The sequence below is a fragment of the Cetobacterium sp. genome (assembly GCF_977044495.1).
On the sequence record NZ_CDRRQU010000010.1, the window covers coordinates 1 to 57,671 of the forward strand.

The window sequence follows — 57,671 nt, forward strand, 5'->3', positions numbered from 1 at the left end:
GGATAGGAAGTTGCCAATCTTAAAAAATGTGCTTCTTTAGCTCAGTTGGTAGAGCGCACGACTGTTAATCGTGTTGTCGCTGGTTCGAGCCCAGCAAGAAGCGCCATTTTTTTATTTTTTGGAAATTGAGAACCTCAATTAGGAGAAAATATTTGACATGAACATTTAAATAGTGTATACTGTGTTTGAATGATGTATAAATTGAAAGAGATTCTAGTATTTAATATTTAAAGGTCTTTGCATAGGTACCTTATATTAGTTGGATTAAATGGAGATTTATTACATGAAATCAAAAATTTTTATGGAGGTATCAAATGAAAGGTACAGTTAAATGGTTCAACCAAGAAAAAGGATTCGGATTTATCACTGGTGAAGATGGAAAGGATGTATTCGCACATTTCTCTCAAATTCAAAAAGATGGATTCAAAACTCTTAATGAGGGAGAAGAAGTTACTTTTGATGTAACTGAAGGTGCAAAAGGACCTCAAGCTACAAATATTGTAGTAGCAAAGTAATTCTAAGGAGTCAATGGCTCCTTTTTTTTATAAAAATAATGCTAATTTAAAAAATATATTTTTCATTTTAGGACTCTTATGATAGAATAATTTCATATCAAACAAAACGAGGGGGAAAAATGGAGATATTAAACTTATTAATAAACTTTTTTAACGATATCCTATGGGGATATGTGTTAATAGTAATGCTACTGTTCGTAGGAGCATATTTTACCTTAAAAACAAGATTTGTTCAGTTGAGATACTTTGTTCAAATGATAAAAGTTTTAGGTGATAGTGTTGGGCATAAAGGAGGAGTTTCATCTTTTAAAGCCTTTTGTATAAGTACAGCATCAAGAGTAGGAACTGGAAATTTAGCAGGTGTGGCAATTGCAATCGCATCAGGAGGTCCTGGAGCTATATTTTGGATGTGGTTAATAGCTATTATTGGTGGTGCGTCTAGTTTTGTAGAGAGTACTTTGGCACAAATTTATAAAGTAAAGGATGGAGAAGCCTTTAGAGGTGGTCCTGCTTACTATATGGAAAAGGCACTCAACAAAAAGTGGATGGGTGTTGGATTTTCAGTATTAATATCGATAACTTTTGGATTAATATTTAATTCAGTTCAGTCAAATACAATATCATTAGCTTTTCATGAGGCACTTAAATTAGATAGAACTATAATTGGAGTTGTGTTAGCTGTTGCAACAGGAGTTATAATTTTTGGTGGAGTTCAAAGAATTGCAAATTTTAGTGCTGTAGTGGTACCAGCTATGGCAACTCTTTATATATTAGTTTCACTATACGTAATTATAACTAATATAGGGATGGTTCCAGAAATATTTAGAGATATAATTGAAAATGCTTTTGGTATTAGACAGGCAGTTGGTGGTGGAATAGGAGTTGCTGTGATGACCGGAATAAAAAGAGGGTTATTTTCTAACGAGGCTGGTATGGGATCAGCTCCAAATGCGGCTGCAACCGCAGATACCTCTCATCCTGTAAAACAGGGATTCGTACAAACGTTGGGAGTGTTTACTGACACTATATTAATTTGTACATGCACGGCTTTTATGGTTTTAATATCAGGGGCACATAAAACGGAAGGATTAACAGGGATTCAGTTGACTCAAAATGCTCTAAGTTCACAAGTTGGAGGATGGGGAAATGTTTTCATTGCCATATGTATCTTATTATTTGCCTTTAGTTCAATAATTGGAAATTATTATTATGGAGAGACAAATATAGAATTTTTAACTCCAAATAAAGCTTGGCTAAATTTATATAGAGCTGGAGTTATTGGAATGGTAATGTTTGGGTCCATAGGGGAGTTAGCTCTCGTTTGGAATATGGCAGACTTATTCATGGGGTTAATGGCAATACTAAACCTTATAGCAATATTCTTACTTGGTAAAGTTGCTTTTGAAGCTTTAAATGATTACAGTAACCAGAAGGAAAATGGATTAGATCCAAAATTTAATAAAAATGATATAGATATGCCGTATAGCGAAAGAGTTGAGTGTTGGAATTAGAGAAAAATTGTTGACTTAAATCTTAAAATACTGTACAATCTTTTATGGTAAGCCTCCATAGCTCAATTGGATAGAGCATCTGACTTCGGATCAGAGGGTTATGGGTTCGATCCCTGTTGGGGGCGCCATCAAATTATACATCTAATTTAAGATAAAAATATAAAGAGCTTAGATTTTAAAATCTAAGCTCTTTTTGAAACTAAAAATATATCGACTAATTAAAATTTTGAACTGGGAGAAAAATATGATACCAAGTTATGAAGAACTTATGTTACCACTTCTAAAAGCTATTAGAGATGAGAAAATACATTCAAATGAGGAAATAGAAAAAAGATTGGCAAATGAATTTCAACTTACAGAGGAAGAAATTCAAGAGTTTGTGTCTATTAAAAATAAAAAAAGAAAATTTTATGATAGACTTAACTGGGCTAAAACTTATTTAAAAAAAGCACAATTGATTGAAGGAACTGATAAACGTGGAGAATTTAAGATTACTAAAAGAGGATTAGAAGTGTTGGAAGAACCTCCTTTAATTTTAGATGCCAAGTATTTAAGAAAATATCCAGAATTTTTAAATTTTCAAAAAATAGGGAAAGATGACGTATCAAAAAAGAATGAATTAAAGCAAATAGATACCCCTGCTGAAGGATTGGAAAAAATTTATGAGCTTTTAAACAATGAGTTAAAGGATGAAATGTTAGAAAGATTAAAAAAGATTAATTTTTATAAGTTTGAATCCATAGTTATAGATTTAGTAGTAAAAATGGGATATGGGGGTTCTAAAATAGAGATATCTCAAAGTTTAACTAAAAAGAGTAATGATGAAGGAATAGATGGAATTATAAATGAAGATAAATTAGGGTTAGACAGAATATATTTACAGGCAAAAAGATGGAGTAATACTACAATTGGAAGACCAGAAGTACAGAAATTTGTTGGAGCGTTAGCGGGAAAAGGAGCTATTAAAGGTATTTTTATAACTACTTCAACGTTTACGAAAGAAGCAATAACTTATTGTGAAAATTTGACTTCACAGAAAATTGTATTAGTTGATGGAAATAAATTGGTTGAACTAATGGTGGAGTTCAATATAGGGTTACATACTGAACAAATTTATGAAATAAAAAGAATTGATTTGGATTATTTTTTAGAAGAATGAGGGATATTAGGAAATATCATTTTATATATAGAAATTAAAAATTTATATAATTATTATATATAGATTGCATTGTTAAAAAAGTTATGGTATTATCTTCTTAGAAAAAAGTTACAAAAATCACAAATAAACTCATATATACTTGGGATTGGCCAAGAGTTTCTACGAACTACCGTAAATAGTTCTCTATGAGGGATAAATATAATCGTTGGTAATGAGAGTATATATTCCCATGGAATTTGTATACTCTTTTTTATTTTTTACAAAATTATTTAATGGGGAGAATTTAATGAAAAAACTTACACTAATTTTAACACTCTTAACATCTACTTTAACCTTAGCTGAAAGAATAGCTATAATTGGAGCAATGGATTCTGAAATTAAAATTTTACTTTCTCAGATGAAGGATGTAAAGAAAGAGGAAAAAGCTTCTATTGCCTTTTATAAAGGGAAATTAGAAAATAAAGATGTTGTGGTTTTTAAATCTGGAATTGGAAAAGTAAATGCTGCTATGGGAACAACTATCGCTATGGAGGAATATAACGTAAATAAAATTATATTTACAGGAGTTGCTGGGGCGACTAATAATAATCTTAATATAACTGATGTAGTTATATCTGATTATTTAGTTCAACATGACTATGATACTACAGTTTTTGGAACTAAAAAAGGTGCTGTTCCTGGATCAGTGGATACAAAGTTTTCAGCTGATGAGAATTTAATTAAAATTGCAAAAAATTCTGCAGAAAAAGTCTTGGGGAAAAATAAAGTTTATATCGGTACGATTGCTACTGGGGATCAATTTATTGCTGATAAAACCACTGTTCAATCTCTAGAAACAACTTTTGGTGCATGGGCTGTTGAAATGGAGGGAGCTTCTGTAGCTCATGTTGCAAATTTATATCGGGTTCCTGTTGTTGTTATTAGATCAATATCTGATAAAGCCGACGGGAGTGCTCATATGAATTACAGTGATTTCGTTACAATAGCAGCTGATAATTCTGCTAAAATTGTAATGGATATGCTTACACAAATATAATAACAACTTGGAGGAAACAATACAATGAAAAATAAAATTTTACTTGCTCTTATACTTTTAAATTTAACATCCTTTGCTACTATTGAACCCTGCTCAGCTATCGAAAAATTGAAATTACAGGAATTGGCAAAAACTTATCCAAGAGAAAAAATTGAAAAAAGTTTAAAGGGATATAGAAATATTAGAACAGAATCTCCTGAAGCTCTTTCACACAAAGCAGTCTTGGTTGACTTAAATATAACTTCAGTAGAGATGCTTAATCGAAAAGATTACTCAACTATTACAGACTATGTTTCTGATTTTTTAGATAATAATGAAAATTCTTTAGGAAATATTTCTGATAAGAATATTTTTGAAAAGGTTTTAGTAAAGTGGAATAACACTGTTCCTGCTAAAGATGATTTTTTGCTTGAAAAATTAAATATAGCTTTGGCTAATGGACTCATAACTGGTTATAATTTAAAAAACAGTAATAGCTATGCCAACTTTGATAAAAATTTGTCTGTGAGTTATGGGCATAATGATATTATACATGCTATACAATTAATAGCTCTTTTAAAAAGTGAGGGTATTGATGCTAAAGTTCAACTAGAACCTAAAACTTCTGCATTTTTACATAATCCGAATTGGGGAGCTCCAAATTATACTCATATCATTTTAGAAGATGGAAAAATTGTAGTGACTCCTTTAGAGTATGATTTAAAATTTCAATTTGTAAATAATAAAGATAAAATTAAATTTACAAAACTTGTTGATCTTTATGCAAAAAAAGATTCTGAAAATCAAAAAGGACTAATTTATAAATCTTGGTGGCAACCATTCATACAAACAGGTAAAATTGAAGGATATCAAATGTTAATATCTCATTTAGTTAAAAATGGAGATTTTGAAGCTAATATTCTAACCCTTCCTAAAAGTTCAAAAGATTTTATTACTTTTATGAAAAAAGAATCAAATTTAAAAGTAACAACTCAAGAGATTTGGGTAAATCCAGCTTTTTATAGATTTATGGAAGGAGATTATAAATAGATTTTGAAGAGTGTTAGAAAACATTAACACTATTTTTAGATATTTATTTGCGGATTTTCAATATTATATGGTATATATATTATAAGTTTCCTCGGTTGATAATTTATTCAAGGCTAATCAACGAAAAGTTTTATTAAATTTCACCAACAGAAAAGGCTCTTTTGAGCCTTTTTTGTTTTTATCTTAAAGTTTGGCAAATAAAAAAGCCAACCATATTCAATACAGTTAGCTTTTTAACAAAAGTATCTAGAGTAGTTTCTTTTGTAGATATATTTTAATATGTTTTTTTAGAATCCACAACAATTTTTGTATGATTACTTTAAGACAGTTAAATGTTTTATTTTTTAGATTCTGTGTGATATAATGAAAAGCAATAGATAATAAGGAGTTTAAGCAAAGTGGACCTCTATGGGTTATATAAAATTGCTTATGAAAAATGGATGGAGGAAAAAATGTCAAGTGTAATACAAAGAGCTGAATTACAATCACAAATTTGGAAAATAGCAAATGATGTTCGTGGTTCAATAGATGGATGGGACTTTAAACAATATGTTTTAGGAACGCTTTTTTATAGATTTATCAGTGAAAACTTTTCTAGCTATATTGAAGCTGGGGACGATAGTTTTAGATATGCAGATTTAAGTGATGATGTTATAACGGAAGAAATTAAAGAGGATGCAATAAAAACAAAAGGATATTTTATCTATCCAAGCCAACTGTTCACCAATATTGCTAAAAACGCAAACAGTAACGAAAGTTTAAATACTGATTTAGCAGCAATATTTTCAGCCATTGAAAGCTCTGCAAATGGTTATCCCTCTGAATCAGATATCAAAGGACTGTTTGCTGATTTTGATACAACAAGCAATAGATTAGGAAATACAGTCAAAGATAAAAACAGTCGTTTAGCTGCCGTTATTAAAGGTGTTGAAGGGCTTAATTTTGGAAACTTTGAAGATAATCATATAGATTTGTTTGGTGACGCATATGAGTTTTTAATCTCTAACTACGCTGCTAATGCGGGTAAGTCGGGTGGAGAGTTCTTTACACCTCAAAGTGTATCTAAACTTATTGCGAAATTAGCGACACACAATCAAGCAACGATAAATAAAATCTATGACCCTGCTGCTGGATCAGGTTCACTGTTGCTACAAGCAAAAAAGCAATTTGATGACCATATCATTGAAGAGGGATTCTATGGACAAGAGATCAATCATACAACATATAATCTTGCACGTATGAATATGTTTTTACATAATGTAAATTATGATAAATTTGATATTAAATTAGGAAATACACTTACAGATCCAGAATTTGGAGATGAAAAGCCATTTGACGCTATTGTTTCAAATCCTCCATATTCAGTTAATTGGGTGGGGAGTGATGACCCAACTCTTATCAATGATGAGCGTTTTGCTCCTGCTGGAGTACTAGCACCAAAATCTAAAGCAGACTTTGCTTTTGTTCTTCATTGTTTAAATTATCTTTCAAGTAAAGGACGTGCTGCGATAGTTTGTTTCCCGGGAATATTCTATCGTGGTGGAGCAGAACAAAAAATTAGGAAATATTTAGTTGAAAACAATTTTGTTGAAACGGTTATATCGTTGGCACCAAATCTTTTCTTTGGTACTTCAATAGCTGTTAATATATTGATTCTTTCTAAGAGTAAAAAGGATTCTAAAACTCAATTTATAGATGCTAGTGGAGAAGATTTCTTTAAGAAAGAAACAAATAATAATATCTTAACAGAGGAGCATATTAAAGAGATTCTAAGAATATTTGATACCAAAGAGGATATTGACCATGTTTCAAAATCTGTTGATAATTCAAAAATAGCTGAAGAGGACTATAACCTTTCTGTAAATACATATGTAGAAGCAAAAGATACAAGGGAGATTATAGATATAAAGGAGTTAAATGCCAAGATAAAAGCAACAGTAAGCAATATAGATAGACTTCGTATTGAGATAGATAAGATAGTTGCAGAGATTGAGGACGAGTAATATGAGTAAATTAGAGCAACTAATCAAAGAGCTTTGCCCTGATGGAGTTGAGTATAAAACTTTGGGAGAAGTTTTTAATATTTTAGCTGGAGGAGATGTACCAAAAAAATTTTTATCTGATGTAAAAACAGAAGAATTCAATATTCCAATCTTATCTAATGGTATTGATGAAAAATCTTTATATGGTTGGACTAATGTAGGAAAAGTGGTTAAGCCTAGTCTCACAATTTCTGCTCGTGGTACAATTGGTTGGACTAGTTTTAGAGAAGAACCATTTTTTCCAATAGTTCGTTTGTTAGTTTTAACTCCTAAAATTGAATTAAACTTAAAATTTGCATATTATTTTATGAAAATGATTGAAAATGATTATAAAGTACCAACAACAGGAATTCCACAACTTACCAAACCTATGATAAACAATATTGAAATTCCCCTACCTCCATTACCAATACAAGAGGAGATTGTGCGTATTTTAGATACCTTTACAGAGCTTACAGCAGAGCTTACAATGAGAAAACAGCAATATGAATATTATAGAGAAACTCTTTTTAATTTTGAAAATAGTAGTATAAAATTTGTTCCAATGGGAGATGAAACTATTGGAAAATTTACTAGAGGATCAGGATTACAAAAAAAAGATTTTACTAATAACGGTGTTGGTTGTATTCACTATGGACAAATTTATACTTACTATGGTACCTATACTATAAAAACTAAAACTTTTGTATCAGAAGAATTTGCAAAAAAATCACGTATAGCTAGACATGGAGATTTAATAATAGCGACAACTAGCGAAAATGATGAAGATGTTTGTAAAGCTGTAGCATGGCTAGGGAATGAAGGAATTGCTATAAGTGGTGATGCGTGTTTTTATACACATAAGTTAAACCCCAAATATGTAGCTTACTTTTTTCAAACTGAACAATTTCAAAAACAAAAAAGATTATTTATTACAGGGACAAAAGTTAGACGTGTAAATGTTAGTGCTTTAGAAAAAATTCTAATCCCTCTTCCGCCTCTTGAAGAACAAGAGCGTATTGTGGATATCCTTGATAGATTTGATACTCTTGTAAATGACATTAAAACAGGATTACCAGCAGAGATAGAGGCACGACAAAAACAATATGAATACTATAGAGATAAGCTACTTACATTCAAAAAATTAGAAAGAGAAGTTTAATTTTGAAATTGAATATATATCAGGAGGAAATTATGAATAAAGTAGTAACTTTAGATTTTAAAAACAAAGTTTTCTCTATTGTTGAAAGTAGTAGAAAGAATATAATAAAAAATATAAATAATGAAATGCTAAAAGCATACTGGGAAATTGGACAAGAGATAGTAGAAGAGGAACAAAAAGGAAAACAAAAAGCTGAATATGGAAAACAGCTAATGTGTGAATTATCTAAGGATTTAACTTTAAAATATGGGAAAGGCTTCAGTAAAAGTAACTTATTTAACATGAGAAAATTTTATTTGGCTTTTCCAATTTTCCAGACAGTGTCTGGAAAATTCTCTTGGAGTCATTTTTTGGAGTTTATAAAGATAGAAGAAGTATTGGAAAGAGAGTTTTATATGACATTGTCACTTAACGAAGGATGGAGCGTAAGAGTTTTAAAAGATAGAATAAATTCAATGCTTTATCAAAGAACAGCAATTTCTAAAAGACCTGAAGAAACAATAAAAAATGATTTGATGAAATTACAAATAGAGAATAAAATGGAAACAACTTTATTCATAAGAGATCCATATATGTTAGATTTTTTAGATTTGTCAAATACTTATAGTGAAAGAGACCTAGAAAACGCAATATTGATTGAGCTTGAAAAATTTATACTAGAGTTTGGAAGTGACTTTGCTTTTTTAGCTAGACAAAAGAGAATCAAGGTTGGTCAAAATGATTATTATTTAGATTTATTATTTTACCACAGAAAAATGAGAAGGCTAGTTTTAATTGAATTAAAAATTGGGAAGTTTCAGCCACAAGATAAAGGACAGGTAGAACTTTATTTAAAATGGTTGAGTAAATATGAAAAGCAAGAGTTTGAAGAAGAACCTATTGCAATAATACTTTGTGCTAATAAAGACGAAGAAGAAGTAACTTTGTTGGATTTGGAAAAAGATAATATTCATATATCAGAGTATTGGTTAAATCTGCCACCTAAAGAAATTTTAGAAGAAAAACTCAGTATGGCTATGAAAAAATTGAGTTAAAATATTTCGATATGAATATTATAGAGATAAGTTACTTACATTCAAAAAATATGAAGTAAATAGATAAAGCTGACTTTTTGGTTAGCTTTATTTTTGTTTGTTGGAAATTTGAAAGAGAATGAGACCTTTGATTAGGGATTTAACATTGAAAAACCCTTGAAAATATGATAAAATTTTTAGATAGCAAAGTGTAATTTTGGAGGTAAAATGAAGATATATATTGCCCCTTTAGCGGGAGTTACAGATTATACATTCAGAGGAATTTTGGAGGAATATAAACCAGATTTAATGTTTACAGAGATGGTTAGTATAAATGCTTTAGAGATGGAAAATGAAAAAACTTTAAATCAAATTTTAAGAATAAGAGCTGGAGAGGGAGTTCAAATATTCGGTAAAGATGTAGAAAAGATGGTTTATAGTGCGAAATATATAACGGAAAAATTAGGTGTAAAACATATAGATGTAAATGCGGGTTGTCCAGTGAATAAGATTATAAAAAATGGCTATGGGGCAGCTCTACTAGAAGAACCAGATCAAATAAAGAGAATTTTGTGTGAAGTGAGAGAAGCTATACCAGATGATGTGAGCCTTTCTTTAAAAACACGAGTTGGTTATAAGGGCTTGAAGCAACATAGATTAGTGGGAAAAATAGCTGAAGAAGCAGGATGTAAACATATTACAATCCATGGAAGAACAAGAGAACAGATGTACAGTGGAGTTGCAAACTGGGATCTTATAAAAGAGGTTAAAGAGAGTGTCAATATTGAAGTTATAGGAAATGGAGATATTTTTACAGCTGAAGATGCTTATGAAAAGGTAAAATATTCGGGAGTGGATGGGATAATGTTAGCTAGAGGTATATGTGGGAACCCATGGCTAATAAAACAGATTAAAGAGAAGTTTGAAACTGGAGAAGTTAGAACAGAAGTTACACCAGAAATGCGGTTAGATATGGCAATTAGACATACACTTCAAGGGGAATTGGACAACCCTAATAAAAAATTTTTATTTGAACTTAGAAAGCATCTATGTTGGTATTTAAAAGGAATAAGAAATGGAGCAGCATTAAAGGGAGCTATAAATCAAATAGAAAGCTATGATGAACTAATAGAATTATTAGAAAGAGCTAAGGAAAATTTAAAATAAAGGGACGTGATTTTTTGTCAGTAGATACACCATTAATGAGCCAATATAAAGAGATAAAAAAAGAAAATAAAGATAACATCTTATTTTTTAGGTTAGGGGATTTTTATGAGATGTTTTTTGAAGATGCAGTTATAGCCTCAAAAGAGTTAGGGCTAACATTGACAAGTAGGAATAGAGAGAAGGGGATAGAGGTACCGTTAGCAGGAGTACCATATCACTCTTCAGCCGGATATATAGGTAAACTTGTGGCAAAAGGATATAAGGTTGCAATTTGTGAACAGGTAGAGGACCCCAAAAGCACAAAGGGAATCGTTAAAAGAGAAGTAGTAAGAGTTATTACTCCAGGTACAATAATAGATACTGAATATTTAGATGAAAAAAGTAATAATTACTTAATGGGAATTGTTGTAAAAAAGGAAACAATCGGTTTAACATATATTGATATAACAACTGGTGAATTTATAGCTAGTGAGAAAAAGAAAACAGAAGATTATGTGTATAGAATATTAGGGGAGATAAATAAAATATCTCCAAGAGAAGTTTTGATAGATGAGAACTCCTATGAAGAGCTAGAAAAAGAGTTAAAGCAATTTGCTCAATTGAATAAAATAAATATTAGTTCCTATCTAAAAGTGAAAAAAAGTGAAGATTTTTTGAAAAAATATTTTAAAGTTATTTCGCTGGACAGCTTCGGTTTAAATGGAAAAATTGCAGCTTCTGAAGCGGCTGCAATGGTTTTAGAGTATGTTCTAGAATTACAAAAAGGAAATGAAATACCTGTAGATAAGATAGTCTATACAGGGAGTGAGAATATAATGGAGTTAAACCTAACAACACAAAGAAATTTGGATGTTGTGGCATCAAATAGAGAAAATGGTGTATTAGGTACTTTACAATGGATTTTAGATAGTTGTAAAAGCTCCATGGGAAGTAGATTATTGAAGCATTTTTTAAAAAATCCTTCAACTGAAAAAGATACAATTCTTGAGAGACAAGAAAATATAGAGTTCTTTTATAAGAGTGTTCTTCTGAGAGAAGAGATAAGAGAAAAACTAAAAGATATATACGATATTGAAAGAATAATTGGAAAATTAATTTTAGGAAATGAAAATGCGAGAGATTTAGTGGCACTAAAAAAATCAATCTTGAATAGTTTAGAGATATACAAGGTTTTAAAAGGTAATCCGATTTTCGAGATATGTTTAGATGAGTTAATTGAAATATATAATTTGATAGAAAAAAGCATAAAAGATGAGGTTCCATTTTCTATTAGAGAAGGTGGAATAATAAAAGAGGGATATAGTGCTGAGTTAGATGAATTGCATAATATTTCTAACAATGGCAAAGATACGATTTTAGAGATTGAAAATAGGGAAAGAGAGAGAACAGGGATAAAAGGATTAAAGATAAAGTATAACAAAGTTTTTGGATACTTTATAGAAGTGACTAAAGCTAACATTCATTTGGTTCCTGAAGATTATATAAGAAAGCAAACATTGGCAAATGCTGAAAGATATATTGTTGAAGATTTAAAGATTTATGAAGAGAAAGTTCTAAATGCCAAGGATAAGATAGAAAGTTTAGAATATCATATTTTTAAAGAGATTTCTGAAAAAGTAAAAAGTTATAGGAATGAACTTCATGAGTTGGCATATAAATTAGCATATTTGGATGTTATAACAAATTTTGCTTATGTGGTGACAAAAAATAGCTATGTTAAGCCAGAGATAACAACAGAGGGAGATATAGAAATAATAGGCGGAAGACATCCAATTGTTGAGCAACTGGTAGGAAGAGAAAATTTTGTTAAGAACAGTATAGTTCTAAATAACGATAAAAATTTAATAATTTTGACAGGACCGAATATGTCAGGAAAATCTACATATATGAAACAGGTGGCTTTGATACTAATTATGGCTCATATAGGATGTTATGTTCCAGCAGAATATGCTAAAATAGGAATTGTGGATAAGATTTTTACAAGAATAGGTGCCAGTGATGATTTGGTTACTGGACAGTCCACATTTATGTTAGAAATGAGTGAAGTTGCCAATATAGTCAATAGTTCTACAAAAAATTCTTTTATTATTTTGGATGAAATAGGTAGAGGAACATCTACATTTGATGGAATTTCAATTGCGACAGCAATAACAGAATATATTCATGACAATATTGGAGCAAAGACAATCTTTGCAACACACTACCATGAATTGACTCAACTTGAATCAAAGTTGAATAAATCTGTAAATTTTAGAATTGAAGTTAAAGAGGATGAAAAAGAGATACTGTTTTTAAGAGAGATTGTAAAAGGGGGAGCTGATAAATCTTATGGAATAGAGGTTGCAAGATTAGCAGGTCTACCTAAAGAAATCTTAGATAGAGCAAAAGAGATGTTAAAAGTTCTAGAAAATAGAAAAATGATAATAGAAAAAAGAGTAAAAAAAGAACAGCTGATATTATTTGGAGATTTTAAACCCGAAACAAAAGAGGAAACTGTGAAAAAAGAGGAAGAAAATATTGTACAATTAGAAAATGAAGAGAGAATAGTATTACGTCTTTTGAGAGAGGCTGAATTGGATAAAATGACACCACTTGACGCCTTTTTAAAGTTAAATGAATTAAAACGTATTTTAAACTAGGAGGGCGCCATGAATAAAAAGAAAATAGCCTATAGAGTTATTATAGTAGCAGTATTAGTTTTGGGATACTTAAATTATTTTGGTAATGAGAAGAAGATAGAAAAAAAAGAAGATATAGTAGAAACTACTGGAGCTGTATATGATACTGAGGAGTATCATATAGAAGCTGATAAACAGAAAGATTTTTTAAAAACAAACGAAACAGTTTTTGAAAAAGCAAAAGCTGTAATTGATGGAATGATATTAACAGGAGATAATGCCTTTTTAGATGCTGGTAAAAATTTATTATTAAAATCCAATATTTTAGGAAAAAGTTTAACTGGTTGGGAATTTGAAACTCAAGAGGCAAAATACAATAAAGAAAATGGTGAGATAGAATCTACAATAGGTGTTACAGCAATCAATAAAGCCGAAGGAATAGAGGTTTCAGGTAAAAATTTTAAAAGTGATACCAAGATGGAAAATGTAGTCTTATCTGGAGATGTGAAATTCAAAACCAAGAATATGACTTTATCGGCTGAAAAAGCGAAGTATAACGATAAAGATAAGATAGTGGATATAGATGGGAATTCATTTCTATCTGGGTCAAATTTTGGAAATGAGTCGGGAGTGTTAAGTGGAAATTTTAAAGGTTTGAAGTATAATGTAAAAACAAATATATTAACTACTTCCAATTCTTTTATGCTAGATTATAATGGTATTAAGTTATATGGTGATAACTTAGTGCTAAATGATAAAACAGAGGCTTTTAAAATAAGTAAAAATGTGTATGTATTAGCAGATGGATATAAAATAGATATGGAAAGTATTACCTCAGATGGTGGAGATAATATAAGTTTTAATGGAAAGATATCAGGGACTAATGGAACTTACTCTTTTAAAGGTGACAATGGAGTTTACAATAAAGTTACTAGAAAATTTGTTTTAAAAGGTAATGTTCAAGGGACTGACAAAAGCGGTGGAAAACTTTTGACAGACATGGCAATTTATGCACTGGATACAAAAGAGCTAGAATTGATTAGCGATAAAAATACAGAGTATACAAGTCCAGAAAATAGGATTTTAACAAAAAATTTAATCTATTTAACAGAAACTGGTGAGTTGTATTTAAAGAATGGATACACATATTTCAGTGATAAATACAATAGTAAAGGAGAAAACTTTTTTTATAATAAAGTTACTGGTAAAGGGTATGTTATAAAAGGAGATATAAAAAATAATATAGAAAATCAGTATGCTTCTGGAAATAGAGTGGACTTTGATAGACAGGAAGACAGCTATTTGATAGATGGAGACGCTTATTTTGAGGATAGTAATTATATATTTGAAAGTCAAAAGATAGATTATCTGGGAAAGAAAGGTTTTGTATATTTACCAAATGAATATATTTTAAAGAGAAAAAAAGAAAAAGATACTTTTGAAGGTTTAAAAGGGGAATACAATCTAACTACGGAAGTATTCAAATCCTTTGGTCATTTTAAATATGTGAGTGTCGATAACATTGTTGAAGGAACAAACTTAAATTTTAACCAAAAAACTGGAATAGGGTCAGTAGAAAAAGATTTGGTTGCTTTTGATAGAAAAGGTGAAACTAAATTAAATTCAGTAAGTGGTGAGTTTAAAGAGAATGAGTTTGTAAAGTTAAAAGATAAGCTGGTTTTACGAAGCGGAGATATTATAGTAAATGCAAACTCTGCAGACTATCAAATAAAGGATCAAAAAATATATATTCCGGGTGAAATTGTATTTGAGGATGATGTTAAAAAAAGTACTGGGAAAATGTATAATGGAGTATATGAAGCTGATAAAAAAGTATTTACTGGTGAAAAATTTAATGGAAAAGATGTGAAGAATACATTAAAAAGTGATATAATAAAGTACTTTACTTCTCAAGGAAATTTTGTTTTGGAAAAAAATGCTGAAATTAAAGATGAGAAGACAACTTTAAGAGGAGACCGATTAGAGTACAATAAAAATACAGAAGTAGCTATTTCTCCAAAAAGATTTGAAATAGATTATAGTGATTACAATATAGTTGGAGATAAAGGAGCCTTAGATAAAAAAACTAGTCATTTAACAGGTAAAAATATACAGATAAAATCAAAGTTGAATGAGGAGTTTAGAGGTGATAAAGTGGAGGGTACCTTAGATAACATGAATTTAGATTTTACTGGAAATGTTTCTGGAAAAATTTATCAAGATGGAGTGCCTGTAAACTTTAAAGGAGATTTTGCAAGAGTGTACTTTAAAAAAGATGCTCAAGGAAAAAATCAAGTTCAGAGAGTTGAAGCTAGAAAAAATGCCGTGGTTCAGAAAGAGGGAACAACTCTTTACTCGGATTATTTGGAGATTCAACCAGAGAAAAAATTAATATTTGGAAAAGATAATACTAAAGCGGTGCTAAAAGATAAAGATGGAATAGTGACTACAGTTACTTCAAATATGATGACGGGAGATTTGAATACAGAGATTATTGATTTAGTGGGAAAAGTTGTAATTGTGAGAAAAGATAAAGATAAAGTATTAAATGCAACATCAACAAAAGCAAAGATAAAAAATAAAGATAATATAGTTGAATTAAGAGGGGATGTTGTTGTTGACGACGGTGAATCTGTAATAAAATCTGATGAAGCAGATTATAATACAAAAACTAATAAAGTAAAGGCTAGAGGAAACGTTTTTGTAGATTATAAAGTAAATGAGAAAAAAAGTATAACAAGTGCAAATCAAGTAAAATCGGGGTATAACAAAATATTGAAAAAATAAGGAGAATCTATGAGAAGTATAATCGCTCAAGGATTATGTAAAAGTTATAAAAAAAGACAGGTAGTTAAGAATGTTAGCTTAGAGGTAAAAAAAGGCGAGATTGTAGGACTTTTAGGACCTAATGGAGCGGGAAAAACTACAACATTTTACATGATAACTGGAATAGTTAAACCTGAAAAGGGTCAAGTTTTTATCAATGAAATAGATATAACAGAGTATCCAATGTATAAAAGAGCAGATATGGGAATTGGATATCTTGCACAGGAACCATCAATATTTAGAAATCTTTCTGTCGAAGACAATATACTGGCTATATTAGAGATGAAAGGATTACCAAAGGATGAGCAGATAAAAAAAATGCGAGGGCTGTTGGAAGAGTTCAAATTAACTCATGTAGCAAAATCAATGGGATATTCTCTTTCTGGAGGAGAGAGAAGAAGAGTTGAAATCGCTAGAACAATAGCTAATGATCCGGACTTTATACTATTAGATGAACCATTTGCAGGAGTTGATCCGATAGCGGTAGAGGATATACAACAAATTATTAAGTACTTAAAACAAAGAGGACTAGGAATATTGATTACAGATCATTCGGTAAGAGAAACACTATCTATAACTGAAAAAGCTTATATAATGGCTAATGGAAAAGTGTTAATAAGTGGAACTCCAGAAGAGATAGCTTCTAATCCAATGGCAAAGAAAGTATATTTAGGAGAAAACTTTAAATTAGATTAAATAAATTTTAGAAATACAGTGGAGGAAACAAGAATATGTTAACAGGTAACGAAATTAGAAGCAAATTTATAGAATTTTTCGAAAAGAAAAATCATAAGCACTTTGAGAGTGCATCACTTATCCCAGATGATCCTACTCTTTTATTAACAGTTGCTGGAATGGTTCCTTTTAAGCCATATTTTTTAGGACAGAAGGAAGCTCCAACACCAAGAGTAACAACTTATCAAAAGTGTATTAGAACCAATGACTTAGAAAATGTTGGAAGAACTGCAAGACATCATACTTTTTTTGAGATGTTGGGAAATTTCTCTTTTGGGGATTATTTCAGAGAGGAAGCGATAGTTTGGTCATGGGAATTTATAACAGAAGTTTTAAAATTAGATAAAGATAAATTATGGGTTTCAGTGTTTACAACGGATGATGAAGCGGAAAAAATTTGGATTGAAAAATGTAATTTCCCGAAAGAAAGAATCGTAAGAATGGGAGAATCTGAAAACTGGTGGGCAGCGGGACCAACAGGTTCATGTGGACCATGTTCAGAAATCCACGTCGATTTAGGACCAGCTTATGGAGGAGATGAAAATTCTAAATTAGGGGATGAGGGAACAGATAATAGATTTATTGAAATTTGGAATTTAGTTTTCACTGAGTGGAATAGAATGGAGGATGGATCGTTACAACCGCTTCCAAAGAAAAATATAGATACAGGAGCTGGACTTGAAAGAGTGGCAGCAATGGTGCAAGGTAAGTCAAATAACTTTGAAACAGATTTGTTATTTCCTATAGTTGAAGAAGCTAGTAGGCTTACAAATACAAAATATGGAGTAGAACCTGAAGTAGACTTTTCATTAAAAGTGATAACAGATCATGCAAGGGCGGTTACCTTTCTAGTTAATGATGGGGTTATACCATCTAACGAAGGAAGAGGTTATATTTTGAGAAGAATTTTAAGAAGAGCGGTAAGACATGGAAGACTTCTTGGAAGAAAAGAGTTATTTATGTATGAGATGGTGGACAAAGTCGTAGATATAATGGATGGAGCATATCCTGAGTTAAGAAAGAATCTAAAGCATATCAAAAAAGTTGTGAAGATTGAAGAGGAAAAATTCTCTAATACATTGGATCAGGGAATACAGCTTGTTATGAATGAAATAGAGGGAGTAAAGTTAAAAGGTGGAACAAAACTATCGGGAGATGTGACATTCAAACTTTATGATACTTATGGATTTCCTTATGAACTGACAGAAGAAATCTGTGAAGAAAATGGAATTGAAGTTTCAAAAGATGAATTCTTGGAAAAGATGGAAGAACAAAGAGAGAAAGCTAGATCAGCAAGAACTGTTATCATGGAAAAAGGGCAAGATAACTTTATAGAGGAGTTCTATGATAGACATGGAAAAACAGAGTTTACAGGATACTGTGATTTGATGACTCCAGCAACTCTTTTAAGTGCTAGAGAGCTAGAGAATGGTAAATATGCTCTTATTTTTGATCAAACGCCATTCTATGCAGAGTCTGGAGGACAAGAAGCTGATCAAGGTATTATAGAGGGAGAGAATTTAGTAGCAAAGGTATTGGATGTTCAAAAACAAAAAGAGATTTACACTCACATAGTTGAAATAGAAAGTGGGTTGGAAGAGTTAATCGAAGGAACGCTGTTAAATTTAACTGTGGATCCAGTTAGAAGAGAGGAGATTGCAAAAAATCATACAGCGACACATCTATTGCATCAAGCCTTAAAAGATGTACTGGGAACTCATGTTCAACAGGCAGGTTCATCTTGTGGTGCAGAGAGGCTAAGATTTGACTTTAACCACTATGAGGCATTAACACCTGAAGAACTTGAAAAAGTTGAAAAAGCAGTAAATGAAAGAATATTTATGGCTACAGCAGTGAATGCAGAAATTATGTCAATGAATGACGCAAAATCAAAAGGGGCAACAGCTTTATTTGGAGATAAGTATGGAGATGAAGTAAGAGTTGTTTCAATAGGTGATTATTCAATGGAGCTTTGCGGAGGAACTCACATAAGCAATATCAGTAAGATAGGAATTTTTAAAATAGTTTCAGAAGCTGGAGTTGCAGCAGGAGTTAGAAGAATAGAGGCTCAAACTAGTTATAGAGCATACCTAGCGGTTTTAGAAATGGAAAATACCATGAAAAGAGTTGCTAAGAACTTAAAAGTTGACTTACAAAAAGTTGAGGAAAGATCAGAGAAAGTTGTTGAAGAAGTGAGAGAGTTATCGAAGGAAGTTGATGCTCTAAAAACTAAGGTGGCGACATTTGAAGCAAATTCATTATTTGATGAGATTGAAGAGATAAATGGAGTTAAAGTTTTAGTGAAGGATTTTAAAGATAAAGAAGCAGATTCTTTAAGGGAGATTGTAGACAAGGCAAAAGATAAGTTAGGAAGCTGTGTTATCGTATTGGGATCAAATAATGAAAAAGCTATATTTGCGATTGGAGTTACAAAGGATTTAATCGGAAAAGTTAAAGCTGGAGATTTAGTGAGAGAAGCGGCTAAGATAGCTGAAGGAAATGGCGGAGGTAGACCTGATTTTGCACAGGCCGGTGGAAAGAATGGAGCAAAGGTCAAGGAAGCGCTTTCAGCTGTAAAGGAGATTTTAGTAAAAACACTATAAATGGAGGAAGATAGTTATGTATAAAAGATATCTTTCTTTAGATGTGGGAGATGTGAGAATAGGGGTGGCAAAGTCAGACTTGATGGGAATGGTTGCCACTCCCCTAGAAGTGATAGATAGAAGAAAAACTAAAGCTGTGAAGAGAATTGCTGAATTGTGTAGACAAGAAAACAGTAAATCAATAGTTATAGGAATACCTAAAAGTTTAGATGGAACTGAAAAACGTCAGGCAGAAAAAGTAAGAGAGTTTATGGATAAATTAAATAAATCTATTGAAGGATTAGAGTTTTTTGAGATAGATGAAAGACTTTCCACTGTTTCAGCAGATAGAATGTTAAATGAAACAAATTTAAGGGGAGCTAAAGAAAAAAGAAAAGTGGTTGATAAGATAGCAGCGGCTATTATATTACAGACATTTTTAGACATGAAAAAATAACTGAGTGGAGGATAGCATGAATTTTAAGGGAATGACAAAACTGTTTTTTGTACTAGTTATCCTAGTATGTTCTTGGTGGTTAGCAATAGTAAAACCAACGAAGCTAGGACTGGACTTAAAAGGTGGAGTTTATGTGGTTTTACAGGCCAAGCCAGAAGAGGGTATGGAATTAGATGATGAAGCAATGAATAGATTAATAGAAGTTTTAGATAGAAGAATAAATGGTCTTGGAGTAGCGGAGTCAGTTGTGCAAAGAGCGGGGATAGATAGAGTTATCATAGAATTACCGGGGATTACTAATTCAGATGACGCGGTAAAGATGATAGGAAAAACAGCTTTATTGGAATTTAAAATAATGAATGGAGATGGGTCTTTGGGTGAAACATTGTTGACAGGTGGAGCACTAAAAAAGGCAGAAGTTTCATACGATAATTTAGGAAGACCTCAAATTCAATTTGAGATGAATATAGAGGGAGCAAAAGAGTTTGCTAGAATAACAAGAGAAAATATTGGAAAAAGATTAGCTATAACACTTGATGGAGAAGTTCAAACTGCACCTTCAATAAATAGTGAAATTCCAAGTGGAAATGGAGTTATAACTGGAAGTTACACTCCAGATGAAGCTAAAAAAACAGCAACACTTTTAAACGCAGGAGCACTACCAGTAAAAGCAGAAATAATTGAAACAAGAATTGTTGGCGCATCCTTAGGAGACGAATCAATAGCTCAAAGTAAAGTAGCTGGTATGGTAGCGGTTGGATTAATTGCAATATTTATGTTATTTATGTATAGGTTACCTGGGTTCGTAGCAGATTTAGCTCTACTAAGCTTTGGTCTTGTGATGTTCGCAATGTTAAATTTTATTGATGCAACATTAACACTGCCGGGAATAGCGGGTATGATATTATCAGCTGGTATGGCAGTTGATGCCAATGTCATAATTTTTGAGAGAATAAAAGATGAGTTAAAGTTAGGAAATACAATCAATGGTGCTATAAAACTTGGATTTAGTAAGGGAATAGCTTCGATTATAGACTCAAATGTAACAACATTATTAACAGCTTTAGTGCTATTTATGTTTGGAACAGGAACTGTAAAAGGATTTGCAGTAACTTTAACAATTGGAACTGTGGCATCAATGCTTACAGCGGTTTTCATAACAAAGGTTCTGTTAACAACAACAGTGGATTTATTTAAAATAAAAAGAACAGAGTTCTTCGGTGTGAAAAGGGGGTAAGTAAATGTATATTGAGGTAATTAAGCACAGTAAAAAATGGATAACATTATCAGCAATATCTTTTATAATATTCCTAGGAATGTTTTTAATAAAGGGATTGAATTATGGAATAGACTTTACAGGTGGAAGTTTAATTCAGCTAAATTATGCCAACACTATAACGTTATCAGATATAAATAAGGAGTTAGATGAAGTGGCGGTTGAAATTCCACAACTTTCATCAACTGCAAGAAAAGTTCAAGTTTCTCAGAGTGATAATAATGTTATTATTAGAACCGCTGAGATGAGTGATAAAGATACAGAAAAATTACTAACAGATCTTCAAGTGTTAGGGGAATATAAGCTAGAGAGAGCTGAAAAGGTTGGAGCAACAATAGGTGAGGAGTTAAAAACATCAGCTGTATATGCTCTTACAATAGGTGGAATACTAATAGTTTTATATATAACAATGAGATATGAGTTTAAATTCGCGATAGCGGGAATTTTAACATTATTACATGATGTGACAGCAGCTTTAGGAGTTATTGCACTATTAGGATACGAAGTTGATACGCCATTTATAGCAGCAATATTAACAATTTTAGGATATTCTATCAACGATACTATCATAATATATGATAGAATTAGAGAGAGCTTAAGAAAAAAATCAGATTTGACATTTGGAGAAGTATTAAATAGAAGCTTGAATCAAGTTTTAGTAAGATCAATTAATACTTCAATTACGACATTGTTAGCATTAGTTGCAATTTTGGTATTTGGTGGAGCTAGTTTAAGAACATTTACAACGACGCTTTTAGTGGGAATTGGAGTAGGAACTTATTCATCAATATATATTTCAACACCTTTAGTATATCTTTTTGAAAAGAAAAGAGACGATAAGTATGAACCTAAAAAAGATGATGATGATGACAATTCACACCCCGAAGAAAAAATTGTAGTATAAAACAAAAAAGCCACCTTTCATAGGTGGCTTAATCTACTTAATAATAGTTGGAGGAAAAAATGAGAACGTGGGCAGAGATAGATCTAGATAATTTAGAGTATAATATAAAAAAAATAAAAGAACTATCTCATGACAGAGACATAATGGCCATTATAAAAGCAGATGCCTATGGAATGGGAGCAGTCACAATAGCAAAAGAACTTTCAAAGATGGGGGTAAAAATTTTTGGAGTTTCATCTCTAGAAGAGGGGATAGAACTAAGAAATAACGGCATTGATGATGAAATTTTAATCTTGGCAGGAATTTTTAATGATGAGTTAAAAGAGGCAGAGAGAAAAAATTTACAAGTTACTTTGACTGATCTTTCTCAGATAGAATATATTAGTGAAAAAGAACTTTCATTGAAAGTACATATAAAAGTTGACACAGGAATGGGAAGAGTTGGATTTACGGTGGAGGAAGGAAAAACTGCTATCGATATATGTAGAGAAAAAAATATTGAAGTAGTAGGAGTATATTCACATTTATCGGTATCAGATGAATCGGATGAAGAGTCAATAAACTATACGAAAAAACAGATAGAGAAATTTAAAGATTTTGAAAAATTAGAAGAGATAAAATATATCCATATTCTTAATAGTGGAGGAATATTGAAGTTTTCTGAAACTCCTCAAAGCAATTTGGTTAGAGCTGGAATAATTATGTATGGTGTTTATGGAGAGGGAGTTATAGAAGATTTAAAAAGAGTTTTTACATTAAAAAGTAGAATACTTTTCTTGAAAGAACTAAAAGAGGATATAGATATATCTTATGGAAGGCTAGGCAAAGGATATAGAAACGACTTAATTGCAACAGTGACAGTAGGGTATGCTGACGGTTTTAGGAGAGAATTTTCGAATAAGGGAACAATTGAAGTTCATGGTATTGCTTGTAAAATAGTCGGAAAAGTATGTATGGATATGCTTATGATAAAAATACCGGATGAACTAAAAAATAGGGTCAAAGTGGGAGATGAAGTAACTGTGATGGGAGAGGATATTTTTGAAAAGTCAGTAATGATAGGTTCTTCCATCTATGAGCTATTTACAGGATTGAGTAGGAGAGTTAGTCGAGTCTATTTGAAACATGGGAAACCATACTCAGTAAATAGCTTGATAGGAAAATTATAAAGGAGAAACTGATGGCAAAAGTAATATTAGAAGCAGGAAAAGAGAAAAAAATTAGAAATTTTTATCCGAATGTATTTAAGGATGAAATACAAGAAGTTTTAGGAAAAACTTCAAATGGAGATATAGTAGAAGTTTGTACAACGGATGGAGAAGTAGTGGCGAAAGGTTATGTGACGGAATCTACAAATGCATTCGTAAGAGTTTTAACAACAAGGGATGTAGCGGTTGATAAAACGTTGATTTTAGAAAAAATAAAAAGAGCTTATGAAAAGAGAAAGCATCTTTTGACAGAAACAAATTGTATTCGAGTTTTTTATTCTGAAGCGGATGGAATACCGGGGTTAATAATTGATAAATTTGATAAATATGTATCAGTACAATTTAGAAATTCAGGATTAGAAGTGGCATTTAGACAAGATATAATAAATGCGATAAAAAAAGTTATGAAACCAAAAGGGATATATGAAAGAAGTGATGTTGAAAATAGAACTCACGAGGGTGTGGAACAGCAAACTGGAATAATATATGGAGAGATTCCTGAAAGAATAGTAATGGAAGACAATGGATTAAAGTATTATGTTGATATCGTAGATGGACAAAAAACAGGGTTTTTCTTAGATCAAAGAGATTCTAGAAAGTTTATAAGACCATTTTTAAATGAAAACACAAGATTTTTAGATGTGTTTTCAAGTAGTGGTGGATTTTCGGTTGCGGCATTAAAAGAGGGATGTAAAAAAGTTGTGGCAATTGATAAGGAGCCACACGCTCTGGAGTTATGCAAAGAAAACTATGAATTAAACGGATTTACAAATGATTTTGAAACAGCGGAAGGAGACGCCTTTTTAATGCTAAAAATTTTGGCCAATAGAGGGGAAAAATTTGATGTAATAACTTTAGATCCACCTTCATTAATAAAGAAAAAGATAGATGTTCCAAGAGGAAGAGATATGTTTTTTACTCTGTGTGATGAGAGTTTTAAATTGATTGAAGAGGGTGGAATAGTTGGAATAATAACGTGTGCTTATCATATGTCTCTTCAAGATTTGATAGAGGTGACGAGAATGGCTGCTTCAAAAAATGGAAAGTTGCTACAAGTCATAGGTGTAAATTATCAACCAGAAGATCATCCATGGATTTTACATATTCCAGAAACACTATATCTAAAAGCTTTATGGGTTAGAGTAGTAAATAATTAATTTAAAGGGGGAATAATTATGTACTTAGATATTTTAATAATAGTGATACTAATATTTGCAGTAATCGAAGGATTGAAAGATGGATTTTTACTACAATTTTTCTCAATCTTTGGAATTTTTATAGACTTTATTATAGCTCAAAAATTTACTCCAATCGTAATAGAAAAGTTGGCTATGAGTAACAATGAAAGTAACTATTTATTGACATATATAGGTGTTTTTATAGTATCATATTTTGTCATAGCTATTCTAATGTTTTTTATAGGGATTATTCTAAAAAATCAAAATAAAGGGTTTTTATCCAGAGGTCTAGGTGGAGTATTTGGATTAGCAAAAGGACTTGTAGTTTCATTGATAGTTCTGTTTATCTTTAATTATGCTGCACAAAAATATACAGTTTTGAAAAAGTATGGAGCAGATAGTAAAACAAATGGAGTATTTTTGGAAAAATCTCATTATATTGAGGAGTATTTACCAAAAGAATTAAAATCAGAGTTGAATTATATAAAGGGAAAAGAGCTAGTTGAAAAGTATTTTAATAAAATGTTTTAGGAGAAGACAATGAAAATAATTGAAAAATATATATTGGAAGATGTAAAGATGCCAATAATATTTGGAGTGTCACTATTTACTTTTATTTTTTTAATAGAGATTATAGTATCTTTAATGGAAAACATAATTGTGAAGGGAATTTCATTAATTGATGTATTAAGAATATTGTCATTTTATCTACCTCCAATTTTAGCACAAACAATACCAATGGGTGTATTTCTAGGAGTTATGATAACTTTTTCTAAACTTACAAGAACGAGCGAAACTACTGCAATGAGCTCGATAGGGATGTCTTTAGATGATATATTGAAGCCAATAATAATATTGGCTTCAATAATTACTATTTTTATATTTTTTTTACAAGAGAGCATTATTCCTAGATCTTTTAGTAAGTTAGAAGAGATAACTATGAAGATAGCGTATGAGAACCCAGTGTTTCAGTTAAAAGAAAAAATATTGATCGATGAGGTTGATGACTATAGTTTATACATTGAAAAAATTGATAGAAAAACTAATGAAGCTGAAAATGTATTAATATTTCAAAAAGAAGATAAAGCCTCATTTCCTACTATTTTGTTAGGGGATAGAGCCTATTGGAAAAATGTAAATATGGTGTTAGAGGATTCTACATTCTATACTTTTAATCCAGATGGAACAATAAAATTAGAAGGGGAGTTTAAACAGAAAAAAATACCTCTAAGCTCATATTTTCAAGAGGTTAATATAGAGGTAAAAGATATAGAAGCTATGAGTATAACGACTCTTTTAAAAAAATTAAAAGATAAAACATATTTGGAAAAAATTCCATATTTAGTAGAAATAAATAGAAAAGTAGCGATTCCATTGTCAACTGTTGTGCTAGCTATATTGGGAGTTCTTTTATCAATAGGACACCATAGAAGTGGAAAAGGAGCTAGTTTTGGAGTAAGTTTAGGGGTTATATTTATCTATATTATGTTTTTGAATATAGGGATTGTAATGGCAAATAGAGGTGTGGTATCACCATATATAGGAGTTTGGCTACCTAATTTGTTGTTGATTGGTGGAACAGCTTTACTATATAAAAGAAAAGCGGGTGGTGCTAGATGAAGAGGTTAGATATCTATATAAGTAAAAATTTTATAAAGTCATTTCTATTGAGTTTAATAGCATTTATAAATATTTTTATATTGAGTCAACTATTTAAAATAATAAGATACATAACGACAGGAAGAATGAGTGTTCCAGAATCGGCGACGTATATATTTTATCTATTGCCAAAAATTTTTATAGAAGTTACACCTTTAGCAATACTTTTGGGTTCGCTGATGTGCATCAATAAAATGGCATCCAATTTAGAGATTATATCTTTAAAAACTTCTGGAATAAGTTTTAGAAGAATAGTGAGGTATCCAATAATAATATCATTTTTAATATCTCTAATAGTCTTTCAAGTGATGAACCGTGTTCATCCAGTGGCTTTAGCTAAAAGTAGAGCTTTAAGGGCTGGAAGGAAAATAGCGGAAAGAGTATTACCCACAGTGAAAAATAACGCATTTTTAAGAACTGAAGACAATACTGTTTACTATATAAAGCAAGTGGATAGAATTGGTAACAAGGGTAAGCTCTTAGAAATAGTGAAATTAAATAAAGAGTTTGATAAAATAGAGGAGATAGTAACTGCTAAAAGTGGTGAATTTGATATAAATAAAAACCAATGGATACTTAAAGATGCCGTGGTGAACAATTTTACTAATAAAACTCAAAAGAGATACAAAGTTTATTCAGATGAAACTTTTGATAAAGGACCATCAAATTTTATAACAATTCAAGGTGATCCAGATGAACTAACAAATGCTGAAATAGCAAAATCAATTAGGGATATTAGAGTAACAGGTGGAGATATAAAAGAGTCCTTATCTGTTTTAGGAAAAAGATACTCGTTTCCCTTTGCAAGTTTTATTGTATCATTTTTAGGATTATCTTTAGGAAGTAGATACGTTAGAGGAGCTTCAGCTATAAGTATCGCTTTAAGTGTGGGATTAGGTTATTCATACTATATAGTACAAGCTTCATTTGAAGCTTTAAGTATAAATGGATTATTGAATCCATTTTTAAGTGGTTGGATTCCAAATGTAATATTTTTATGTTTAGGAATTTACTTTATGAGAAAAGCAGAATATTGAGGAGGAAAATGAGCATAACAACTAGGAGATTAGATAATGGCATAACGTTATTAATGGAAGATATCAAAAGTATAAATACAGCTAGTTTAGGTTTTTTTGTTAGAGCTGGAGTAAAAAATGAGTTACCTGGAGAAGAGGGGATATCACATTTTATAGAGCACTTATTATTTAAAGGAACAACTAATCGTTCAGCAAAAGAGATATCTGAAGAGATTGATGATCAAGGTGGAATGATAAACGCATATACAAGTGTTGAAAAAACAGCATACTATATTCAAATGACTTCAAATACTCTGGAGATTGGAATTGATATTTTAAATGATATGTTTCTAAACTCTACCTTTACAGATGAAAATATTGAAAAAGAAAGAAATGTAATAATAGAAGAGATAAGAATGTATGAAGATATTCCAGAAGAGGTTGTGCATGAAGAAAATCTTGGATTTGCTATAACTGGTGTACAAAGCCAAAAAGTAGCTGGAACAGTAGAAAGTTTAAAAGGGATAGATAGAGAAAAAATATTAAGGTATTTTTATGATATGTATAAACCAGAAAATATAGTTGTTGCAGTAGCAGGAAATATAGAAGAGGATAAGATATTTAAACAACTAAATGAGGGAATTGGACAATTGAAGGATAGAAGTACAAAAAGAATCTACAATGGTGAGATGATTATAAACTCTGGAGAGAAAATAATAGTTCAAGAAACAAATCAAGTTCATTTGTGTGTTAATACTTTAGGAACTTCTAGCACCGATAGAGATCGGGTGGAAACATCAGTGATATCAAATATTTTGGGTGGAAATATGAGCTCTAGGCTTTTCCAAAAAATTAGGGAAGAAAGAGGGTTAGCTTATTCAGTTTATTCGTACACTTCCAATTTTGATGAAGGGGGTCTGTTTACTGTATATGCGGGAACTACTCATGAAGACTACAAGGAAGTGATAGCTTTGATAGAGGAGGAACTAAGAGAGTTAAAGGAGAATGGAATTACTGAAAAGGAGCTTCAAAGAGCAAAAAATCAATTTTTGAGCATGGTGACCTTTGGACTGGAAAGTAGTAAGGGAAAAATGACAAGAATGGCAGGTTCATATTTAGTTTATGGCTATGTAAGAGATATTGAAACTGTAATAAAAGAGATTGAAGCTGTAAATTTACACGATATAAAAAGAGTTGCAAATAAAATATTTGATGAAAAATATATATCTAAAACAATTTTAGGAAATATATAAAGGGGAAAAAATGGAAAAAGTTATTGTTAAACTAGTACTGGAAGATGGAATAGAATTACCTAGATATATGACGGCGGGTGCGGCTGGAATGGATGTTAAAGCAAATATTACTGGACCAGTTACATTAAAAAGCTTAGAAAGAAAGTTAATTCCAACTGGAATAAAAATGGAGATACCTTACGGATATGAAGTGCAAGTTAGACCAAGAAGCGGATTAGCTTTAAAGCATGGGATAACTTTAGTGAATACACCTGGGACTATCGATTCGGATTATAGAGGTGAAGTTGGGATTATATTGATAAACTTAAGTAGTGAAGAATTTGTTATAAATCCAGGAGAGAGAATAGGACAATTGGTTCTTCAAAAAGTTTATAAGATGGAGTTTGAAGAGGTGGAAGAGTTGTCAGCAACTGTAAGAGCAGAGGGTGGATTTGGTCATACAGGGAAATAGGAGAAGTTAATGGGAAAAAATCATGATTTAGTAGTTACTACAAAAAAAATAAAAAAAATGAAAAATATGATTTTATATATTGCGCTATGTATAATTTTAATAAGTTTATTAACTGTGTATAGTGCAACAATCCATAAGGGGACATCATTTTTTTACAAGGAAATTGTTTGGATAGGGCTAGGTGTCTTGACATATGTTATATTTTCATTTATAGACTATAGAGTATATGGAAAGTATTATAAAATTATATATCTTTTGAATATTACATTGCTACTGTTGGTATTTGTTATAGGTGATAAAAGATTGGGAGCTCAGAGATGGATTGATTTAGGGTTTATAACGATTCAACCTTCTGAATTTTCAAAATTATTTATCGTTTTAACTCTTTCAGAAGTTTTAGCTACAAAATACAATAATAAATTTTTAGGATTTAAGAGTATTTTTGCAACTAGTCTGCATGTTTTACCTATATTTTTATTAATAGCAGCTCAGCCAGACCTAGGAACAGCATTGGTTATAGTATTTTTATATTTAATTCTAATTTTTATAAATGGAATAGATTGGAAAACTCTAATAATTCTAGCACTTATAGGAATTTCGACAGCTCCAATTGGGTATTTCTTTTTATTAAAAGATTATCAAAGAGAGAGAGTGATGACTTTTTTAAATCCAGAAGCCGATCTACTAGGGAGTGGATGGAATGTTACACAATCAATGATTGCAGTTGGATCAGGTGGAATCTTTGGAAAGGGATTTTTGCAAGGAACTCAGAGTAAGCTGAGATTTTTACCAGAATCGCATACAGATTTTATAGCAGCTGTATTTTTGGAGGAAAGAGGTTTAGTTGGAGGATGTGTTTTATTGATGCTCTATATTTTGCTTCTGTGGGGAATATTGAGAATCGGAGATAAAACGGAAGGATATGGAAAACTTATATGCTATGGAATATCAGCTATCTTCTTTTTTCATATAGTCATAAATATAGGAATGGTCATAGGAATAATGCCAGTCACAGGACTACCACTTCTTCTTATGAGCTATGGTGGAACATCATTTTTGTTTGCTTTTGCAATGTTAGGAATAGTTCAAAGTATAAATATATATAGGGAGTAGAGAATGGAATATGTTATAGACTCTAGTTTTCATGAGGTCAGATTGGATAGATTTTTGAGAAAGAAATATGAAAATACACCATTGACAGAGATTTTTAAAGGAATAAGAACTGGAAAAATAAAAGTTAATGGAAAAAAATCTAAGGAAAACTATAGATTAAAAGAGGGGGACATTGTAAAAGTTTTAATAGCTGGTGGAGAAACAGTTATGAAGAGTTTTATGAAGATTTCACCTCAAGATATGAGCATCCTAAAGAATGGAATTGTTTATGAAGATGAGAAAGTTGTGATTTTTAATAAAGAGGCCAATATGGTTATGCATAAGGGAAGTGGACATGAATATGGGCTCTCTGAGCTTTTTAAAAGTTACTATGGGACAGATGAATTTAACTTTGTGAATAGAATAGATAAAGCCACATCTGGATTGGTTATAGGAGCTAAAAGTTTGGCAGTGACCAGAGAGTTAGCTGAAGAGGTCAGAGAGGGAAAAACAGATAAAAAGTATTATATACTAGTTGATGGAACTGTCGATAAGAAAGAGTTTACTTTAAAAACATATCTAAAAAAAGATGAGACAAAAGTTGTCGAATTATCTTCATATGAGGATGGAGCAAAGGAAAGTATATCCTATTTTAAGGTTTTAAAAGTGGGAAGAAAAAGAAGCATTTTGGAGGGAAGGCTTGAAACAGGGAGAACACATCAACTAAGAGTACAATTGTCAAGTTTGGGGTATCCAATAGTTGGAGATGGGAAGTATGGAAAAGGCGGAAAAGACATGTTTCTATTTTCATATTATTGTGAAATACCAAAATATAAGATAAAGGTAGAGTTACCTTTACCTGAAAAATTTTTAAAAAATTTAGATTAGAAAACCGGTCTTTTAAAACCGGTTTTTTTAATACTACTATTTATTTAAAAAGGAATTTGCAATTAAAATAACTTTGATTGATTCATCAGGATTTTCGGCTATCGAAACCCCAAATAAAACATCATCAATATCAGCACGACACTCTTTTTTTATCGTCTCGACAATAATACTAGATTCCATTAGATTTAGATTTTGAGGACCAATAATATTTACTAAAAATTTGGTTGCACCCAGAATCGTTCTTTCAAAAAGAGAGGAGTCAACAGCAGCAAGAGCGGCTTTTTCAGCTCTTTTCTCTCCATCACCTTCTCCAAATCCTAAGATGGCTTCTCCTGAGTCCAATAGAAGAGATTTTATATCGGCAAAGTCCAAATTTATGAGACCTTTAGCTAACATAAGATCAGTCATTCCTTTAACAGCAGTAAATAGAACAAAGTTACTTTTTTTAAAGGCTTCTTGAACAGTTATATTAGGGGCAGAGTTATCTAGAAGTTTGTCGTTAGGAATAACGATAAGAGAATCGACAAAAGGTTTGAGATTTTCAATACCAGCTTCAGCGATTTTCATTCTTCTTTTGCCTTCAAAAGAGAAAGGTTTAGTAACAATTGCAACAGTTAAAATATTCATATCTTTAGCTAATTTTGCGATTAAAGCTGTGGCAGCACTACCTGTACCTCCACCCATAGTGGAAGTCAAGAATAAAAAATCAGTGCCTCTCAAGACATTTTTAATAAAAGCTAAACTTTCTTTTGTAGCTTTCTCTCCTAGTTCAATATTCCCACCACATCCGAGTCCTTTTGTAGTAGATGGTCCTAATTGAATTTTATGAGGAGTTTTAGAGTTGTTTAAATCCTGTAGATCAGTATTGAGTGCAAAAAAAGTAACATTATCAATGTTAGAAGAGACGATTTCATCAAGGGCATTTATACCACCGCCACCGATTCCCATAACTTTAATATTAACATTACACTTATCTCCCAAAAAAACTCACCCCCTAAATAAATATAGATAACAGTATACAATATTAGTACTTTAATACTATATGATTTCCTTTGTGTCAATAATAAAAAATTATTTTAAGTGCTCTGTATCAGAAAATTTAATAATTTTGAAACTATTGGAATTATATTCAACAATAGTTGTACTTGTATTTTCAGGAACGGGTTGCCTAGAAAATTCGTCAATGCCTCTTTCATTGATAAGAGTGAAAATTGCTTTTAATGTTACACCGTGGCTAACTACTAAAATATTTCCTTCACTATTTTCTTTGATAAGTTTTTCCAATCCAAGTTTAACCCTATCTAGTATTTCGTTGTAACTTTCTCCGTGATAAGCGTTAGGATTATACTCTATGGCATTATTCCAAAAGTTATGGTACTCAATTGGATAGTTTTTTTCAAACTCCTCTCTTGGAATACCTTCAACTTTTCCCATATTTATCTCTTGAAATTCATCAATAGTATTTATTTTTAAATTCCTATCCCCAAGTAAAAGTTTAGCTGTTTGTAGAGCTCTTTCTTGTGGAGATGAATAGATTTTTTCAAATTTAATATCTTTTAAATAATAAGAAAGTTTTTTAGCTTGTTCAATCCCTAGCTCGGTCAATGGGGAGTTAGATCTTCCTTGAAAAATTTTTAGTGTGTTCCAAACAGTTTCACCATGTCTTACAAAATAAATACGTAGCATAATTTTCTCCTTTTTAAATATAAAAACTCTTTTTTTTAATATGATATTCTTGTATAATCTTATTATACATTGATTTTTGGAGGTTGTAAAATGAAGTTTTTAGGAGTGATTCCAGCAAGATATGAGTCAACAAGATTACCGAGAAAACCATTGAAGGATATTTGTGGACATTCAATGATAGAATGGGTTTATAAAAGAGCAATGAAATCTAATTTGGATGAAGTGGTTGTTGCGACAGATTCACAAGAGGTTTTTGACACAGTTAAGTCTTTTGGTGGAGAGGTTGTATTGACAGATGTAAATCATTTGAATGGAACTAGTAGAATAGCAGAAGTTTGTGAAAAAATAACCGATTATGATGTAATTATAAATATTCAGGGAGATGAGCCTTTAATAGAACCAGATATGATAAATTCTTTAATCAGTGTATTTAAGAAAGAAGAGGGGTTAAAGATGGCTACATTGAAGCATAAACTTTTAAAAAAAGAAGATATTGAAAATCCAAACTATGTAAAGGTTGTTACAGATAAAAAAGATTATGCAATATATTTTTCAAGAAGTGTAATTCCATATCCGAGAAATGAAAATTTAGATATCTATTTTAAGCACGTTGGAATTTATGGTTATAAGAGAGAATTTGTTTTGGAGTACGCCAAATTAAAAAGCACACCACTAGAGAACTCAGAATCATTAGAGCAACTTAGAGTTTTAGAAAATGGCTATAAAATAAAAGTTTTGGAGACTCCCTTTGAAATAATAGGAGTAGATACACAGGAGGAGCTTGAAAAAGTTAGAAAATATATACTTGAAAAAGGAATAAAGTTATAATGAAAAAATACAATATAAGATATATAGTAGTTATAGGTATTTGTTTATTGGCTATTATAGGATGTAGTGGAAGCCCCAAAAAAGATTATTCCTATAAAAAAGTAGGGAGCTCTTCATCCAAAATAAAGGGAGATAGGATAGATTTATATGGAAGTTATCCAAAGGATAAGATAGTAGTAGCGAAACCGATACCTTATTTAAGATATATAAATGATATGGAATCACCCAAGATACCGATTAAATACCGTACAGAAAAAGAGTTTTTAGATTTTTATAAAAATATTAGAGCTAAGGGACATGGAGACGCTTCAAACTATTGGAGATGGAAGGTTAACTTGAGTAAAAAAGAGATAGGAAATATATTAAATAAAAATTTAGTAGAGTTAAGTTTAAGAAGACCAAAAGAGGTATTGACCTATCAAAATGGGGAGTGGATTTCTAAGAAAGTTCCATTAAATCCAGTGGGTGAAGTTATTATTTTGAAAGTTCTTGAAAGAGGAGAATCAGGAATAGTAACAAAATTGCTAGTGAAAGGAACTAGAGGTGAATATCTCGTTGCTAAAGAGGGAAATATAAGAAATTTGTTAAGTTTAAGTAAGAGTAGCGTTGGGAAGATAGTGAATGTCTATGGGGCTAAAGGTGGAAGTAATAGCTATAATGAAAATCCGATATCTAAAAATCCGAGTATGCTACCGTCTGCATTTATAGCGATAGAAAAGTTGGGGAATGGTAGTTTTAACATTTATGGAGGTGGATTTGGACATGGTTCTGGTGTTCCACAATGGTCAGCTATGGATTTAACTAAAAATAAAGGGTATTCCTATAAACAGGTACTACAAAGATATTACGCTGATACGAAGTTAAAAAATATGAGATCAATAGATGGGATAGGAGATAAAATAAGGGTTGGTATAATGAATAGTGGCTTTTCGAGCCTCAATCATACAAAAATTTCAATGCTTTCTTTAGGAAACATAAAAATAAAAAGTAAAGATGGGAATGTAAATATAAATCCGAGAACTTCGGTTGATTTTGTGGTGAAAGATGGATATGTACAAGTGATTGTTCAAAATAAATTAAGATTGAAGACAAGAAATTTTATAAATATTACATCTAATAAAATGATTTCTGTAACAAATATAAAAAGGAATGTTAAAAATTACAAATATCCAACCTACAGAGGTGAATTTGAAATAAGGTTAGCTCAAGGTGGGAAAAGTTTAAATTTAATTAATGAGATAAATATGGAGGACTATTTATTACAAGTAGTACCAAGTGAAATGCCACAAAGCTTTGGTTTGGAAGCACTTAAAGTTCAAGCTGTTGCAGCAAGAACTTATGCAGTAAAAGATATTTTAAGAAATAGATATGCAAAACAGGGGTTTCACATAGTAGATAGTACTCAAAGCCAAGTTTATAATAATTTAGATGAAAATGAATTATCAACTCAAGGAGTAAAGTTAACTAAAGGTTTAATATTAGTACACGAAGAAAAGCCTATTGATGCTAAATACTATTCTACTTCGTCCGGATTCAATTCAAATGCTCACAATGTGTGGTAAAATGAAAAAAAATATTGACTAAATAGTCATTATAGATTAAAATATTTAATGACTGTTTAGTCATTAAATATTTTAACATTTTTTATGGGGGTAGTATGGTAAAGGAGGGAAAAAAGGAACAGATTTTAGAAGCAGCAAAAGATGTTTTGTTAAAAAAAGGAATATTTAAAACAAGAGTTGAAGATATAACTAGTTATTTAGGAATTGCGAAAGGAAGTTTTTATACATATTTTAAATCAAAAGACCAACTTTTAGAAGAAATTATTGATCGAGTATATGAAATTCGAGAAAAAGAGCTAGAGGAACTTTTAGAGGGGAACTATGGCTATGAAGAGCAGATAAGAATCTTTATAATAAAAAGATTTGTAATTTCATCGGATAACTTAAAATCACATTTAATATTAATAAATTTAACAAGAAATTTAGAGCATTTGACACCTGTTCTTAGGGAAAAACTTTTACAAATAGAGATTTTGAATAGAAAGTTTTTAAAGGAGATAATAAAAAATATCCAAAACATAAGCTATTCAGAAGAGGAGATAGACACGATTATAATATTTATCATGGGTGGAATAAAATCATATAGATTGGAAAGACTATTTTATAAAAACACAGATGATTATTTTATAAGTGATATAGATGAATTTAGAGAAAGATTAAAAAATATAAATTTAAAAAAAGAAGTCGAATTAGTGGTAAGCGGAATTTTAAAATTACTAACAGGAGGAAATTGATGAAAAAGTTATTAGGATTACTGGCATTGCTTTCAACAGCAGCCTTTTCAAGAGAATTGACACTAGAAAGTGCAATTGATCTAGCTTTAGAAAATGGGAAAACTATAAAAACATCAGAGTTATCAAAAGAAAATGCCAGATTAAACGTAAGAAGGGCATTTAAAACAGCTCTACCAACAGTTGCATATACTGGACAATATCAACGAGCGGAACATACAAATAGAAGTATGATAGATATAGTGAACTCAGATGGAACTACTGGAATAGGAGCTAAAAGTGGATATACACAAACAATAGGTATTTATCAACCATTATTTAAAGGTGGAGCTATTACAGGTGGAATTTTAGGCGCTGAAGCTTCAAAAAATATAGCGGATATTAGTCTTTTATCTGAGAAAAGAGATGTGAGATTAGATATCATTACTCTATATTCAAGTATTATAAACTATGAGAAAGATTTAACGGTTTTAGAAGCGTCAAGAAAAGAGTTACAAGCTAGATATGATAAGCAAAATGAGCAATTAAATTTGAGATTACTTACAAAAGCGGACCTTTTAAAAACTGAATATTCAATTTTAGATTTAGAAGCACAAATAACAGGGACAAAAACGAATTTAGAAATAGCTAAAAAAGATTTAAAATTGAAATTAATGATTCCAAATAATGAAGAAATTACTTTAAAGGACTTTCAAGTACCTGAAAATTTGACAGCAGGAATTGATTTTGGAAAAGATTTAGATCAAGCATTGACAAATAGTTTATCTGCTAAATTAGCAATAAATAAAGTAGATTACGCTCAAGCCGAAAAAATTGTGAGCAGATCAAGTTTGTTACCACAAGTTGAAGCTTTTGCAACATATGGAACGGCTAAGGAAAGCCATCATTTTGACAATAGCTTTGACAATGCAGAATGGAGAGGTGGAGTTTCTGTAAAGTGGGATGTTTTCTCATTTGGAAGTGGAATGGATGAGTATAAAGTAGCAAAAAATAAAGAGGATATAGAGAGTATAAATAAAGAATTAACATCAGATAATATAAAGCTATCTGTTACAAAAAATTATAGAGAATTAATTAGGTTACAACAACTGAGAGACTCTAGAAAAAAAGCACTGGAAGCAGCAACAGAGAACTTTAATATCGATACAGAAAGATATAACGCAGGGCTTATCTCAACTGTAGACTATTTATTATCTGAAAGTCAATATAGACAGGCAGCTGTAGATTATAACTCAGCGGTATTAAATTATTATGTAGCATTTGAAAAGTATAGATCATCACTTATTTAATATTTAGGAGGACAGATGAAAAAGGGATTATTCATATTAACAGCAACAGCTATCTTAATGACTGCTTGTGGAAAAAAAGAGGAAGCAGTGGTAGAGAAACCGAAAAAACCAGTAGTGGTATCACAGGTAAAAAAGGAGCAAGTTTCAGATATATATACAACTGATGGAACGATTGTACCACAAGAAAAAGTAAATCATACGTTGGATACACAAGGTACTGTGGCTACGGTTTTAAAGAAAAATGGAGATCTTGTAAAAAAGGGTGAAGTAGTAGTAAAGTTTACAGATGCAAAGGCTGAATCTAACTATGAAGCAGCAAGAGCTAATTTACAGTCTACAAAAAATAATTTTGAAAAATTTAATAAACTTTATGAGAAACAAATGGTTTCTCAGCTGGAGTTTTTAAACTATAGAGATGCGTATACAAACGCTTTAGCAGACTACACAACTAAAAAATCTAACTATGATAAGTTGACTAGAAAATCAGAATTAACAGGATTAGTAGGAAACTTAAATTTAAAATCTGGAAATGTAGTAGAAGCAAATTCAACTGTATTTACAGTAGTTGATGAAAATGTGATGGAGATAACAGTTGATTTTCCGGGATATTGGCTAAACACATTGAGCGAAGGATCACCAGTAATTATAATGGTTTCTGATTTAGGTGGAAAAGAGTTTGAAGGGAAAATAAAATCAATAAATCCAATTGCAGATGCTGAAACTAAAAAATTCCCAGTAAAAATATCTATTGACAATAAAACAAAAGAGTTAAAAGATGGAATGTATACAAAAGTTATAATTCCGACTGAAAAAAGAGAGGGGCTTCTTGTACCTCAACAGGCAGTTTTCATAAGAGACTTATTAAGCTATGTTTATAAAATAGAAGATGGAAAGGCAAAAAGAGTTGAAGTTACAACAGGAGCTACGGTAAAACCAAATATTGAGGTTGTATCGGAGGAGCTAAAACCAGGAGATTTAGTAGTATCGGATGGTATATTTGGACTATCTGATGGAGATGAAATTACAATAAATAATGAAACAAAATAGAAATTAAAGAGGTGAAAGATATATGTCATTAGCAGGTATTGCTATACGTAGACCCGTTGCAACGGTAATGGTGATGGTCTCGATGGTATTCTTGGGAATTGTTTCCATGCTATCAATGAAATCGGAATTACTTCCTAATATGAATATTCCAATGGTTGTAATAACTACAACTTGGAATGGTGCTGTTCCAGAAGACGTAAATAGTCAGATTACTAAAAAAATAGAAGACTCGCTATCGGGTGTTGATGGAATTAAAAAAATTACCTCTACATCATCATTTGAAAAATCGGTAGTAAGTATAGAGTTTGACTATGGAGTAAATATAGACCTAAAAAGAGGAGATGTTCAAAGAGAAATTGATGCTATATCGGGAGAGTTACCGGATGATGCATCTAAACCTGTAACTCAAAAGAGACTAGCAGGTTCAGGAAATACAGCGATGATGTTGAACGTATCAGGACCGAACTTTTTAGAGTTAACAACGTTTGTTAATGAGTTTATGACTCCAAGATTTGAAAGAATTGGAGGAGTTGGAAGTGTTGAAACATTAGGGTCGCCAGATAAACAGATTCAAATACAGTTTGATACAGATAAATTGGCATCATATAATTTGACACCAAATGAGTTATATGATTTAATAAAAACTTCGTCGATAAATGTTCCTTTAGGAGTTATTAAAACTGGAGGAAAAGATGTTGTTGCAAGATTTATGGGTGAATTTAATTATCTAGATGAATTTGAAAATATGATTTTGAGAAGTAATGGTAAAACAATCAGATTAAAAGATATAGCTGATGTAGTTCTTACTACTGAAGATCAAAGTGAAATAACAAAACTTAATGGAAAGCCATCAGTGATGTTGGTTATTGAAAAATCTACGGATGGAAATATTTTGTCAATTACAGACAATGCAAAAATAGCATTAGAAGAGATGAAACCTTATTTTCCTAAAGGTGTAGAAGTGACAACAGTGATGGATTACTCTGAAAATATTAATTCGTCAATTTCAGGAGTAAAAGGAAACGCTATTACAGGACTTGTTTTGGCTACAATAGTACTTTTGGTTTTCTTAAAAAATATTAGAGCAACAATACTAATATCTTTAGCATTACCAATAGCTATTATATTTACATTTGCATTTCTCTCTCTTTTAGGGGTAACAATAAACGTAATATCGTTGATGGGACTATCTATAGGGGTAGGAATGTTAACGGATAACTCAGTTGTTGTTATAGATAATATATATAGACATATAACAGAGCTTAAAAAGCCGGTAATGGAGGCTGCAGAGGATGGAGCATCCGAAGTTGCTGTAGCGATACTAGCTTCAGCTTTGACAACAATGGTTGTTTTTATTCCAGTACTGTTTATTCCGGGTATTGCAAGAGAGATATTTAGAGATATGTCATTGTCAATAATTTTCTCTAACGTTGCAGCTTTAATTGTATCGTTGACTTTAATGCCAATGGTTGCAAGTAGATTCTTAAAAGCCAATGCGGATATCACAAAAGAGGGAAAAATATTTGGAAAAGTAAAGAGTGTATATGAAAAAATAATAGAGTGGGCGATTAAAAATAGAAAGAAAACAGTAGCACTTGCATTTTTGACATTCATGGTTATGATGATAGTAGGACCAATGCTAACAAGAACGGAGTTTATACCTAAGCAGGATTATGGAAGATATTCTGTTGTTTTAGAGTTAGAGAAAGGGCTTTCTGTTGAAAGAGCAGAGGAGATTACAAAGCAAGCAGTCGAAGTTGTAAAGAATGACCCAATGACAAAAACGTATATAACACTTGTTAAAACAGGAACAGGAATTGTAAACGTCGATATAGGACCAAAAACAGATAGAGATGTATCTATATTCCAAGTAATGGATAATTTAAGACCTGAATTGGAAAAGATACCGGGAATTAAATTTAACTTAAAAGATGATTACCAGTCTGCTGGTGGTAATAGAGATGTTGAGTTTAGAATATCTTCTGACTCATTGGATGTTGCAGAAAAGATAGCAAAGGAAGTACAGGAAAAAATTAGTAAAAATCCGGGAATTATAGATATAACATCAAGCATAGAGCCGGGAAATGTAGAAGCAAGAGTTGTATTAAATAGAGATAAATTGAGAGCTTATGGAATCAGTCCATTTGATGTTGGTAGAACTATTAATTACTCTTTCCTAGGAGGAAATAGAGCCACAGGACAAACACTATCTGTGAAAACGGGAACAGAGGAAATAGATGTTTTAATAAGACTGCCAAAGGATGCAAGAACAGAAGTTTCAACTTTAGAAAATTTGAATGTTAGAGGAGCAGATGGTAAATTTGTAAAAGTATCGGACGTGGCAGATGTTGTTATGGCAGAAGGAGCATCAGAGGTAACTAAAACAGATAAAATATTCTACGCTTCAGTTTCAGCAAATGATGGAGGAATAGGATTAAGTAAAGTTCAAAATGCAATCGTGGATGCGTTTGAGTCAACTAACCCACCAAAAGGTGTTGCTTATTCGTGGGGAGGAATGTCACAACTATTTAACGAAGCAATTGTTCAGATGGGAATGGCTCTTGGAATTTCAATATTCTTAATTTATGCTATTCTAGCGTCACAATTTGAGAATTTCCTACTTCCGGGAATTATTCTGGCGTCAGTACCATTAGCAATGATTGGAGTTTATGGTGGACTATTGATTACAAACTCTCCATTTGATATGATGGTAATGATTGGAATAATAATGCTGGCGGGAACAGTTGTTAATAACGCTATTGTTCTTATTGACTTTATTAAAATTTTAAGAGAAAGAGGATATGAATTAAGCGATGCTGTTAGAGAGTCGTGTAAAACAAGACTTAGACCAATTTTGATGACTACAATGACTACTGTATGTGGAATGATTCCACTTGCTTTAGGATTTGGAGAGGGTGCAGAATTGTACTCAGGGATGTCGATAGCAGTTATATTTGGACTATCGTTTTCGACATTGCTAACACTAGTTGTAATTCCAGTTTTATACATTATAGTTGAAGACTTTATTGATAGAATGAAGAAAAAATTTAATAAACAAAAAGCATAGTGTAGCGAGGTTCTTTGAGTTTTATCTCAGAGAACCTCTTTTTTTTTAAAAAATAATAGTTGAAAAAAATAGAACACTGTGTTAGTATTGAAATAGGAAAAGTATTGTGAAACAAAATAAATAAAGCTTGTATAATAGTTGAAATAAGGTCAACGAGTCTCTACCTGCCACCGTAAATTGGCAGACTACAAGGATGAATTTTGAATGTATGTTTTTTGATATATTTTGAGTTTAATCTTGTGGGAAATTACAACTGTAATTTCCTTTTTTTATAGACTTTTTGTTGACCCAAAAAATAAAAGGGAGCCAATTAAGTGTTAATAATAACAAGAAGATATAAAAAAGAGAAGGTAAAACCAAAGAATATTAACAAAAGGAATAAGTATGTAAAAACGCAGATTATTAAAAAGGGATAGTTGTAGCCTTTTTAGTAATGTGCGTTTTTTATTTTTGACTTAGGGAGGATAAAGAGTGAAAATAGGTGTAATAATGGGAAGTAAATCTGATTTGCCAACTATGAATGAATGTGTGAATATTTTAAAGGAGTTTGGAGTTGAACATGAGGTAAAGATTGTTTCAGCACATAGAACGCCAAACTTAATGTTTGAATATGCTAAAGAAGCTAAAGAGAGAGGACTTGAGGTTATAGTGGCAGGAGCGGGAGGGGCAGCTCATCTACCTGGAATGGTTGCTAGTTTAACTGACTTACCAGTTATTGGAGTACCTATTGAAAGTAAAACTTTAAAGGGAATTGATTCACTTTTATCAATTGTTCAAATGCCAGGAGGAGTTCCTGTGGCAACAGTGGCAATAGGAGGAGCTAAAAATGCTGGACTATTAGCTGTAAAAATACTAGCTCTAAAAGATAAGGAGCTAGCAGAGAAAGTTGTAAAGTATAGGGAGAATATGGAGAGGATGATTTTAGATGAAAAAATCTAGAAGAGTTGGAATTTTAGGAGGGGGACAACTGGCTAAAATGCTTTGTGATTCAGGAAAAAAACTGAACTGTGAAACAATTATTTTAGACCCTAGCTCAGATTCATGTGGAAGATTTAGTGCCAATAGACATATTGAAACTGAATACCATGATAAAAAAGGTTTGAAAGAGCTGTGTGAAAATAGTGATGTGATAACATATGAATTTGAAAACGTACCTAGTGAAATAATAGATTACTTAAAAGAGCACAGTGGAAATGTTCCACAGGGGAAAAAGCCGCTTTATTTAAGTCAACATAGAGTTAGAGAGAAGGAAGCTGTAAAAAAAATTGGGATTAAAACAGCAAATTTTAAAAGTGTTAAGAACTTAGAGGAGTTAAAAAAAGCTGTTCATGAGATTGGATATCCAGCTATTTTAAAAACTTGTTCAGGTGGATATGATGGAAAAGGTCAATGGAAGATGCTGGAGGAGAGAGATTTAGAAAGTATCCATTTAAATGAAAATGTGGAGTATATTTTAGAAGAGATGATAGGTTTTGATAAAGAGGTTTCATGTTTAGTTGTGAGAGGGATAAATGGAGACATAGTGAGCTTTCCAGTGGGAGAGAATATCCATAAAAACGGGATTTTAAATAAAACAATAGTTCCAGCAAGGTTATCTCAAAGTATTTTAGAGAAAGTGGAAAAAATATCTCAAGAGATTATAAAAAACTTAGATATATATGGACCTTTAGGTATTGAGTTTTTTATTAAAGGGGATGAAATCTATTTTAATGAGATGGCACCAAGACCTCATAACAGTGCTCACTACACAATGGACGCTTGTAACTATTCACAGTTTGACATACACCTAATGGGAATTTTAGGAGAGAAACTACCTGAGATAAAACTTCTAACACAGGTGGTAATGTTAAATATAATGGGTGAAGATGAGAAGAAAGTTAAAAAATTAAAAAAAGAGAAAAATACCAATGTTCATATATATGGAAAATCAGAGTGGAAAAAAGATAGAAAAATGGGACATATAAACTATTGTGGTGAAAATCTAGAAGAGCTAATTTTAAAAGCTGATTCATTTTAGGGAGGAATAATGAATAAAAGAGTATTTGTTAAGAAAAAGAATGGGTTTCAAGTGGAGAGTTTAGGGATAAAGAGTGAGCTTTTAGAAAATTTAAAAGAGAATGGGATAGAGGAGATAGATTTATACAATGTATATGATATCTTTAACTGTACAGATGAGGATTTAAACCTTTTAAAAAATAGAGTTTTATCTGAACCAGTGACAGATGATGTTTATGAGGAAGTTAGTTTAGATGGGAAAAAATATTTAGCAATGGAGTTTTTACCGGGACAATATGACCAAAGAGCTGACTCTGCCGAACAATGCTTAATGCTTTTGAACAACAGAGCGGGAGTTCAAATAAAAAGTGGAAAGCTTTTAGTGTTTCATGGAGAGATAAAAAACTTTGATAGAATAAGAGAATATTTAATAAATCCTATTGAAACTAGGGAGAAAAATTTGAATACTATAACATTGGAAGAGAATGTTGATATAGAACCTGTACCTACATATATTGGATTTATAGATAAAAGTGTGGAGGAGTTAGAAAGTTTTTTAATTGAACATGGGCTTGCCATGACTCTTGAAGATTTAAAGCATATTCAAAATTACTTTAGAGATGAGGAGAAAAGAGATCCAAAAGAGACAGAGATTAAGGTTTTAGATACTTATTGGTCAGATCACTGCAGACATACAACTTTTGAAACATATCTAAAAAACATAAAGATAGAGAGTGGAAATCTAACAAAAAATATTCAAAATGCTTTTGAAAAATATTTAGAACTTAGAAAAAAGTTAGGGAGAGAAGAAAAAACTTTAACTTTAATGGATATGGCAACTATTGGTGGAAGATATCTAAAATCAATTGGAAAATTAGATGACTTAGAGGAGTCAGAAGAGATAAATGCGTGTAGTGTTGAGATAGATGTAGATGTAGACGGAAAAATGGAAAAATGGTTATTGATGTTTAAAAATGAAACTCATAACCACCCAACAGAGATAGAGCCTTTTGGAGGAGCAAGTACTTGTGTGGGAGGAGCTATAAGAGATCCTCTGTCTGGAAGAGCATATGTTTACCAAGCTATGAGAGTTACAGGAGCTGGAGATATAACTGAAAGTGTAGAGGATACGTTGGCAAATAAACTACCACAGGAGAAAATATCTAAAGGTGCAGCTCATGGTTATTCCTCATATGGAAATCAGATAGGTCTTACAACTACCTATGTAAAAGAGATTTATCACAATGGCTATAAAGCTAAGAGGATGGAAGTTGGAGCAGTTGTTGGAGCAGTGAAAAAAGAGTATGTGAGAAGAGAGAGTCCTGTTCCTGGAGATGTGGTGATTTTACTTGGAGGAAAAACTGGAAGAGATGGCGTAGGAGGGGCAACTGGATCATCTAAAGAGCATAATGAAACGTCACTGACAAAGTGTTCATCTGAGGTTCAAAAAGGTAATGCACCTGTAGAGAGAAGAATCCAAAGATTATTTAGAAATCCAGAAGTGACAAAACTTATAAAAAAATCAAATGATTTTGGTGCAGGTGGAGTGAGCGTTGCCATTGGAGAGATTGCAAGGGGCGTAGAGATAAACTTAGATACAGTACCAGTTAAATATTTAGGACTTAATGGAACTGAGTTAGCTATATCAGAATCTCAAGAGAGAATGGCTGTTGTAGTTGAGGCAAAAGACACAAAAATATTTCAACAGTTAGTTAAGGAAGAGAACTTAGAGTCAGCATTAGTCGCTGTAGTTACAGAGAGTGAAAGACTGGTAATAAAATATAAGGGTGAAACACTTGTAGATATTTCAAGGGAGTTCTTAGATACAAATGGAGTTAGGCAGACACAGGATGTAACAGTCATCTCTTCAGAGAAGAAAAATCCATTTGTTGAGGAGGAGACTACTGATAAAGTAACAGATATTAAAGGGAAAGTGGAAGATGTTCTACACAGTATGAATGTAGCCTCTCAAAGGGGAATGGTGGAGATGTTTGACGCTTCTATTGGAAGAAGTACAGTGCTTATGCCATATGGAGGTAAATACCAACTGACTGAGTCAGAAGGAAGTGTACAAAAGCTTCCAACAGATGGATTTACAAATAGTTGTTCTATTATGACTTTTGGTTACAATCCATTAATATCAGAATACTCTCCATACTTAGGAGCTCAGTATGCAGTGATAGAATCTTTAGCAAAAATTGTTGCATTAGGTGGAAGTTATAAAAATGCAAGACTATCTTTCCAAGAGTATTTTGAAAAGTTAGGAAAAGATTCTACAAAATGGGGGAAACCATTTGCTGCACTATTAGGTGGTATTGAAGCTCAACTGGAGTTTGAAACTCCTGCCATAGGTGGAAAGGACAGTATGAGTGGAACTTTTAAAGATTTAGATGTACCACCAACTTTAATATCTTTTGCAGTTACAACAGAAGATGTAAAAAATATAATATCATCTGAATTTAAAAGGGCAAAAAATAAAATCTATTTAGTAAAAAGTGAAAGACTTCTTGGAGATATGCCTAACTATAAAAAAATAAAAGAGAACTTTGAACTAATAGAAAACTCAATAAAAGCAAATGAGATAGTATCTGCAACAACAATAAAATTTGGTGGAATAGTAGAGGCTATTATAAAGATGTCTTTTGGAAATAAAATTGGAGCTAAAATTGAAACAGCAGAAAATCTGTTTAATTTAATGCCCGGAGATATAGTTGTAGAGTCAACTAAAGAGCTAAGTTATGGAGTTCTTTTAGGAGTAACAACTGATGAAAGAACTGTGGAGTTAAATGGCGAGAGCTTTGAAATAGACTCTTTAATAGATAGCTGGGAAAAGAGATATAGTAAAATATATCCGTACACAGCAGAAACAACTGGAGAAGTAATTGAAAAAGAATATATTACTAAAAAAGAGTTTAAGGCTAAAAAGCTTTATGATAAACCAAAAGTATTGGTAACAGTATTTCCTGGAACAAACTGTGAGTATGATACTAAAAAAGCCTTTGAAAGAGCTGGTGCAGAAGTTGAAATATATGTATTTAACAACTTAGGTGTTGAGGAGATAAAGGAGAGTATAGAAACTCTATCTGAAAAAATAAAAACTGCTCAAATATTTATGATTCCTGGAGGGTTTAGTGCAGGAGATGAGCCAGATGGTTCTGGAAAATTTATAGCTAACATTCTTCAAAATCAAAAGATAAAAGAGAGTATGAAAGCATTTTTAGAAAATGATGGGTTGGTATTAGGAATATGTAATGGATTCCAAGCTCTCATAAAATCAGGGTTACTACCTTATGGGAATGTGGATAGCGTAACTGAAGACTCTCCAACGCTATTTAGAAATGATATAAATAGACACGTTTCAAGAGTGGTTAGTACAAAGATTGTTTCTAATAATTCGCCGTGGTTGAGTTCATTTACTGTGGGAGAGACTCATAATATACCTATGTCTCATGGAGAGGGGAAATTTGTTGTAAGCGAAGAGTTTGCAAAAGAGCTATTTGAAAATGGACAGGTAATAGCACAGTATTGTGATGATAACAATCAAGTTACAATGGATAAAAATTATAACTTAAATGGATCGAACTATGCAATTGAAGGAATAGTTTCTAAATGCGGGAAAATACTTGGAAAAATGGGACACTCTGAGAGATACGAAGAGGGATTATTAAAAAATATAGATGGCAACAAAATGCAGGATATCTTTAGTAATGGTGTTAATTATTTTAAAAAATAAATATTAAAGTGGGAGAGTGACCTGATGGTATTGGTAGAAGAGAATAAATTATATGAAGGAAAAGCAAAAAAAGTTTACAAAACAGAAAATCCTAATGAAGTTATCATTTATTATAAAGATGATGCAACGGCTTTTAATAATTTAAAAAAAGGAGAGATACACAACAAAGGGATATTAAATAGCCAAATTACAACGATAATATATGACTATTTAAAGAGAAACGGTGTGGCAACTCATTTGATAAAAAATTTGTCAGAGAGAGCTCAACTTTGTAAAAAAGTGGATATCATTCCTTTAGAGGTGATAGTGAGAAACACTTTAGCTGGATCAACTGCAAAGCTTTTCAAAATGGAAGAGGGGAAGATTTTAGATACACCAATATTTGAAATCTGTTATAAAAAAGATGAACTAGGGGATCCGTTAATAAATGATTATCATGCAGTTGCATTAGGACTAGCTACAAAAGCGGAATTAGAGGATATATATTCTCAAACTAAAAAGATAAATGAACTATTAAAAGAGCTTTTTGATAGAGTTGGAATTGAGTTAGTGGATTTTAAGATAGAGTTTGGAAAAGACAGCGAGGGAAATGTTATTTTAGCAGATGAGATATCTCCAGATTGCTGTAGATTATGGGATAAAGAAACTAGAAAAAAATTGGATAAAGATAGATTTAGAAGAGATTTAGGAGATATTGAAGAGGCTTACCAAGAGGTTTTAGCAAGACTAAATAAAATAGTGGGGTAAAAATGATAAAAGAGATAGAGTATTTTTTAAGTGGAAAAATAAATGAAGAGTGCGGAGTGTTTGGAGTATTCAATGTGGAGGACGCAGCACAACTTACATACTATGGGTTACACTCACTACAGCATAGAGGTCAGGAGGGAGCTGGAATAGCTTCCTCTCATGAGGGAAATATCATTAGAGAGAAGGGAGAGGGATTAGTAACAGAGGTTTTTAACACTGAAAGAATAGCTAAACTTCCCGGAAATATGTCTATTGGTCACGTAAGATACTCTATAACAGGTGGAGGAGGAATTGAAAATGTCCAACCAATATTAGTTCGTTCTCACACTGGAGATTTCGTAATTGCTCACAATGGAAATATAGTAAATGCAAAAGAGCTAAAAATGCAGTTAGAAGCTATGGGAAGTATTTTTCACACAACATCAGACAGTGAGATAATAGGACATCTGATTCAAAGAGAAGTTGGTGATTTTCATGAAAAGATACTAAAAGCATTACCTAAGTTAGAAGGAGCTTTTTCATTCCTTATAATGAATGGAGAAAATCTTTTTGTGATTAGAGATAAGAATGGATTTAGACCTCTATCTATGGGAAAGTTAGAGGATGGATATGTGTTTAGTTCTGAAAGTTCAGCTTTTGAAATTGTTGGAGCAGATTATATAAGGAGTTTAAAACCAGCAGAAGTTTTAAAAGTATCTAAAAATGGAATAGAATCACTTCAATATACAGATTGTACTCAAGATAAGATGTGTTCTATGGAATACATATATTTTTCAAGACCAGATAGCAGTATCAATGGTTTAAATGTTCACACAAGTAGAAGAAGTTGCGGAGCGATACTTGCAAAAGAAAGCCCAATAGAAGCTGATATTGTAATAGGAGTGCCCGATTCATCTCTATCCTCTGCAATGGGATATTCAGATTTTTCAGGTATACCATATGAGATGGGACTTGTAAAAAATAGATATGTTGGTAGAACATTTATAAAACCAAATCAGCATCAAAGAGAGCGTGGAGTGAAGATGAAGCTTTCAGCTATGGAGGCAGTTGTTAAAGGAAAAAGAGTTGTTCTTGTAGATGATTCAATAGTGAGAGGGACAACATCTAAACATATAATTAAATTGCTAAAAGATGCTGGAGCTAAAGAGGTACATATGAGAATCGCCTCATCTCCAATAATAAGTCCATGCTTCTATGGAGTAGATACCTCTACATATAATGAGTTAATAAGCACAAGACTATCACCAAAGGAATTAGGAGAGTATATTGGTGCAGATTCATTGGCATTTTTATCAAATGATGGAATGATAGAAGGTTTGGGAAAAAATATATGTTTAGCATGTTTTACTGGAAAATATCCGACAAGTATGTTTAGTCTATTAGAAAATTTAAAGAGATAGGGAGTCGATAAAAGTGAGTAATAAATATATGGAAGCTGGAGTTAGCTTAGAAGCTGGATATGAATCAGTTAGAAGAATAAAGAGCCATGTTGATAGAACTAAAGTGAGAGGGGCTATAAATAGTTTAGGAGCATTTGGTGGGATGTTTGATTTATCAGAGTTAGGGATGAAAGAGCCAGTTTTAGTTAGTGGAACAGATGGAGTTGGAACAAAACTGATGTTGGCATTTGAAATGGATAAGCATGATACAATAGGGCAAGATGTTGTGGCTATGTGTGTAAATGACGTTCTAGTTCAAGGGGCAATGCCACTATATTTTCTAGACTATATAGCTGTTGGAAAAAATTATCCAGAGCAGATTGAAGATATTGTAAAAGGTGTTGCAGATGGGTGTGTGCTAGCTGAGTGTGCACTGATTGGTGGAGAGACAGCGGAGATGCCGGGAATGTACAGTGAGAGACACTATGATATAGCTGGGTTTACTGTGGGAGCTGTGGAAAAAAAGAATTTAATAACTGGAAAAGATATAGAAGTGGGAGATATCCTTGTTGGAATATCCTCTAGTGGAGTTCATTCAAATGGCTTTTCTCTAGTTAGAAAAATATTAAAAGATGCCAACTTAGATTTGAAAAAGACTTATGAGGGATTTGAAAAATCACTGGGAGAGGTACTTCTAACTCCAACAAAAATATATATTAAAACAGTGAAAGAGGTTTTAAAAACTGTGGATGTAAAAGGGATGTGCCATGTTACTGGTGGAGGATTCTATGAGAATATACCTAGAATTATACCAGAGGGAATGGGTGTAGAGATCGATTCTAAAAATGTAAAAGAGCTTGAGATATTTAAGTTTTTAGAGGAAAAGGGGGAGATACCTAAAAAAGAGATGTTTAACGTATTTAATATGGGAGTTGGATTTATATTTGTTGTATCTAAAGAGAATATAGATGGACTGGTTAAAAAGTTAGACGAGCTAGGGGAAACTCCAATGGTTTTAGGAAAGGTTAATGGAAAAGTGGGAGTAGACATAAAATGGTAAAAATTGCTGTTTTTGCTTCTGGAAATGGAGGAAACTTTCAAAGAATAGTTGAAGCTCAAAAATCAGGAGAGGGAAAAGGGTATGATGTTAAAGTTCTAATTGTTGATAAAGAGAGTGCATTTGCCATTGAAAGGGCAAGTGCCTTAGGAGTACCATGTTATTTTGTCAATCCTAAAGAGTACAGTACGAAAATGGAGTTTGAAGAGAAAATAATAGATATACTGAAAAAAGAGGGCATTGAGTATATAGTACTGGCTGGATATATGAGAATAATATCTCCAATACTGCTAGAGGAGTATTTTAATAGAATAATAAATATTCATCCAGCTTATCTCCCAGAGTTTCCAGGTAAAGATGGGATAGGAGACGCCTATAGAGCTGGAGCAAAAAAAACAGGGGTGACAATTCACTATGTGGATAGTGGAGTGGACACAGGAGAGATAATATATCAAGAGAGAGTAAAGATAGAGCCTAGTTGGGAACTGGATGATTTAAAAAATAGAATACATGAAGTGGAACATAGGATATACCCTATGGTTTTAACAAAGTTATTTAAAAAGGGAGACAATATAGATGAAACGTGTATTGATAAGTGTATCTGATAAAACAGGAGTGGTGGAGCTTACTAGAGAGTTAATAGAATTAGGTTATGAAATAATTTCCACTGGTGGGACAAAAAAAACATTGAATGAAGCTGGAATAAAAACATTGAGTATATCAGATATAACAAATTTTCCAGAGATTATGGATGGAAGAGTAAAAACTCTACACCCAAGTGTTCATGGAGCACTACTGTGTGTTAGAGATAATGAAAATCATTTAAAAGCTTTAAAGGATAACAAAATAGATTTAATAGATATGGTAGTTGTAAATCTGTATCCATTTAAAGAGACACTGGCTAAGGAAGATGTAACTCATGAGGAGTTAATTGAAAATATAGATATAGGTGGTCCAACTATGTTAAGGTCAGCTGCTAAAAACTATAAGTCAGTTACAGTGGTAGTTGATCCAAAGGATTATGAGAGAGTAGTTTGTGAGCTAAAAGAATCTGGCGATACTCAACTTGAAACTAGAGAGAGATTGGCAGCTAAAGTATTTAGACACACTTCAGCTTACGACACATTAATTGCTGAATATTTAACAAATAAAGTGGAAGAAAAATTTCCAGAAACAATAACTGTAACTTATGAAAAGGTACAAGATTTAAGATATGGAGAGAACCCTCACCAAAAAGCTGGGTTTTACAAAAAAAGCTTTGCAGGATACTCCTTAGGAAATGCAAAACAATTACACGGGAAAGAGTTATCGTATAATAATATCCAAGATGCTAATGCAGCGTTAGAAATATTGAAAGAGTTTAAAGAACCAACTGTAGTGGCAGTAAAACATATGAATCCATGTGGTGTAGGAAGCGGAAAAAATATAGATGAAGCTTGGACTAGAGCTTACGAAGCTGATAAGGTGTCCATTTTCGGAGGAATAGTTGTAGCTAATTCGTGTATAACAAAGTTAGTTGCTGAAGAACTTTCTAAACTGTTTTTAGAGATTGTAATAGCTCCAAGATTTGAAAAAGAGGCTTTAGAGATTATTACTCAAAAGAAAAATATAAGAGTATTACAAATTGATATGAATAGTGAAATATTAAATAAGATGAAAGTGACATCTGTAATGGATGGAGCGTTGATTCAAGAGTTTGATGAGATGAAAATATCTAAGAATGAGCTTGTGTGTGTAACTGAAAGAAAACCAACGGATGTGGAGATAGAGGAACTGATATTTAGTTGGAATATTGTGAAACACGTAAAATCCAATGCCATTGTTATAGGAAAGGATAACCAAACTGTAGGAATAGGAGCTGGACAGATGAATAGAGTGGGAGCTGCTAAAATAGCTTTAGAACAAGGTGGAGAAAAATGTATGGGAGCAGTTTTAGCTTCAGACGCATTTTTCCCTATGGATGACACTGTGGAACTAGCTGCTAAATATGGAATTAAAGCTATAATACAACCGGGAGGATCAATAAAGGATTCTCTTTCAATAGAAGCGTGTAATAGATATGGAATAGCTATGGTATTTACAGGAGTTAGACACTTTAAACATTAATCTTGGAGGAGTTTATGAAAGTTCTTATAGTTGGAAAAGGTGGAAGAGAGCACGCAATTGCGTGGAAGGTAAAAGAAAGTGATTTGGTTAAAGAGGTGTTCATTGTCCCTGGAAATGTGGGAATGGAAAATCTTGGAACACTGGTTGATATATCTGAGGAAGAGATTGAAGAGTTAGCAGATTTTGCTGAAGAGAACAACATAGATTTAACAATTATTGGTCCTGAAAGTGTTTTAGCTCTGGGGGTTACAAATGAGTTTGAAAAAAGAGGATTAAAAATTTTTGCTCCTACAAAGGAAGCTGCAAAAATTGAATCTAGTAAAGAGTTTGCTAAAGAACTTATGAAAAAATATGGAGTGCCAACAGGTGCATATGAAACATTTACTAATTTAGATTTAGCAGTGAAGTATGTAAAAGAGAAGGGAGCTCCAATAGTTATAAAAGAGGATGGGTTAAAAGCGGGAAAAGGTGTAACAGTTGCATTTTCAATACCAGAAGCGGTGGAAGCACTGGAGATAGCTTTTAGTATCCCTAACAATAAAGTTGTAATAGAGGAGTATCTAGATGGATTTGAGTTTTCTATTATAGCGCTAACAAATGGTGAAACAGTGATTCCTCTGGAGATAGCTCAAGACCATAAAAGAGCTTATGAGAATGATAAAGGACCAAATACTGGCGGAATGGGAGTTTATTCTCCAGTGGATAAGATTGATTCAAATATAGTAGATGAGACTTTAGAGAAGATATTAAAACCAATGGCTAAAGGGATGAAAAAAGATGGAATTCCATTTAAAGGTTTCCTTTTTGGTGGGATAATGCTGACAAAAGATGGTGTAAAAACTATAGAGTTCAACGCTAGATTTGGAGACCCTGAAGCAGAGGGGATTCTTCCAAGACTAAAATCAGATTTTGTAAAGGCAATACTGGATTTAATGGAAGGTAAAGACGTGGAGCTAGAGTGGGATAATAGATATACTGTAGCAGTGGTAATGGCTTCAGAAAACTACCCAAAATCATTGACGATTGGAAGTGAAATAGAGATACCTAAAGATTTAAAATCAATGGTATTTCATATGGGAACTAAAAGGAATTATGAGAAAATTGAAACAAATGGGGGAAGAGTATTATCTGTAGTGGCTTATGGAGATACTTTAGAAAAAGCGAAAGAAAATGCTTATACAGATGTAAATAAAATAAAATGTAAAAAATTATTTTTTAGAAATGACATAGGTTCAAAAATGTGCTATAATAACGAAAATAAATAAAAAAGACCTGCACGACATGAAAAGTGCAGGTCTTTATTCAAAAAATTGGAAAATTAAAATTGGAGGCAGTAGAAAGATGATGAATGGAAAAATAATAAAGGAAGCGATAACTTTTGATGATGTGCTATTAGTTCCAGCGAAGTCAGAGGTATTACCCCATGAAGTGAGTCTAAAAACAAGACTTACGAAGGATATAGAATTGAATATTCCAGTTTTAAGTGCGGCAATGGATACAGTAACAGAGGGAGACTTAGCTATAGCTTTAGCAAGGCAAGGTGGAATTGGATTTATTCATAAAAATATGAGCATAGAAGATCAAGCGGCTGAAGTGGATAGAGTAAAAAGAAATGAAAGCGGAATGATAAAAAATCCAGTGACTTTAACTAAAGACTCAACAGTATGGCACGCTGAGGAGATAATGAGAAGATATAAAATATCAGGATTACCAGTTATTGAAGAGGATGGATCACTAATTGGTATCATAACAAATAGAGATTTAAAATATAGAAAAGATATGGATCAATTAGTAAGTGATATTATGACTAAAGAAAATCTAGTAACAGCGCCAGTTGGAACGACACTAGATGAAGCAAAAGATATTTTATTGGAAAATAGAATCGAAAAATTACCAATAGTTGATGAAAATGGGAAATTAAAAGGACTAATAACTATAAAGGATATAGATAATTTAGTTGAATATCCATTTGCGTGTAAAGATTCTCAAGGAAGACTTAGAGTTGGAGGAGCAGTTGGTGTTGGAGCTGATACTTTAGAGAGAGTAAAAGCTCTAGTTGAAGCTGGAGTTGATATAATAACTGTAGATTCAGCACATGGACACTCAAAAGGTGTTATGGAAAAAATAAAAGAGATTAGAGAAAATTTTCCTAATTTGAATATAATTGGTGGAAATATAGTGACTGCAGAGGCAGCTTTAGACTTAATAGAAGCTGGAGTAAATGCAGTTAAAGTTGGAGTGGGACCTGGTTCTATTTGTACAACAAGAGTTGTAGCAGGAGTGGGAGTTCCTCAGTTGTCAGCAGTGAATGATGTGTATGAAGTTTGTAAGACAAGAGGTATTGGTGTTATAGCAGATGGAGGAATAAAATTATCTGGAGATATGGTGAAAGCTTTAGCTGCAGGAGCAGATTGTGTTATGTTAGGAGGATTGTTAGCTGGAACTACTGAAGCACCGGGTGAAGAGATGATATATGAAGGAAGAAAATACAAAGTATATGTGGGAATGGGTTCAATGGCTGCAATGAAAAGAGGGTCAAAAGATAGATATTTCCAAAATGATGCACAGAAGCTAGTTCCAGAAGGAATTGAAGGAAGAGTATCCTATAAGGGAAGTTTAAAGGATGTTGTCTTCCAATTGTGTGGAGGAGTGAGAGCTGGAATGGGATATTGTGGAACGCCAACAATTGAAGATTTAAAAGTTCATGGAAAATTTGTAAAAATTACAGGAGCAGGATTAAAAGAGAGTCATCCTCATGATATTATTATAACAAAGGAAGCTCCAAACTATTCTAAATAAATATAATAAAGTTGACTTTAAGGTTTTGATTGATTATAATTGAAGGGAAATCTTTAGTTATAGGCAAAATAAGGGAAACTTTATGACGCAAAGCTATAGGGTCTTTAAAATGACAGCCAGCTGCAATAATCTTTATAGATTATTGCAGTTTTTTTTTACAAAAAATTACGTGTGGAGGAAAAATGAAAAAAATATTATTACTATATTTGATGTTATTTAACTGCATTATTTTTTCAAATGATAACATTGATATAGCGATACCAGAAAATGCGACAGATATGTATCTATATAAAAATTTAGAAAAAGATGAGTATCAAGGAGTTTATATAGATATTTTTGAAAATCTATTGAAAGATAAAAAGGTAAGTATAAATTTAGATGGTGAAGATAGTGAGATTGTATTAAGAACAATTGAGACTCTAGATGGAAAAAAGAAATATGATTACTTTGATACTCCAATGCTATATAGAGTAGGAGTTGTTGTTAATAAAAATTCGATAATTTCAAATCTAGGAAATATAAAAAATTTAAAGGTGGCATATATAGCAAATCAGCATGGATTGAAGGAGTTTAAGGAGAGATATAACAATTTGAATCTAGAGAAAATGGAGGTAAAAAATTTAGATGAAGGGTTGGAAAAACTTTCTAATGGAGATATAGAAGCTTTTATTGTACAAGATTGGCATAATAAAAATTCAGGTGAGACAGACTATAAGGTTTTAGAAAATATTAGATACAATGAGCAGATTGCTGTTAAGAAAAATTTAAAAGCTCTTCATAAAGAGATAGAAAAAACTATAAGTAGTGTAAATGGAGAGGTTTTTCAGAAGATACTATCTAAAAATAGAGAAGAATTTTACAAATATTTATTAAAAGATACACCGAGTTATGAAAAAGTAAAGGAAAGCTATAAAACTATAAAAGTGAAATTAGGAAAAGATAAGTTTATGCTTCCTTTTTATTATGAACAAAAAAATTCTTATCAAGGATTAACTGTCAATATAATTAAAGAGTTAGAAAGAATAATGGGAGTGCCATTCATCTTTGTAAAAAATGGAGAATATGATATAGATGGAATTGCTATTGAAAATAATGAAGGAAAAAGCAGATTTACCTTTACGAAACCATACTATGAAATGAAATTATCAGTAGCAAACAGAAAGTCGGATGGGTTTATACAAAATATTTCAGATTTGGATAAAAGTAGAATATTGATATTAAAAGGGGATTATAGCTACATTTATTTAAAGAATATACTGAAAAATAGTCAGATAGTAGAGATTGAAAGTTATGAGGAGGGATTAGAAAAGTTATTAAGTCAAGATGGTGAATATTTAGTAGGTTATTTTAATATATTGACGGGAGTAATAAGCAATAATTTTTTGGATGATAAAATTAAGGTTGCAGGTATATTAAATGACTCCTTTGGTGTTAGTTTTGGAATATCAAAAGAGCAAAAGGAGCTATCAAATTTAATAGAAAATATATTAGAAAGTTTTAGTGTAGATAAAACAGTAATTGACAATAACTTATTAAAAAATTATATAGTTGCTCAAAATTATAGATTAATTTTAAAAATTTTAATTCCTACAGTGATATTTATAATTATTTTAATTATTTTAATCATTAAGTCGGAAAAAAATAGAAAAAAAGCTGAAGAGTTAAGCTTCTCATTGATTGAAGCTTTAGAAATAGCTAATCAATTAAATGATGAAGATACTGGAGCACATGTGAAAAGATTGGGGATGTATTCAACTCTTTTATCTAAAAAAGCTAATCTCTCAAAAGGATTAATAGAAAATATTAAAAGATTTTCCTTTTTGCACGATATAGGAAAGGTTGGAATTCCATCAGAAATTTTAAAAAAGCCATCTAAATTGACGGAAAAGGAGTTCAGTAGAGTAAAAGAGCACGTGGACATAGGTTACGATTTGGTAAAAAAATTAAAGTTGGGAAAAGTTGCAGAGAATATTGTTAGATATCATCATGAAAAGTGGGATGGAGTTGGTTATCCTTTAGGATTAAAAGGAGAGAATATTCCACTAGAAGCAAGAATTGTATCAATTGTTGATGTGTACGACGCGTTGAGACAGAAAAAATTTCATAGAGATGCAATGTCTCATATAGAGGCTTTAGAAATAATTAGAGGTGAGAAGGGAAAGAGTTTTGACCCAGAGTTGGTGGAGATTTTTCTGAAAAATGATAAAGAATTTGAAAAAATATATGAAGAGAATAAGGAAGCGCTGAATTTAGCAACAGAATTTTATTTTGCAATAAAAAATAATTAAATAATATTAAGAGGTGAAAATTTGAAAAGATATTTATGCTTAATTTTATTTACTCTGACAATGATACTATCTTTTGGAGAAGTGGAAGCTTCTTTAGAAGAAACGTTATTTAATGAATACAACGAAGATAATGTAAACAATAGCTATGCCGAAGTAAAAATAGTACAAGCAATTAAGGTGGCTACTGTAGATCCTATTTTGATGAAGGATCAATATTCAATAAGAGTTGTAGATTATCTTTACGATACCCTATTTAACTATGATGAAAAAGGTGAAATTATTCCTAATTTAGTTGAAAGCTGGAGTTGGAAAGATGATAGAGTTTTAGAGTTTAAGCTAAGAAAAGACATTTATTTTCAAAATGGAGATAAGATGTTAGCAGAGGATGTAAAAAAATCTTTGGAAAGAATGTTAGAAAGTAGTATTTTTAAGAGTTTTTTTAGTGATATTCAAAATATAAAAATTATAGATATGAATACAATAGAAATAAAGTTAAAGAGAAAAAATAACCTTTTTTTATCAATGCTAACTTATCATATGTGTTCGATAACTAAAGATGATAATGGAACTATCTATGGAACAGGAGCATATGAATTAGATA

At 31.7% G+C, this 57,671-nt stretch carries 45 protein-coding genes, 2 tRNA genes and 3 riboswitches (1 of these 50 running past the window's edge); of the genes, 45 read left to right on the forward strand and 2 right to left on the reverse strand.

The annotated features are described in order from the left end of the window. Positions 1-30: 30 nt before the first annotated feature. The 27 genes from ACWI69_RS03800 (at position 31) to ACWI69_RS03930 (ending at position 30,756) form a co-directional block, all read left to right on the forward strand. Positions 31-106 (forward strand) — tRNA-Asn (locus tag ACWI69_RS03800). 208 nt (positions 107-314) lie between these two features. Then, positions 315-515, forward strand: a complete 201-nt coding sequence (locus tag ACWI69_RS03805) for a cold-shock protein (RefSeq protein ID WP_023052292.1) — start codon at positions 315-317, stop codon at positions 513-515. 119 nt (positions 516-634) lie between these two features. Then, on the forward strand, positions 635-2,026 hold the full coding sequence (locus ACWI69_RS03810; RefSeq protein WP_448820523.1) for an alanine/glycine:cation symporter family protein: 1,392 nt from the start codon (positions 635-637) through the stop codon (positions 2,024-2,026). Positions 2,027-2,077: 51 nt separating this feature from the next. Continuing rightward, positions 2,078-2,154 (forward strand) — tRNA-Arg (locus ACWI69_RS03815). A 116-nt stretch (positions 2,155-2,270) separates the two neighbouring features. Continuing rightward, entirely contained in the window at positions 2,271-3,185 is a 915-nt protein-coding gene (locus ACWI69_RS03820; protein ID WP_448820524.1) for a restriction endonuclease, read from the forward strand. 109 nt (positions 3,186-3,294) lie between these two features. After that, positions 3,295-3,391, forward strand: a riboswitch (purine riboswitch). An 80-nt stretch (positions 3,392-3,471) separates the two neighbouring features. Next, on the forward strand, positions 3,472-4,221 hold the full coding sequence (locus ACWI69_RS03825; protein WP_448820525.1) for a 5'-methylthioadenosine/adenosylhomocysteine nucleosidase: 750 nt from the start codon (positions 3,472-3,474) through the stop codon (positions 4,219-4,221). A 24-nt stretch (positions 4,222-4,245) separates the two neighbouring features. Next, a complete protein-coding gene (locus ACWI69_RS03830) occupies positions 4,246-5,250 on the forward strand; it encodes a hypothetical protein (protein WP_448820526.1) in 1,005 nt (334 codons plus the stop codon). Positions 5,251-5,702: 452 nt separating this feature from the next. Next, positions 5,703-7,253, forward strand: coding sequence for a type I restriction-modification system subunit M (locus tag ACWI69_RS03835; protein WP_448820527.1), 1,551 nt, complete (start codon positions 5,703-5,705; stop codon positions 7,251-7,253). A gap of 1 nt (position 7,254) precedes the next feature. After that, positions 7,255-8,433 carry a restriction endonuclease subunit S gene (locus ACWI69_RS03840; protein ID WP_448820528.1) on the forward strand — a complete coding sequence of 393 codons (1,179 nt, stop codon included), beginning with the start codon at positions 7,255-7,257 and terminating at the stop codon, positions 8,431-8,433. Positions 8,434-8,465: 32 nt separating this feature from the next. Further along, positions 8,466-9,467, forward strand: a complete 1,002-nt coding sequence (locus tag ACWI69_RS03845; RefSeq protein WP_448820529.1) for a PDDEXK nuclease domain-containing protein — start codon at positions 8,466-8,468, stop codon at positions 9,465-9,467. 207 nt (positions 9,468-9,674) lie between these two features. After that, entirely contained in the window at positions 9,675-10,613 is a 939-nt protein-coding gene (gene dusB / locus ACWI69_RS03850; RefSeq protein WP_448820530.1) for a tRNA dihydrouridine synthase DusB, read from the forward strand. Between the two features lie 14 nt (positions 10,614-10,627). Continuing rightward, positions 10,628-13,252 (forward strand): DNA mismatch repair protein MutS, encoded by a 2,625-nt coding sequence (gene mutS / locus ACWI69_RS03855; RefSeq protein ID WP_448820531.1) that lies wholly within the window; start codon positions 10,628-10,630, stop codon positions 13,250-13,252. Between the two features lie 9 nt (positions 13,253-13,261). Then, positions 13,262-16,018 carry an LPS export ABC transporter periplasmic protein LptC gene (gene lptC, locus ACWI69_RS03860; RefSeq protein ID WP_448820532.1) on the forward strand — a complete coding sequence of 919 codons (2,757 nt, stop codon included), beginning with the start codon at positions 13,262-13,264 and terminating at the stop codon, positions 16,016-16,018. Between the two features lie 9 nt (positions 16,019-16,027). Further along, positions 16,028-16,753, forward strand: coding sequence for an LPS export ABC transporter ATP-binding protein (lptB, locus tag ACWI69_RS03865; protein WP_448820533.1), 726 nt, complete (start codon positions 16,028-16,030; stop codon positions 16,751-16,753). 35 nt (positions 16,754-16,788) lie between these two features. Next, positions 16,789-19,395 (forward strand): alanine--tRNA ligase, encoded by a 2,607-nt coding sequence (alaS, locus tag ACWI69_RS03870; protein WP_448820534.1) that lies wholly within the window; start codon positions 16,789-16,791, stop codon positions 19,393-19,395. A gap of 16 nt (positions 19,396-19,411) precedes the next feature. Next, entirely contained in the window at positions 19,412-19,831 is a 420-nt protein-coding gene (gene ruvX, locus ACWI69_RS03875; protein WP_448820535.1) for a Holliday junction resolvase RuvX, read from the forward strand. A 16-nt stretch (positions 19,832-19,847) separates the two neighbouring features. Further along, positions 19,848-21,068: a protein translocase subunit SecD gene (secD, locus tag ACWI69_RS03880; RefSeq protein ID WP_448820536.1), complete on the forward strand. Its 1,221-nt coding sequence runs from the start codon at positions 19,848-19,850 to the stop codon at positions 21,066-21,068. Between the two features lie 4 nt (positions 21,069-21,072). Continuing rightward, entirely contained in the window at positions 21,073-22,011 is a 939-nt protein-coding gene (gene secF / locus ACWI69_RS03885) for a protein translocase subunit SecF (protein ID WP_448820537.1), read from the forward strand. A gap of 59 nt (positions 22,012-22,070) precedes the next feature. Continuing rightward, the gene (gene alr, locus ACWI69_RS03890) at positions 22,071-23,180 is read left to right on the forward strand and encodes an alanine racemase (RefSeq protein ID WP_448820538.1); all 1,110 of its coding nucleotides are present in this window, start codon (positions 22,071-22,073) and stop codon (positions 23,178-23,180) included. An 11-nt stretch (positions 23,181-23,191) separates the two neighbouring features. Beyond that, positions 23,192-24,376 carry a class I SAM-dependent rRNA methyltransferase gene (locus tag ACWI69_RS03895; RefSeq protein ID WP_448820539.1) on the forward strand — a complete coding sequence of 395 codons (1,185 nt, stop codon included), beginning with the start codon at positions 23,192-23,194 and terminating at the stop codon, positions 24,374-24,376. Between the two features lie 18 nt (positions 24,377-24,394). Next, complete coding sequence (locus tag ACWI69_RS03900; RefSeq protein WP_448820540.1) at positions 24,395-24,928, forward strand: CvpA family protein; 534 nt, start codon at positions 24,395-24,397, stop codon at positions 24,926-24,928. Positions 24,929-24,937: 9 nt separating this feature from the next. Continuing rightward, positions 24,938-26,017: an LptF/LptG family permease gene (locus ACWI69_RS03905; protein ID WP_448820541.1), complete on the forward strand. Its 1,080-nt coding sequence runs from the start codon at positions 24,938-24,940 to the stop codon at positions 26,015-26,017. Further along, positions 26,014-27,093, forward strand: coding sequence for an LptF/LptG family permease (locus ACWI69_RS03910; RefSeq protein ID WP_448820542.1), 1,080 nt, complete (start codon positions 26,014-26,016; stop codon positions 27,091-27,093). The genes ACWI69_RS03905 and ACWI69_RS03910 overlap by 4 nt, the downstream gene beginning before the upstream one ends. A gap of 8 nt (positions 27,094-27,101) precedes the next feature. Further along, a complete protein-coding gene (locus tag ACWI69_RS03915; RefSeq protein WP_448820543.1) occupies positions 27,102-28,325 on the forward strand; it encodes a M16 family metallopeptidase in 1,224 nt (407 codons plus the stop codon). Positions 28,326-28,335: 10 nt separating this feature from the next. Continuing rightward, a complete protein-coding gene (gene dut / locus ACWI69_RS03920; protein ID WP_448820544.1) occupies positions 28,336-28,776 on the forward strand; it encodes a dUTP diphosphatase in 441 nt (146 codons plus the stop codon). A 9-nt stretch (positions 28,777-28,785) separates the two neighbouring features. Further along, positions 28,786-29,889, forward strand: a complete 1,104-nt coding sequence (gene rodA / locus ACWI69_RS03925; protein ID WP_448820545.1) for a rod shape-determining protein RodA — start codon at positions 28,786-28,788, stop codon at positions 29,887-29,889. Positions 29,890-29,892: 3 nt separating this feature from the next. Further along, positions 29,893-30,756, forward strand: coding sequence for an RluA family pseudouridine synthase (locus tag ACWI69_RS03930; protein WP_448820546.1), 864 nt, complete (start codon positions 29,893-29,895; stop codon positions 30,754-30,756). A 36-nt stretch (positions 30,757-30,792) separates the two neighbouring features. Here ACWI69_RS03930 and ftsZ read toward each other — a convergent pair whose 3' ends face one another. After that, complete coding sequence (gene ftsZ, locus ACWI69_RS03935; protein ID WP_448820547.1) at positions 30,793-31,737, reverse strand: cell division protein FtsZ; 945 nt, start codon at positions 31,735-31,737, stop codon at positions 30,793-30,795. A 90-nt stretch (positions 31,738-31,827) separates the two neighbouring features. After that, positions 31,828-32,442 carry a histidine phosphatase family protein gene (locus tag ACWI69_RS03940; protein WP_448820548.1) on the reverse strand — a complete coding sequence of 205 codons (615 nt, stop codon included), beginning with the start codon at positions 32,440-32,442 and terminating at the stop codon, positions 31,828-31,830. Between the two features lie 90 nt (positions 32,443-32,532). On the opposite strand from ACWI69_RS03940, the gene kdsB reads away from it, so the two are divergent. From kdsB to ACWI69_RS04030, 18 genes are all read left to right on the forward strand, one after another. Then, positions 32,533-33,270: a 3-deoxy-manno-octulosonate cytidylyltransferase gene (gene kdsB / locus ACWI69_RS03945; RefSeq protein ID WP_448820549.1), complete on the forward strand. Its 738-nt coding sequence runs from the start codon at positions 32,533-32,535 to the stop codon at positions 33,268-33,270. After that, positions 33,270-34,832, forward strand: a complete 1,563-nt coding sequence (locus tag ACWI69_RS03950) for a SpoIID/LytB domain-containing protein (RefSeq protein ID WP_448820550.1) — start codon at positions 33,270-33,272, stop codon at positions 34,830-34,832. The genes kdsB and ACWI69_RS03950 overlap by 1 nt, the downstream gene beginning before the upstream one ends. A gap of 95 nt (positions 34,833-34,927) precedes the next feature. Beyond that, on the forward strand, positions 34,928-35,566 hold the full coding sequence (locus tag ACWI69_RS03955; RefSeq protein WP_448820551.1) for a TetR/AcrR family transcriptional regulator: 639 nt from the start codon (positions 34,928-34,930) through the stop codon (positions 35,564-35,566). After that, positions 35,566-36,852 carry a TolC family protein gene (locus ACWI69_RS03960; protein WP_448820552.1) on the forward strand — a complete coding sequence of 429 codons (1,287 nt, stop codon included), beginning with the start codon at positions 35,566-35,568 and terminating at the stop codon, positions 36,850-36,852. Before ACWI69_RS03955 ends, ACWI69_RS03960 begins: the two co-directional genes overlap by 1 nt. 15 nt (positions 36,853-36,867) lie before the next feature. Then, entirely contained in the window at positions 36,868-37,899 is a 1,032-nt protein-coding gene (locus ACWI69_RS03965) for an efflux RND transporter periplasmic adaptor subunit (protein WP_448820553.1), read from the forward strand. A gap of 22 nt (positions 37,900-37,921) precedes the next feature. Then, positions 37,922-40,966, forward strand: a complete 3,045-nt coding sequence (locus ACWI69_RS03970; RefSeq protein ID WP_448820554.1) for an efflux RND transporter permease subunit — start codon at positions 37,922-37,924, stop codon at positions 40,964-40,966. Between the two features lie 107 nt (positions 40,967-41,073). After that, a riboswitch (purine riboswitch) is annotated at positions 41,074-41,174 on the forward strand. 263 nt (positions 41,175-41,437) lie between these two features. Beyond that, positions 41,438-41,905 carry a 5-(carboxyamino)imidazole ribonucleotide mutase gene (gene purE, locus ACWI69_RS03975; RefSeq protein ID WP_448820555.1) on the forward strand — a complete coding sequence of 156 codons (468 nt, stop codon included), beginning with the start codon at positions 41,438-41,440 and terminating at the stop codon, positions 41,903-41,905. After that, entirely contained in the window at positions 41,892-42,983 is a 1,092-nt protein-coding gene (gene purK / locus ACWI69_RS03980; protein WP_448820556.1) for a 5-(carboxyamino)imidazole ribonucleotide synthase, read from the forward strand. Before purE ends, purK begins: the two co-directional genes overlap by 14 nt. A gap of 9 nt (positions 42,984-42,992) precedes the next feature. After that, positions 42,993-46,694 (forward strand): phosphoribosylformylglycinamidine synthase, encoded by a 3,702-nt coding sequence (locus ACWI69_RS03985; protein ID WP_448820557.1) that lies wholly within the window; start codon positions 42,993-42,995, stop codon positions 46,692-46,694. 24 nt (positions 46,695-46,718) lie between these two features. Beyond that, a complete protein-coding gene (gene purC, locus ACWI69_RS03990) occupies positions 46,719-47,441 on the forward strand; it encodes a phosphoribosylaminoimidazolesuccinocarboxamide synthase (RefSeq protein ID WP_448820558.1) in 723 nt (240 codons plus the stop codon). Positions 47,442-47,443: 2 nt separating this feature from the next. Next, the gene (gene purF / locus ACWI69_RS03995; RefSeq protein WP_448820559.1) at positions 47,444-48,841 is read left to right on the forward strand and encodes an amidophosphoribosyltransferase; all 1,398 of its coding nucleotides are present in this window, start codon (positions 47,444-47,446) and stop codon (positions 48,839-48,841) included. A gap of 13 nt (positions 48,842-48,854) precedes the next feature. Then, on the forward strand, positions 48,855-49,880 hold the full coding sequence (gene purM / locus ACWI69_RS04000; protein ID WP_448820560.1) for a phosphoribosylformylglycinamidine cyclo-ligase: 1,026 nt from the start codon (positions 48,855-48,857) through the stop codon (positions 49,878-49,880). Then, positions 49,874-50,482, forward strand: a complete 609-nt coding sequence (purN, locus tag ACWI69_RS04005) for a phosphoribosylglycinamide formyltransferase (protein ID WP_448820561.1) — start codon at positions 49,874-49,876, stop codon at positions 50,480-50,482. Before purM ends, purN begins: the two co-directional genes overlap by 7 nt. Then, positions 50,454-51,983, forward strand: a complete 1,530-nt coding sequence (purH, locus tag ACWI69_RS04010; protein WP_448820562.1) for a bifunctional phosphoribosylaminoimidazolecarboxamide formyltransferase/IMP cyclohydrolase — start codon at positions 50,454-50,456, stop codon at positions 51,981-51,983. The genes purN and purH overlap by 29 nt, the downstream gene beginning before the upstream one ends. A gap of 14 nt (positions 51,984-51,997) precedes the next feature. Next, positions 51,998-53,248, forward strand: a complete 1,251-nt coding sequence (purD, locus tag ACWI69_RS04015) for a phosphoribosylamine--glycine ligase (protein WP_448820563.1) — start codon at positions 51,998-52,000, stop codon at positions 53,246-53,248. A 76-nt stretch (positions 53,249-53,324) separates the two neighbouring features. After that, positions 53,325-54,782 (forward strand): IMP dehydrogenase, encoded by a 1,458-nt coding sequence (guaB, locus tag ACWI69_RS04020; protein ID WP_448820571.1) that lies wholly within the window; start codon positions 53,325-53,327, stop codon positions 54,780-54,782. Positions 54,783-54,834: 52 nt separating this feature from the next. Continuing rightward, positions 54,835-54,910, forward strand: a riboswitch (cyclic di-GMP riboswitch). Between the two features lie 54 nt (positions 54,911-54,964). Further along, complete coding sequence (locus ACWI69_RS04025; protein ID WP_448820564.1) at positions 54,965-57,070, forward strand: HD domain-containing phosphohydrolase; 2,106 nt, start codon at positions 54,965-54,967, stop codon at positions 57,068-57,070. 21 nt (positions 57,071-57,091) lie between these two features. Beyond that, a protein-coding gene (locus ACWI69_RS04030) for an ABC transporter substrate-binding protein (RefSeq protein ID WP_448820565.1) crosses the window boundary here: on the forward strand, positions 57,092-57,671 show its 5' end (the start). It continues 878 nt past the right edge of the window; 580 of the gene's 1,458 nt are visible here — the first part of the coding sequence; it begins with the start codon at positions 57,092-57,094; its stop codon lies beyond the right edge, outside the window.

What these genes read in the sequence shown, in the direction of transcription:
- ACWI69_RS03805 (WP_023052292.1), top strand. Translation starts at nt 315, where the DNA reads ATGAAAGGTACAGTTAAATGGTTCAACCAAGAAAAAGGATTCGGATTT.
- ACWI69_RS03810 (WP_448820523.1), top strand. Translation starts at nt 635, where the DNA reads ATGGAGATATTAAACTTATTAATAAACTTTTTTAACGATATCCTATGG.
- ACWI69_RS03820 (WP_448820524.1), top strand. Translation starts at nt 2,271, where the DNA reads ATGATACCAAGTTATGAAGAACTTATGTTACCACTTCTAAAAGCTATT.
- ACWI69_RS03825 (WP_448820525.1), top strand. Translation starts at nt 3,472, where the DNA reads ATGAAAAAACTTACACTAATTTTAACACTCTTAACATCTACTTTAACC.
- ACWI69_RS03830 (WP_448820526.1), top strand. Translation starts at nt 4,246, where the DNA reads ATGAAAAATAAAATTTTACTTGCTCTTATACTTTTAAATTTAACATCC.
- ACWI69_RS03835 (WP_448820527.1), top strand. Translation starts at nt 5,703, where the DNA reads ATGTCAAGTGTAATACAAAGAGCTGAATTACAATCACAAATTTGGAAA.
- ACWI69_RS03840 (WP_448820528.1), top strand. Translation starts at nt 7,255, where the DNA reads ATGAGTAAATTAGAGCAACTAATCAAAGAGCTTTGCCCTGATGGAGTT.
- ACWI69_RS03845 (WP_448820529.1), top strand. Translation starts at nt 8,466, where the DNA reads ATGAATAAAGTAGTAACTTTAGATTTTAAAAACAAAGTTTTCTCTATT.
- dusB (WP_448820530.1), top strand. Translation starts at nt 9,675, where the DNA reads ATGAAGATATATATTGCCCCTTTAGCGGGAGTTACAGATTATACATTC.
- lptC (WP_448820532.1), top strand. Translation starts at nt 13,262, where the DNA reads ATGAATAAAAAGAAAATAGCCTATAGAGTTATTATAGTAGCAGTATTA.
- lptB (WP_448820533.1), top strand. Translation starts at nt 16,028, where the DNA reads ATGAGAAGTATAATCGCTCAAGGATTATGTAAAAGTTATAAAAAAAGA.
- alaS (WP_448820534.1), top strand. Translation starts at nt 16,789, where the DNA reads ATGTTAACAGGTAACGAAATTAGAAGCAAATTTATAGAATTTTTCGAA.
- ruvX (WP_448820535.1), top strand. Translation starts at nt 19,412, where the DNA reads ATGTATAAAAGATATCTTTCTTTAGATGTGGGAGATGTGAGAATAGGG.
- secD (WP_448820536.1), top strand. Translation starts at nt 19,848, where the DNA reads ATGAATTTTAAGGGAATGACAAAACTGTTTTTTGTACTAGTTATCCTA.
- secF (WP_448820537.1), top strand. Translation starts at nt 21,073, where the DNA reads ATGTATATTGAGGTAATTAAGCACAGTAAAAAATGGATAACATTATCA.
- alr (WP_448820538.1), top strand. Translation starts at nt 22,071, where the DNA reads ATGAGAACGTGGGCAGAGATAGATCTAGATAATTTAGAGTATAATATA.
- ACWI69_RS03895 (WP_448820539.1), top strand. Translation starts at nt 23,192, where the DNA reads ATGGCAAAAGTAATATTAGAAGCAGGAAAAGAGAAAAAAATTAGAAAT.
- ACWI69_RS03900 (WP_448820540.1), top strand. Translation starts at nt 24,395, where the DNA reads ATGTACTTAGATATTTTAATAATAGTGATACTAATATTTGCAGTAATC.
- ACWI69_RS03905 (WP_448820541.1), top strand. Translation starts at nt 24,938, where the DNA reads ATGAAAATAATTGAAAAATATATATTGGAAGATGTAAAGATGCCAATA.
- ACWI69_RS03910 (WP_448820542.1), top strand. Translation starts at nt 26,014, where the DNA reads ATGAAGAGGTTAGATATCTATATAAGTAAAAATTTTATAAAGTCATTT.
- ACWI69_RS03915 (WP_448820543.1), top strand. Translation starts at nt 27,102, where the DNA reads ATGAGCATAACAACTAGGAGATTAGATAATGGCATAACGTTATTAATG.
- dut (WP_448820544.1), top strand. Translation starts at nt 28,336, where the DNA reads ATGGAAAAAGTTATTGTTAAACTAGTACTGGAAGATGGAATAGAATTA.
- rodA (WP_448820545.1), top strand. Translation starts at nt 28,786, where the DNA reads ATGGGAAAAAATCATGATTTAGTAGTTACTACAAAAAAAATAAAAAAA.
- ACWI69_RS03930 (WP_448820546.1), top strand. Translation starts at nt 29,893, where the DNA reads ATGGAATATGTTATAGACTCTAGTTTTCATGAGGTCAGATTGGATAGA.
- ACWI69_RS03940 (WP_448820548.1), bottom strand. Translation starts at nt 32,442, where the DNA reads ATGCTACGTATTTATTTTGTAAGACATGGTGAAACTGTTTGGAACACA.
- kdsB (WP_448820549.1), top strand. Translation starts at nt 32,533, where the DNA reads ATGAAGTTTTTAGGAGTGATTCCAGCAAGATATGAGTCAACAAGATTA.
- ACWI69_RS03950 (WP_448820550.1), top strand. Translation starts at nt 33,270, where the DNA reads ATGAAAAAATACAATATAAGATATATAGTAGTTATAGGTATTTGTTTA.
- ACWI69_RS03955 (WP_448820551.1), top strand. Translation starts at nt 34,928, where the DNA reads ATGGTAAAGGAGGGAAAAAAGGAACAGATTTTAGAAGCAGCAAAAGAT.
- ACWI69_RS03960 (WP_448820552.1), top strand. Translation starts at nt 35,566, where the DNA reads ATGAAAAAGTTATTAGGATTACTGGCATTGCTTTCAACAGCAGCCTTT.
- ACWI69_RS03965 (WP_448820553.1), top strand. Translation starts at nt 36,868, where the DNA reads ATGAAAAAGGGATTATTCATATTAACAGCAACAGCTATCTTAATGACT.
- ACWI69_RS03970 (WP_448820554.1), top strand. Translation starts at nt 37,922, where the DNA reads ATGTCATTAGCAGGTATTGCTATACGTAGACCCGTTGCAACGGTAATG.
- purK (WP_448820556.1), top strand. Translation starts at nt 41,892, where the DNA reads ATGAAAAAATCTAGAAGAGTTGGAATTTTAGGAGGGGGACAACTGGCT.
- ACWI69_RS03985 (WP_448820557.1), top strand. Translation starts at nt 42,993, where the DNA reads ATGAATAAAAGAGTATTTGTTAAGAAAAAGAATGGGTTTCAAGTGGAG.
- purC (WP_448820558.1), top strand. Translation starts at nt 46,719, where the DNA reads ATGGTATTGGTAGAAGAGAATAAATTATATGAAGGAAAAGCAAAAAAA.
- purF (WP_448820559.1), top strand. Translation starts at nt 47,444, where the DNA reads ATGATAAAAGAGATAGAGTATTTTTTAAGTGGAAAAATAAATGAAGAG.
- purN (WP_448820561.1), top strand. Translation starts at nt 49,874, where the DNA reads ATGGTAAAAATTGCTGTTTTTGCTTCTGGAAATGGAGGAAACTTTCAA.
- purH (WP_448820562.1), top strand. Translation starts at nt 50,454, where the DNA reads ATGAAACGTGTATTGATAAGTGTATCTGATAAAACAGGAGTGGTGGAG.
- purD (WP_448820563.1), top strand. Translation starts at nt 51,998, where the DNA reads ATGAAAGTTCTTATAGTTGGAAAAGGTGGAAGAGAGCACGCAATTGCG.
- guaB (WP_448820571.1), top strand. Translation starts at nt 53,325, where the DNA reads ATGATGAATGGAAAAATAATAAAGGAAGCGATAACTTTTGATGATGTG.
- ACWI69_RS04025 (WP_448820564.1), top strand. Translation starts at nt 54,965, where the DNA reads ATGAAAAAAATATTATTACTATATTTGATGTTATTTAACTGCATTATT.